This window comes from Pseudomonas benzopyrenica, assembly GCF_036884265.1.
GTDB lineage: Bacteria > Pseudomonadota > Gammaproteobacteria > Pseudomonadales > Pseudomonadaceae > Chryseomonas > Chryseomonas benzopyrenica.
The window spans coordinates 4,631,666-4,689,157 of record NZ_CP145723.1; the positions used below are offsets into that span (position 1 = coordinate 4,631,666).

Here is a 57,492-nt window from a genome sequence, read left to right on the forward strand (position 1 = left end):
GGTGCGGCCCTGCTGCGCGCCCTGCATCCGGCCGATGCGCCGCGGGTGCGCGCCTATGTGAGCGCGGCCATCCAGGGCGGCGGCAATGCCTATGACCTGCGGCTGACCTTTCGCGTCCGCACGTCACGCCAGGGCGAATCCGTGTGGCTGAGCATCCGCGGGCGCGAGCGCCTGGAGCCCGGCGGGCAACGCCGGCTGGTGGGCATCGCCCGCGACATCACCCGTGAACGCCACGACGCCGATCGCATCAGCGAGACCAACCGCCAGTTGCGCCGGCAGATCGAGGAGCGCCGCGCCGCCGAGGCGCGTCAGCACGCCCTCATCGAACTGGGCGACCGCTTGCGTGAAGGGGATCCGGAAAGCACCGGCGTCGCTGCCGCCCTGGAGCTGGTGGGTACGCGACTGGGCCTGCGTCGGGTCGGCTATGCCCGTCTGGACGAGAATCGCGGCACCTTCGTCCCGCAGCAGATGTGGACGCCCAACGGCCATTGCGATCAGGCCCTGGCCTATCCCCTGCTCGCTCCCGACAGCCTGGGCAACCAGGAGGGCGCACCACCCCTGGTCATCGACGATGTCAGCCAGGATCCGCGGGCCCAGGCCAATGCCCAGCCCCTGCTCGAACTGGAGATCGCGGCGCTGGTGGACATCCCGCTCTATGAGGACGGTCGCCTGCGGGCGCTGTTCGTCGCCCATGACCAGCGCGCTCGGTTGTGGACGGAAGGCGAGGTGCAATTCCTGCGCGATGTCACCGACCGCCTCTGGGCGGCCATCTGCCGGCAGCGCTCCCAGGACGCCCAGCGCGAGAGCGAGGGCCGCTTCCGCCTCATGGCCGACAGCGCCCCGGTGTTGATCTGGGCCTGCGATGCCGATGGCCAGTTGCAATTCGTCAACCAGCGCTTCGCTCGCGAATTCGATCTGCACGACGCCGATCTGCATGACCAGGGCTGGAGCGCCCTGCTCCCGGACAGCGAATGCCCGGCCTTCGAGGGCGCCTTCAAGCAGGCCATCGCCACCCACAGCGCCCTGCGCGCCGAGGTGCGGGTACGCAATGCCCAGGGCGAATGGCGCTGGCTACGGCTGGAAGGTACGCCGCGACTGGAGCTCGACGGTGAATTCCATGGCCTGGTGGGCTGTGGCGTGGACGTCACCGAGGCGCGCCAGACCACCGACCAGCTGGAGCAGCGCATCGCCGAGCGCACCCAGGAGCTGGGACGCAGCCATGCGCGGCTGATCGCCGAGATCTACGAACGCGAGCGCACCGAAGAAGCCTTGCGCCAGTCACAGAAGATGGAAGCCATCGGTCAGCTCACCGGCGGTATCGCCCATGACTTCAACAACATGCTCACCGGCATCGTCGGGGCCCTCGACCTGATCCGCCTGCGCATCGCCAACGGGCGCACCCAGGACCTGGATCGCTACATCAACGCCGCGGTCAATTCGGCCGATCGCGCCGCCGCCCTCACCCATCGGCTGCTGGCCTTCGCCCGCCGCCAGACTCTGGATCCGCAGCCGGTGGACGTGCACCAGCTGGTCGGCTCGCTGCAGGACCTGCTGGTGCGTACCGTGGGCGAGAACGTCGCCCTGCGCCTGGATCTGGCGCCGGTCGCCTGGCTCGCCCACAGCGATACCCACCAGCTGGAAAACGCCCTGCTCAACCTGGTCATCAACGGCCGCGACGCCATGCCGGCGGGCGGCGAGCTGTGCATCGCCACCGCCAACCTCAGCCTCGACGCCGAGGCCGCCGCGCGCGAATCCCTGACCCCGGGCGACTACGTGCGCCTGAGCGTGGCCGACACCGGCACCGGCATGCCGCCGGAGGTCAAGGCCAAGGCCTTCGAGCCCTTCTTCACCACCAAGCCGGCCGGCCAGGGCACGGGGCTCGGCCTGTCGATGATCTACGGCTTCGTCAAGCAATCCGGCGGCACCGCGCGCATCGACACCGAGCAGGGTCAGGGCACCACCATCAGCCTCTATCTGCCGCGTCATCCCGAGCTGGCGGCAGCCACCACCGAGCAACCGACGCTCAAGGTCGCGCCCCGTGCCGAGGCCGGCCAGACCGTGCTGGTGGTGGAAGACGAGTACGCGGTACGCATGATCGTGCTGGAGGTGCTCGCCGAACTGGGCTACATCGCGCTGGAGGCGAGCGACGCCGATGGCGCCCTGCCGATCATCGAGAGCGGCCAGCGGCTGGACCTGCTCATCAGCGACGTCGGCCTGCCCGGCATGAACGGCCGCCAACTCGCCGAGATCGCCCGCGGTCGGCGGCCCGAGCTCAAGGTGCTGTTCATCACCGGCTATGCCAAGAACGCCAAGGTGCGTGGCGAATTCCTCGGCGAGAACATGGACATGCTGATCAAGCCCTTCGACATCGATGCCCTGGCGGAACGCATCCACAGCATGATCCAGGGCTAAGCGCGGTCGGAAGGCGCCTGCACAGCCCTCTGGAACTCAAAGGATGTCTGAGCTCTCTATAGGAAACCTCAAGAAGGAGATCTCATCCATGCGCCTGAAGAAGCTTGCTCTGGTTTCCCTGATCGGCCTGCCGCTGTTGGCCGCGACCACCGCCGCCAATGCGGATGCGCGGTTCTGGCGGCATGCCGCGACCCTGGGGGCGACCTCCGGCTCGTTCTATACCACCAGCCGTGACGACCACAAGATCGTCGCCGCTACCCAGGACGACGCCAGCTCCTACCTGGCCAGCAACGGCCAGATCCGTGGCCCCTACCTGGAAGCCGCGTTGCGCGACATGCGCGCCGCCGAGCCGGGCCTCAAGGCCAGCGACAACGATCTCGCCATGCGTATCCTGACCCAATAAGGGCCAGGCAAAAAAGAACCCCGCCGGTCAACGCCGCGCGGGGTTCTTTTTTGCCTGTTGCCTGGGCGTGAGGCTGTCGCCTCAGCTCTCGCTGGCCGCGCGATAGCCGTCGGCGTCGAGCAGCCTGTCCAGCTCGGCCGCGTCCTGCGGCTTGAGCTTGAAGAACCAGGCGCCATAGGGCTCGCCATTGACCTGCTCGGGGGCGTCGGCCAGCGCCTCGTTGACGGCGATCACCTCGCCGCCCACCGGGGCATAGATGTCCGAGGCCGCCTTGACCGACTCCACCACCCCGGCCTGGTCACCGGCCGCGAGGGTCTTGCCGACGTCCGGCAGTTCGATGAAGACCACATCGCCCAGGGCTTCCTGGGCATGGTCGGAAATGCCGACGGTCACGCTACCGTCGGCTTCCAGGCGCGCCCATTCGTGGCTGGCGGCATAACGCAGGTCGGCGGGAATCTGGCTCATGAGGGGTCCTCGGGGCTGGCACGGTTAAAACTCAAGGGTAGCCTGCCGACCCCAGGGACCGCCATCGCTGACCGGGCTTAATTGGGCCCGATGCTGGCGCAGCTGGTGTTGTCGACGTACTTCTTCAGGGTCGCCCACTGGGGACGATCCACGCCGTTGATGGGTTCCACCGCCAGGTTGTAGTTGCCCCAGCCCGGACCGGCAGCCCAATAGCTGGCCGGGATGCAGTGCTGCTTGAGATAGGCCAGCATGTTGTCCATGGCCACCAGCCAGCGCGGATCGTCGTCCGGCACACCGAATTCGCCGATATAGCCCTGCTTGCCGTTCTTTTTCAGCCAGTCGACGAAGGGCTTGACGCGCTTCACCCCGACCTGGGGATCGAAGCCGCTCATGTCCTTGCTGGCGTACTGGCCGCCGCCGTCGTTGTCGAAATAGACGTGGGCGGAAAAGATCAGCTTGTTGGCCGGATCCTTGAGCGCCAGCAGCGGATCGTTCCACTGTGGCCAACGGGCGGCGCTGGACCAGCCGTTGCCCTCGACGATGATCGGATGGACGTTGTCCACGGTACGGATGCCGTTGATGCCATGCTGGGCGGCGGTCGGCCAGAAGGCCACGGCGTCGTGGGGCTCGTTCATGATGTCGTAGCCATAGAGCGCCGGATGCTTGCCGAAGCGGAAGGCCAGGCGATAGGTCACGTCCCAGTAGTTGAAATAGGTGACCTTGCCGGCGCCGATGACCTCGCCGCGATAGCGCGCATAGTTGTGCAGGTCGAGGATCACCTTGACGCCGTACTTCTGGGCGTAGTTCAGCGTCTGGGTGACCAGGGCGCCATAGTCCGGATCCAGCATGGAGTTCAGCTTGGGCTGGATACGCTCCCAGATGATCGGAAAGCGCACCAGCTTGATGCCTTTGGCGCTCCAGTCCTTGAAGTGCTGCTCGCTGGGAAAGATGTAGTTGCGGTTGTTGAGGCCGGGTAAGACATGGCTGGCGAAGCCGGCACCGGAAAAGTTGAGCCCGACCAGCTCGACCGCCTGGGCCGAACCGAAGAGGGCGCTACTCAAGGCCAGGGTACCGGCCAGACGCAGGGAAAACTGGCGCACGCGCCGGGTAAGGGATTGCATGACTGCACCTGTGGAAAAGAAGACTCCCCGCCCCCGCAAGCTAACGGGTTCCGGCGTGGGCGAGCTCAGGCGGCCGCGTCCTGTTGCGGCGCCGCTGGGTGCGACTTCGTCGTCATTGTTGGGGCTGCTATCGGCGTCAAAGCCCCCAGCTTTAGTGAATTTTTTCCTGCAAAAACAGCCAGTTACGCCGTGATTCGCGTCAGATAGCCGCCGTTTTTCCGCAACTGCCAGCGCAGCCGAGCTAACACCTTGAATCGACAAGACTTTCTGTATCCATAAAAGAACGGGTCAGACGCCTTGGCACGCAAAAAGACCAACATTCCCAAAAGAGTCATTTTCAAGACCCACTGGAGTGGACCTGCCGGATGACCCCAGGACCTGGCCCGGAACGTTCGCTGGAACCTGCGCTCTATCCTGCGAAGCCCACCGCGAGAGCCCTGCCATGCCCCTGAGCGCGCCCCTGCCGCTGCGTACCCTGGCCGTGACCCTGGCTACCTTGACCTTGCTCGGCTGTGGCGAGACCGCACGGCTGCAGCGCGAAGCCGGTTACGGCCCGGCACCGACCCTGCCGGAACCCCACAAGACCCTGCTGCCCACCATCAACGTGGCACCGGCGGTCGGCTGGCCCGAGGGCGGCAAGCCCACTGCCGCGCCGGGCACCCAGGTGCAGGCCTTCGCCGACGGCCTGGACCATCCGCGCTGGCTCTATGTATTGCCCAACGGCGATGTGCTGGTGGCGGAAAGCAATGCGCCCAGGCGCGAGGACTTTCCCGGCATCAAGAACTGGATCGCCGGCCTGTTCATGAAGAAGGCCGGCGCCGGGGTGCCCAGCGCCGATCGCATCACCCTGCTGCGCGATGCCGACGGCGACGGCGTCGCCGAGACCCGCCTGGTCTTCGCCGAGCACCTGCATTCGCCTTTCGGCATGGCCCTGGTGGGCGAGGACTTCTATGTCGCCAACGCCGACGCCCTGGTGCGCTTCACCTACCGCCCCGGTGCCACCCGCCTGGAAGGCCAGGGCACCCGGGTCACCGACCTGCCGGCCGGCATCAATCACCACTGGACCAAGAACGTCATCGCCAGTCGCGATGGCCGGAAGCTCTATCTCACCGTGGGCTCCAACAGCAACGTCGGCGAAAACGGCCTGGACATCGAACAGGGTCGCGCCGCCATCTGGGAGCTGGATCGCGCCAGCGGCCAGAAGCGCCTGTTCGCCACCGGCCTGCGCAACCCCAATGGCTTGGACTGGGAGCCCACCACCGGCAGGCTGTGGACGGTGATCAACGAACGCGACGAGATCGGCAGCGACCTGGTCCCGGACTATGCCACCTCGGTACAGGATGGCGGCTTCTATGGCTGGCCCTACAGCTACTGGGGCAAGACCGTGGACAGTCGGGTGCAGCCACCCCGGCCGGATCTGGTGGCCAAGGCGCTGACCCCCGACTATGCCCTGGGCACCCACACCGCCTCCCTGGGCCTGGCCTTCGCGAGCGTCGACACTGGGCTGCCGGCGGCTTTTCACCAGGGAATGTTCGTCGGCCAGCACGGCTCCTGGAATCGCGATCCCAAGAGCGGTTACAAGGTCATCTTCGTGCCCTTCCAGGACGGCAAGCCCAGCGGCCCGCCGCGGGACCTGCTGACCGGTTTCCTCAATGCCAAGGAAGAGGCCCAGGGGCGCCCGGTCGGGGTGGTCAACGATGGTCGCGGCGGCCTGCTGGTGGCCGACGATGTCGGCAATACCATCTGGCGGGTCAGCGCCCAGCGCTGAGACCTTGTTAATCCGGCCTTAAGCGCCCGGGCCTAGGCTGGAAGCTGACCATCCTGGGGGATGGTCACCGCTCTTGCCGAGGCCGGCCCGGAGCGGTACAACCGCTCCACCGCCTGGGAAAAACCGATGAGAATACTGCTGGCCGAAGACGACATGTTGCTGGGCGACGGCATCCGCGCCGGCCTGGCGCTGGAAGGCGATACCGTCGATTGGGTGACCGATGGCCAGGCCGCCCAGGCGGCGCTGGAAACCGATCCCTTCGATCTGGTGGTGCTCGACATCGGCCTGCCCCGCCGCTCGGGACTCGAAGTCCTGGCCGCCCTGCGCAAGCGCGGCGACGCCACCCCGGTGCTGATCCTCACCGCCCGCGACAAGGTCACCGACCGGGTCACCGGGCTGGATACCGGCGCCGACGACTACCTGACCAAGCCCTTCGACCTCGACGAACTGCTGGCCCGGGTGCGTGCCCTCACCCGCCGCAGCGCAGGTCGGGCGCTGCCCCAATTGGAGCACAACGATCTGCGGGTCGATCCGGCCACCCACCGGGTCACCCTGGCCGGTCAGCCGGTCGAACTGGCGCCGCGCGAATACGCCCTGCTGCGCCTGCTGCTGGAAAACATGGGCAAGGTGCTCTCGCGCAATCGCCTGGAGCAGGCCCTCTACGGTTGGGATGGCGACGTCGAGAGCAACGCCATCGAGGTCCATATCCATCACCTCAGACGCAAGCTCGGCAGCAGCCTGATCCGTACCGTGCGCGGCATCGGCTACGGCATCGACCAACCCGAGCGGCCGGCGCCGTGAGCGACGGCCCGGCCATCTCGCTGCGGCGGCGCCTGCTGACGCTGCTGCTGTGCGGGATCTTCGCCTGCTGGCTGATCGCCGCCCTGGTGACCTACCAGCTGGTGCTGCGCCAGGTGAATCGCCTGGCGGACGAGGACATGCTCGACTTCGGTTCCGCGGCGCTGCACCTGGCCACCCTCGGCGCCGGCAACGATCACAGCCTGCCGCCCGCGGCGCGTACTCTGGAGCGCAGCCGCACGGCCATCGCCGACTTGCCGCTGTTCAAGCGGCGCAACGCCCTGGGCTATCTGCTACAGGCCGGTGACCAGCGCCTCGGCACCCCGGCGCCACCCGCCGGCCTGGCCGAGCAGCCGCCCGGTTTCAGCAGTCTGCTGGCCGAAGGGCAGCACTGGCGCGTGCTGCGCCTGAGCAGCGGCGACGGACGCATCTGGATCTACGAAAACCTGGCCGATCGGCGCGGCGCCACCAACCTGCTGCTGCTCGGCTCACTGTTTCCCCTCGCGCTGGCCCTGCCGGTGCTGGCCGCACTCATCTGGTTCGGCGTCACCCGCGGCCTCGAACCGCTGCGCCAGCTGGCCGCGCAGATCAAGCAGCGTTCCGCCCAACGCCTGGAGCCCTTGCCACTGAGCCGGGTGCCCCTGGAAGCCGCGGTGCTGGTCGAAGAGATCAACGCCCTGCTGCAACGCCTGGACGGCGCCCTGGAAGCGGAGCGCCGGTTGACCAGCGACGCCGCCCACGAGATCCGCACGCCCCTTGCCAGTCTGCTGACCCACACCCAGGTCGCCCTGAGATCCAGCGATCCCCAGGCCCACGCCCGGGGCCTGGTGCAGGTGCGCCGCAGCGCCGAACGCATCAGCCAGTTGATGGAGCAGATCCTGCTCCTGGCCCGCCTGGACAGTGGCGCCCTGCAGGAGCAGTTCGTCCCCGTCCACCTCGGTCGCCTGGCGGCGGACACCCTTTCGGAACTCGCGCCGCTGGCCATCGAAAAGCACATCGACCTGGTGCTGGAGGATCAGGAGGTCAAGCTTTCCGGCATTCCCACCTGGTTGGGGGTGCTGCTCACCAACCTGGTGGGCAATGCCATCCGCTACACCCCCAGCGGCGGCCAGGTACTGGTGCGGGTCGTCGAGGACGTACCCGGTCGGGTACGCATCAATGTCTGCGACAGCGGCCCCGGGGTCAGTCCGGAAGAGCGGGCGGCGATCTTTACCCGCTTCTACCGCAGCGAGAGCGCCGGCCAGAACGTCGGCAGCGGCCTGGGCCTGCCCATCGTCAAACGCATCGTCGAAATCCATGGCGGCAGTCTGCACCTGGGCGAAGGCCTGCAAGGACGCGGGCTGGGGGTGTACGTCGAGCTGCCGGGCCTGGCCTGATCCAGCCGCCTACGACCAAGGCGATCTTTTACCCAGGCCGGCCTAGGGCTTACAGTGCAGGGCTTCGCCACCAGCGAAGGCAGTCCTGCCCTCTGGAGAGCCCGGCCCATGTCCATGATCCTGTACCACACTCCCGCCTCGCCCTTCGGTCGTAAAGTCGTGGTGATGCTCCACGAGACGGACCTGATCGAGCAGGTCGAAGTGGAAATCGTCCAGCAGACGCCGCTCAACCCCAATCGCGACGTTCTCGATACCAATCCGGCCGGCAAGATTCCCGCCCTGCGCCTGGCCGATGGCACCTGCCTGCACGACAGTCGCGTCATCCTCGACTATCTGGACACCCTGCACGAGCGCACCCCGCTGATCCCTCGCCAGGGCCCGGAGCGCTGGCGCCGCCTGACCCTGGCCTCGCTGTGCGACGCCATGATGGAAGCCGCGGTGCAGATCCGCTACGAGAGCTTCATGCGCCCGCCGGGCATGCAATGGAAACTCTGGCTGGACAACCAGCAGGAAAAGATCGCCCGGGCGCTGGACTACTTCGAGCGCGAGGCCATCCAGGAACTGGACGGCGAATTCGACGTGGCCAGCCTGGGCATGGCCTGCCTGCTCGGCTATCTGGACTTCCGCATCCCCACCTTTGCCTGGCGCAGCGACTGTCCGCGCATTGCCGCCTGGTATGCCCGCACCGACGAACGCCCGTCGCTGCAGGCGACCCGCCCCTGAGCCAGCGCTAGGCCTGCTGCCAGAGCCGCTGCAGATTGCGAAAGCCCCACTCCTCCGGATCCTCGCGCCGCAGGATGCGTTCGTTGGCGGGGGGCCGGGCGAGATCCAGCAGTCGCTGCGGCAGGGGCGTGCGCGAGCGAGCGGAAAAGAACACCCGCACCCGCGGCGTCAGCAGGCTGTCCGGGTGCTGCTCGACCACCACCGCCAGCTGCTCGTTGCTCAGCCGCACCAGGGAGCCGATCGGATAGATACCCAGCGTCTTGACGAAGGCCTGGAACACCTGGGGATCGAAATGCCCCTGCCATTCCGCCATGCGCCGGATCGCTTCCGCCGGACTCCAGGCGGTCTTGTAGGGACGGGTCGAGGAAATGGCGTCATAGACGTCGCAGACCGCGGCGATGCGCGACAGCAGACTGATCTGCGTCCCGGCCAGGCCACGGGGATAGCCAGTGCCATCGAATTTCTCGTGATGGTGCAGACAGACGTCGATCACCTCCGCAGCCGCGCCCCACTGCTGCAGCAGGGCGACGCCCTCCTCGGGGTGCCGCTGCATCACGGCGAATTCCGCGTCGGTCAGCTTGCCTGGCTTGTTCAGTACCTCCAGAGGGGTACGCATCTTGCCCACGTCGTGCAGCAGGCCAGCCTGGCCGGCGAGCTGCACCTGCTCCGCCGGCAGCTCCATCTGCCGCGCCACCGCCGTCATCAGGGCGCAGACCGACACCGAATGGATGTAGGTATACTCGTCAGCCGTGCGCAGCCGCGTCAGACTGATCAGCGCCGTGGGATGCCGCAGCACCGACGCCGATATCTGCTCGACCACGGTCGCCACCTCGCTCAGCTCGATGGCCTGGCCCAGGCGCACGTCCTGGAACAGTCGCGCCACCTCCTGCTTGGCATGGGCGCTCACGGCTGACGCCTGGGCCATTTCCTGGGGACAACTGATGGCAGTGCCTGGGGCGCTGGTCGCGAAGGTGGTGGGCGTAGGCCGGGCTGGCGCGACGGCGGGTTCAGGAGGCGTGACCGGAGCTACGGGCATCGCGCGCTCGGCCGGGGGCTGGCAATCCCGCCCCTTGGCGATATCGATCCACACGGCGGTCACGGCGCTGTCCTGGATCTTCTGCAGATCGCGCGGCTCCTGGAGCAGGAAGCGCGCCTTCCAGAACGGATGATCGATCCAGCTGCCTTCGAATCTGTGGATGTACATGCCGAGGCAGACCTCGGCACTGGTAACCTTCTTGAGCATGGCGTTCACTTCGCAGCTGATCGGCAGCAGCCATCCAGAAGCAAATGATCGCAAAATGCCAGGCCGCGCTAAAGACTATCGCCCTAAGTTCCAGACGAGAGAATCCATGCACCTCCTGACCGGTATCGCCGTCTCCCTGCTGCTCCTGCTGAACACCCTGGTCATGATCGGTCCGCTGCTGGCATTCGCCTTGATCAAGCTGCTGCCCAGCGTGGCGCTGCGCGATGTCTGCTCCCGGGTAGTCACGGCCATCGCCGAGACCTGGGCCGAGATCAACAAGGTCATCTTCGCCCGGCTCACCCCTACCGTCTGGGACATCCGTGGCACCGAGGTGCTCAGCCGGGACAGCTCCTACCTGGTCATCTGCAACCACCAGTCCTGGGTCGACATCCCCGCCCTGATCGAAACCTTCAACGGCAAGGTGCCCTACTTCAAGTTCTTCCTGAAGAAGGAACTCATCTGGGTGCCCTTCCTGGGTCTGGCCTGGTGGGCGCTGGACTACCCCTTCATGAAGAGATACAGCCGCGCCCAGCTGGCCCGCCGCCCGGAACTCAAGGGCGCGGACCTGGCCATCACCCGCCGCGCCTGCGAGAAATTCCGCCGCCAACCGGTGACCATCGTCAACTACCTGGAAGGCACCCGCTTCACCGCCGCCAAGCATGCCGAGCAGCATTCGCCCTATCGCCACCTGCTCAAACCCAAGGCCGGTGGCATGGCCTTCGTCCTCGCCGCCATGGGCGACCAGCTGGACACCCTGCTGGACGTCACCCTGGTCTATCCGGACGGTCGCGTACCCGGCTTCTGGGACCTGCTCTGCGGGCGGGTCAAACGCGTTATCATCGATATCCGCGCGCGCCCTCTGGATCCGGCGCGCTGGGCGGGCGACTACAGCGAAGACGCGGAATTTCGCGCCGACTTCCAGCAATGGGTCAGCCAGCTCTGGGCAGAAAAGGACCAACGGATCGAGGCGCTACTGGATTCCCGCTCGCATTGAATCAGCGGGGCACCCTGCCGCCTGCCGACAGTCAGAGTGCGGGTAGTCGGCTGTCTCGACAAGGACCCCTCAATGCCCACCCCGACGCTCGATACCACCACGACCCGCTGGCTTCCCTGGCTGATCGCCGTCGCCTTCTTCATGCAGTCGTTGGACGCGACCATCGTCAACACCGCCCTGCCGCGCATGGCCGCCGACCTCGGCGAGAATCCCCTGCGCATGCAGGGGGTGGTGATCGCCTACCTGCTCACCGTCGCGCTGTTGATTCCTGCCTCGGGCTGGATTTCCGATCGTTTCGGCAGTCGCCGCGTCTTCTTTACCGCCATCGCCCTCTTCACCTTTGGCTCGCTGCTCTGCGCGCTGGCGCCCAGCCTCAACCTGCTGATCGCCGCCCGGGTAATCCAGGGCCTCGGCGGTTCGCTGATGCTACCCGTGGGGCGGCTGGTGATCCTGCGTGTCTATCCCCGCAGCGAACTGGTGCGCATCCTCAGCTTCATCACCATTCCCGGCTTGGTCGGCCCCCTGGCGGGCCCGGCGCTGGGTGGCTGGCTGGTGGAGGCCGTGTCCTGGCACTGGATCTTCCTGATCAACCTGCCGGTGGGCATCCTCGGCTGTCTGGCCACCCGCCGCCTGCTGCCGGACCTGCGCAGCCCTCTGCCGCAGCGCTTCGATGGCCTGGGCTTTCTGCTGTTCGGCGCCTCCATGATCCTCATCAGCATCGCCCTGGAAGGCCTCGGCGAACTGCACCTGCCCCATGTGCGCGTGGTATTGCTGCTGATGGGGGGCATGGCCTGCATGGTCGCCTACTGGCTGCGCGCCCTGCATCACGACCAGCCGCTGTTTTCCGCCGAGCTGTTTCGTATCCGCAGCTTCGCCGTGGGCATCTTCGGCAATCTCTTCGCCCGTCTCGGCAGCGGCGCCCTGCCCTTCCTTATCCCGCTGCTGTTCCAGGTCGGCCTCGGCTATTCGCCGACCCAGGCCGGTCTGCTGATGATGCCCCTGGCCTTGTCGGCGATGCTGGCCAAGCCCATCGCCGGTCCGCTGATCGGCCGCCTCGGCTATCGGCGCCTGCTGGTGGGCAATACCCTGCTGCTGGGCTGCCTGATCGCCAGTCTCGCCCTGATCGGCCCTGCCACCCCCTTCGTCTGGCTGCTGATCCACCTGGGCATTCTCGGCGCGGTGAACTCCATGCAGTTCACCGCCATGAACACCATCACCCTCATCGACCTGCACGACCAGCAGGCCGCCAGCGGCAACAGCCTGCTGTCGGTGGTGATGCAACTGGCCATGAGCTTTGGCGTCGCCTGCGCCGCGGCGTTGCTGGGCGGCTTCCAGGACGACTATGGCGACACCGAGGTGCTGTCCGCCTTCCGCGCGACGTTCTTGAGCGTCGGAGCCCTGTCGATGCTGGCGGCGGCGATCTTCCTGCAGGCCTCCCGCGAAACCGGTCGCCGGATCAAGCCCCTGGCCGCCGAGCCGGAAAAGAGCGCGCAGAACGTGGAGTGACGCGGCCGGCCAGGCCGATCGAATCGGCAGAAACGAAAAACCCCGGCCTGGCCGGGGTTTTTCGTGAGCTTCGGGCGACGTCAGGTGTCAGATGACCTGTACGCGCTCAGCCTGCATGCCCTTCTGGCCTTGCACGACTTCGAAGCTGACCTTCTGGCCTTCAGCCAGGGTCTTGAAACCAGTGCCTTCGATGGCGCGGAAGTGCACGAACACGTCCGGACCGCTTTCGGGAGTAATGAAGCCGTAGCCTTTGGTTTCGTTGAACCACTTGACGGTGCCGTTCTGACGATTCGACATGACGGGTGTTGCTCCTTGGAATAACGGGTTTGTTATTGACACGTGCTGGCGCGGCAGTGCGTTGCATAGACCAAACGCCTGGTACTGAGTTGCAAGGAGTAACAAGAATCGAGCAGCAAGGGGTGGACGAAGAGCCTACCGCCTCAGGTCACGATCGACGGCGACCCAAGCAAACACAGTTCTCGAACTCTACGCCATATTTTTCTGGAAAGCGATTACCCTCCGGAGGCCGAATTCGTTTTGGACAAAGCGCGTTTTACGCCCCTTCGAAAGGCACCGACAAGCCTGTTTTCGACCGCCTGGGCAGCACCCCGGAATCACCGCCACGCCTGCCTTTGCGCTTCCCGCCACAGCTGTCGAAAGGCACGAGATCCACTGCCCCGACCGTGAAATCCCCCTGCAAGGAATACCGATGAACCTTACCCCTGTGGAACTGCTGATCAGCGATTGCGATGGCGTACTGGTCGACAGCGAGATCCTCGCCGAACGCGTCGTCCTCGACGGTCTGGCCGCCCACGCACCGCGTGACGAACTCGAAGCCCTGCTGCACGGCACCTTCGGCCTGACCACCCGGGACATCTTCGCCCTGGTCGAACAGCGCTTCGGCATCACCCTGCCGCCCACGCTGTTCAGCGAGCTGCGCGCCCAGGCCGAGACCCTGATCGCCAGCAGCGTCGAACCCATTCCCGGGGTGAAACGTGCCCTGGAAAGCATTGATCTACCGTTGGCGGTGGCCTCCAACAGCCTCAGGCACAGCGTTGAATCCTCGGTGCGCCGGGCGGACCTGGTGGATCGGGTGGCGGGCCATATCTTCAGCGCCGACATGGTGGCCCAGCCCAAGCCGGCACCGGATGTCTACCTGCTCGCGGCCAAGACCCTGGGCGTTGCGCCAGAGCGCTGCCTGGTGATCGAAGATAGCGCCACCGGCGCGCGTGCGGCCCTGGCCGCCGGCATGCGGGTCATCGGCTTCACCGGTGCCAGCCACATTCCGCCGAACCACGGCGACACCCTGAGCGCCCTGGGCGTGACCGCCCTGATCGCCCACATGGATGAACTGCCCGCGACCGTCGCCCGCCTCCGCGCAGCCGCCACCGACGGGCAATGAAAAAGGGGCCCTCAGGGCCCCTTCGCTTTTCGCCGCAGCGGAATCAGGACAGGACCGCCCCGACCGCCTTGGGCAGTGCCATCGGTGCCAGGTCGGCAGCCGCGCTCCAGGCCGGCTCGCTCAACTGGGTTTCCAGCAGCTGGCGATGGATCGCCTCGCGATGCTGTTGCAGAACGATGTCCAGGGCGCGGCTGGGCGCCAGTTCGACGTCGTCGAAGGTGACGATCTGGCCGGGTTCCATGGCGCGCTTGAGCACGCTGTGCTTGAGCAGACCGATCGGCAGGTGATCCGGGCACTCGGCGATCTTCACCGCTTCGCCGCGCACGCTGTAGCCACCGATGCCGCGCTCGATGATGTCGCCAGCTGCCATGGGCTTCTTCATGATGGCGGCCACGCTCAGGGTCGGCGTGGTGGAGTTGTTGAGCAGGATCTTGCCGCCGGCGATCACGCGACGCAGGGTCTTGCCGACTTCCAGGGAGCAGAGGTGGAAGGGGCGTACCAGGACATAGTACGGACCCTTGCCCAGTTTGAAGTATTCGATGGCGCCGGCCTGGTCTTCGTCATGGCGACCGACCACGAAGACGCCACCGGCGGAATAGCCGCTCGGGATCACGTAGTCGACGATGGGCTGACCCAGTTGCTCGGCCATCTGCGCCAGGATGTTCGCGCTGTCCTGCAGATTGGTCGAATTCAGGCCTTCCAGACCCTGGCGGGTGATGGTGGCGCCATAGTTGTTGCCGACCACCACCTGCTCGATCTGCACCTTGGTGCCATCGGTGAAGGAGGTGGTCTGGTCGACGCTGGTGCCCTGGCGCGCGGACCAGTAGGCCATGTCTTCCGGGGTCGGGTTGTGGTTCAGATAGCCCTTCATGTTGCCGTAGACCAGCGGCTTGAAGCCCATCTGCACCGCTTCTTCGTGCAGCGCCGCCAGCGAACCCGGCTGGTCGCCCTCGGCCTCGGTGAGAAAGCCCTTGCCCGCCAGGTAGGAGCCCGTCGTCACCTGCAGCTCGGCATTGATGGTGACCACCTTGATGCCGGCCTCGAAGGCGCGCTCGATGATCTCGGTGCCGTGGTAGGGATCGCCGCTGCACTCCACCAGCAGGTCGCAATGATCGATGAGATCCGCCACCGACTGGGTGAGCGCCTCGGTCAGCGGATAGTCGGTAACCGTGGCGATGGGCCGGCGGGTCAGCACGCGGGTCACGGTCATGTCGTCATAGTGACGACTGATGAGCCGGGCCAGGCAGCGCGAGATCATGCCGGTACCGACGATGCCGATACGGGTGACAGGGGATTGGGAGGACATAGGATCGATTCCTTTCAAAGAGAATGTCGGTAGCGAGCAAAGCCACCATGCGAAGTGCCGATCCCAACGACGTGTCCGATCTCTTGCAAATGGAAAAACCACTTCCATCAGAAATTCTTTGACTGGGATCAATCTTTCCGTGCGACTCGAAGCCAAAGCAAAAATTCATGACTTCGTAACAGATAGCGATCAATGGCTGCAGATCGCCATCTTTTTCCTTGCCGTCCAGTGACGGCCGTTCAACTCGTCGGTTCTGCGCGCTCCGTGCTGGCCTCACCGCGCGCCCAATAGCCGCGGCGGAACAGATCACGTTCGCCCAGGACCAGCAACAGCAGCAGAAGGCCCAGCATCGCCACGCTGATGCTGACGATCAGCTCCAGCAGGCCGACAGGCTTGGGCAACAGCACACTCAGCAGGGCCACGGCGCAGCCGGCGCCCAACCAGCGCAGCAGCAGCGACAGGTGCAGCCCGGCGAGGGAATGACGATAGAGTGCCAGCGCCATGAACACGGCCTGCAGGAAGGCGCCGGTGGTAAAGGAATAGGCCAGCCCCTGGGCGCCGAACGGCTGATAGAGCGCGGCATCCAGGGCCACGGTGATGAAGGAACTGGCCAGGGTGGCATAGAGGAAGGTCTTGGCGCACTGCTGGGACAGCAGGGCCCGGCCCCACAGCAGGGCCAGCCCCATCCAGGGCAGACCCATGGCATAGGCCACTACCAGGGTCGCGGTCGCCGCGCTCTGCTCGGCGCCAAAGGCACCGCGCTCCAGCAGGACCTTGACCACCGGCTCCGAATAGCTGAACAGCACCACGGCGGCCGGCACCAGGAACAGCAGGGTACCGAGCAGCGCCTTGCGCATCAGCGCGGCGTACTTGTCGGCATTGCCCTCGTTCCAGCTGCGGGTCAGCTCGGGAAAGATCATCGCCAGGATGGACAGCGCATAGAGCGTCAGCGGAATGGTCACGATGCGGTAGGAGAAGGACAGCATGGTGATGTTGCCTTCGGCCAGCAGGGAGGCGAAGAAGCGCTCGGCCAGCATGCAGCCCTGCTGGGCCCCGGCGGCGAGCAACACCGGGGCGAAGGTCACGGCGAAGGGACTGCCCGCGGGCTTCTCGAAGGCCACCGAACGCTGGCCGAGATAGCCCAGCCGCCGATGCTGGATGACGATCAGCAATACCTGGGGCAGCAGCATGCCGGTGAACAGCGCGATACCACTCGGCTGCAGGATGACGATGGCCAGGATGGCGCCCAGGTTGAGCATCAGCGTCCGGGTCATCGGCAGGATGAAGATGCGGTCCAGGTTGAGCAGCGCGCCCTGGCAATAGAGGATGGCCTGCACGCAGATCAGCAGGGTACCGACGGCAAAGACCAGCTTGCCGGTCTCGACCTGCTCATCGCTCCAACCCGGGGCCAGGGCATGCATCAGCCAGGGACTGGCGAGGACGCCGATCACCGACAGCAGGAGACCGAACAGGCCGATGCGCCAGTACAGCCAGCGACCGACCTGCTCGTACTGGGTATTGCAGCGGTCACGGATGCGTTGCAGATAGGGAATCATGGCATCGCGCAGGGCGAGGCCGAAGAAGCTTTCGAAGAACACCGGCAGGATGAGGGCGACAAAGATCAGGTCGGCTTCCCAGCTCACGCCGAACTGCCGGGCGATCAGCAGGTCGCGCAGGAATCCCAGCAGGAAGCTGGCGACGGTGATGGCCAGGATGATCAGGGTCGAACTCACGCCCGCACCTCGGTCGGCCCAGGCAGGCCACGTGCGGCAATAAGCGGACGAATAAAGATGGCAGGCATGGGCGGTCTCGTTCCGTGAGCCGGAGGTGATCCGGATAAAGGCGGGCATAGCTGCTCGTTTGGTCCAGACTCAAAGACCAGCTTCCGCGCTTAAGTTTCCCGAGGCAATTCCAGAGACATGCAGAAATGTCGAACGATTGGCAAATTGCCATGACTGGTTGGGCACTGACCGCCGAGCGGTAGCCCTTGCAATCGGGCGGCAAGCCGACTACTGTATATATAACCAGATACAGAATACGAGGTGACGCATGGCCGTCGAAGTGTTGTATCGCAGCAGCCGAGATCCGGAGCGCCTGTTCATGGATAAAGCCGAAGCCGATCGTCACGATAAAATGTTGGAGCTGGCCGAGTCGCTCGCTAGTGTGCTGGACAAGGCCGTCCCCGGTCTTGCCGAAAAGCAGTGCGAAGACCTGGGGCTGTTCATGGCCCGCAATCGCGAAGTCTTTGCCCGGGCGTTTCGCAACCAGCCGGATGCGCTGGGCGAGTTGGACCTGCCCAGCTAGCGAGAGGCGCTGCCCCTCGGGTAGCCTGGGAAGAGATCTGAGCCGGAGAAAGCCTCTTGTCCCTTCCCATCATCTTCGATACCGATCCTGGCGTGGACGACGCCCAGGCCATCGCCCTGCTGTTTGCCGATCCCGCCTTCGAGGTGATCGGCCTGACCACGACCTTCGGCAACGTGCCGGTCAGCACGGCGACCCGTAACGCCCTGCTGCTCACCGAGCTGGCGGGCCGGGACACGCCCGTCGCCGCCGGTGTCGCCGAACCCCTGGTCAAGCCGGCCGGTAACCATGCCCTGCATGTGCATGGCCAGGATGGCCTAGGCAATCAGCAGCTCCCCGCGCCGCGCCAGGTGCCCCACACCCTGGACGCCGCACACTTCATCGTCGAGCAGACCCGCTTGCGACCGGGTGAGATCACCCTGGTGGCGGTCGGGCCGCTGGGTAACCTGGCCCTCGCCCTGGCGCTGGATCCCACGGTCGCCGAGCGCATCCGCGAGGTGGTGGTGATGGGCGGCGCCATCGTCGAGCCGGGCAACGTCACGCCGGTGGCCGAAGCCAACATCTTTTCCGACCCCCATGCCGCGGCGCGGGTCTTTGCTGCTCCCTGGCCGCTGACCCTGGTTGGCCTGGATGCCACCCACCGCGCCGTGCTCGACCCGCCACGCCTGCAGCGCATCGCCGCGCGTCAAGGCGCCCTGGGTGAGGTACTCGCCCGCAGCTATGACTTCTATGCGGACTTCTACCGCAGCGTGAAGGACATCGATGGCTGCCATCCCCATGACAGCTGCGCCCTCGCCTACCTACGGCGCCCCGAACTGTTCCACACCGCGCGCGGCCATCTCAGCGTTGGTACCGAAGGCCTGGCGGAAGGCCAGACCTTCTTCGCGCCCGAGGGTCGCGCCTACCTGGACGGGCGCTGGTCCGGCAATCCGCTGGTAACGGTCTGCCTGGGCATGGACGGCGCCGCCATGGTCGCCTGGATGGAAGAGGTCCTGACCGCAACCGAGCGGTAAGGCGCGGCGCGCCGCCGTTCATGCTCCAAGCGATCGACAGGCATAAAAAAAGGCCCCTTGCGGGGCCTTTTCTACATCCCGGATCAGTTGACCTTGGGATCCAGTTCGCCGCGGGCATAACGCTCGAACATGGCATCCAGGGAGATCGGCTTGATCTTGGAGGCCTGGCCGGCGGTGCCGAAGGCTTCGTAACGGGCGATGCAGACTTCGCGCATGGCGGTCACGGTCTTGGCGAGGTACTTGCGCGGATCGAACTCGCTGCGGTTCTTGGCCATGAACTCGCGGATGGCACCGGTGGAGGCCAGACGCAGGTCGGTGTCGATATTGACCTTGCGGACGCCGTACTTGATGCCTTCGACGATCTCTTCGACCGGCACGCCGTAGGTTTCCTTGATGTCGCCACCGTACTCGTTGATGATCTTCAGCCACTCCTGGGGCACCGAGCTGGAGCCGTGCATGACCAGGTGGGTGTCCGGGATGCGCGCATGGATTTCCTTGATGCGCTGGATCGACAGGGTATCCCCGGTCGGCGGCTTGGTGAATTTGTAGGCGCCGTGGCTGGTGCCGATGGCGATGGCCAGGGCGTCGACCTTGGTGGCCTTGACGAACTGGGCGGCCTCTTCCGGATCGGTCAGCAGCTGGCTGTGATCCAGGGTACCTTCGGCGCCCACGCCGTCTTCTTCACCGGCCATGCCGGTTTCCAGGCTGCCCAGGCAACCCAGCTCGCCTTCCACGGACACGCCGCAGGCATGGGCGAAAGCCACGGTCTGCTGGGTGACGCGCACGTTGTAGTCGTAGTCGGACGGCGTCTTGCCATCGGCCATCAGCGAGCCGTCCATCATCACCGAGGAGAAGCCCAGCTGGATGGAGCGCTGGCAGATGTCGGGGGTGGTGCCGTGGTCCTGGTGCATGACCACCGGGATGTGCGGGAATTCTTCCACCGCGGCCAGGATCAGGTGCCGCAGGAAGGGAGCGCCGGCGTACTTGCGGGCACCGGCGGAGGCCTGGACGATGACCGGCGAATCGGTCTTGTCGGCGGCTTCCATGATGGCGCGCATCTGCTCGAGGTTGTTGACGTTGAAGGCCGGGACGCCATAGCCGAATTCGGCGGCGTGATCCAGCAGCTGACGCATGCTGACGAGTGCCATTGGTGATTATCTCCCTACAAAGGCGGTGGTGGCGCCAGCCTGCATGAGCGGCTGGCAGGGTTCAAGCGGCCGACCCCTGGCCGCTGTGGATTAATCGGTTCAGCTGACATTCGCCGGTTCAAGGCGTCCGGCAGCCGCGGCCGATGAGGTCGTTGTTGGCGATCCAGTAGACGAGCCCCTGGTCGCCACGAATATGGAAAGCCACCAGCCCATCGGTATAGGACTGGCCATCGGTGGCCGGTTCGCGGTTGAGATGACGGATCAGGCCATCGCCTTCCAGCTTGAGGTCGACGATGGACTGGCTGCGATCCACATAGCGCCAGTCGAAGGCCGCCTTGGAATCGCAGACCCAGTGCGTCCAGCCGCCGGTCTGCGGCGCGCTGCGGCCGGCACAGCCGGCCAACAGGGCGAGACCCAGCAGACCGAGGGCGAAGGTACGCCCCTTCACTGGGCGCAGCCGCTGGTGGGGCGACCGGCGTTGGCGTTACCGGTGAGCGTATCGACGCGCTCGCCGTTCTGCGCCGTGGGCGTGGCGGCCGCCGCAGGGGGCGGCGCGAACACCGCGCAGGCTTTGTCGGCATTGCCACCGGCGCAACCGGCCAGCATGAAGACAGCGGAACAGACGAGCAGCGGCGTACGCATGGCGATTACTCCTGGGCGCGTTGCTGGAGGACTTCGACGGCCGGCAGGACCTTGCCTTCGACGAATTCGAGGAAGGCGCCGCCACCGGTGGAGATATAGGAGACCTTCTCACCGATGCCGTACTTGTCGATGGCGGCCAGGGTGTCGCCACCGCCGGCAATGGAGAAGGCGTCGCTGTCGGCGATGGCCTGGGCCAGGGTGCGGGTGCCTTCGCCGAACTGATCGAATTCGAAGACGCCCACCGGACCGTTCCAGAGGATGGTCTTGGCCGATTTCAGCAGGTCGGCGAATTGCTGGGCGCTGACCGGGCCGATGTCGAGGATCATGTCGTCGTCGGCCACATCGTTGATGGACTTGGTGACGGCTTCGGCGGTCTCGGCGAATTCCTTGGCGACCACCACGTCCACCGGCAGCGGCACGCTGACCTTGGCGGCGATGGCCTTGGCGGTATCCACCAGATCGGCTTCGTACAACGATTTGCCGACCTTGTAGCCGGCCGCGGCCAGGAAGGTGTTGGCGATGCCGCCACCGACGATCAGCTGGTCGCAGATCTGCGCCAGGGAATTGAGCACGTCCAGCTTGGTGGAGACCTTGGAGCCGGCGACGATGGCGGCCATCGGGCGGGCGGGATTGCCCAGCGCCTTGCCCAGGGCGTCCAGCTCCCCGGCCAGCAGCGGACCGGCCGCGGCGACCTTGGCGAACTTGGCCACGCCATGGGTCGAGCCCTCGGCGCGGTGGGCGGTGCCGAAGGCATCCATGACGAAGACGTCGCACAGGGCGGCGTATTGCTTCGCCAGCTCATCGGCGTTCTTTTTCTCGCCCTTGTTGAAGCGCACGTTCTCCAGCAGCACCAGCTGACCCGGCTCGACCTGGACGCCGTCCAGGTAGTCCTTCACCAGCGGTACCTCGCGGCCCAGGGCCTTGCTCAGGTAGGCGGCGACCGGCGCCAGACTGTTCTCTTCGCTGAATTCGCCTTCGGTGGGACGGCCCAGGTGCGAGCAGACGATGACGGCGGCACCCTTCTCCAGAGCCAGCTTGAGGGTCGGCAGGGCGGCGACCAGACGGGCATCGCTTTTGATCTGGCCTTCCTTCACCGGGACGTTGAGGTCTTCGCGAATCAGGACGCGCTTACCCTTCAGATCGAGGTCGCTCATTTTCAACACGGACATACAGGCAATCCCTTAGTTGTGCTTGTTTCAGGTGGGCTTGGCGATGCGCAGCCAATGGCCGGCGACGTCGAGCATGCGGTTGGCGAAGCCCCATTCGTTATCGAACCAGACCAGCAGATTGACCAGCCGCGGGCCGGAGACGCGGGTCTGGCTGCCATCGACGATGGCGGAATGGGGATCGTGGTTGAAATCGCAGGAGGCGTGGGGCAACTCGGTGTAGTCGATCAGCCCGGCCAGGGGGCCGCTCTGGGCGGCGTCACGCAGCAGGGTGTTGAGCGCCGGCGCGGTGGTGTCCTGGCGGACGATGCAGGTGATGTCCAGGCAGGAGACGTTGACCGTGGGCACACGCACGGCGCGGGCCTGGATGCGCCCGCCGAGCTCCGGCAGCAGGCGTTCGATGCCCCGCGCCAGGCCGGTCGCCACCGGGATGATCGACTGGAACGCCGAACGCGTCCGCCGCAGATCTTCGGCATGGTAGGCGTCGATCACGGGCTGGTCGTTCATGGCCGAGTGGATCGTGGTGATGGAGACGTACTCCAGACCCAGGGTCTCGTGCAAAAGTTTCAGCACCGGGACACTGCAGTTGGTAGTGCAGGAGGCATTCGAGACCAGCGTCTCGTCGCCGCGCAGGCTCAGCTGGTTGACGCCGTAGACCACGGTGGCGTCCACGTCGGTCTCGCTGACCATGGGCTGGGAGAACAGCACCCGCGGCGCGCCAGCGGCCAGAAAGCGCCCGGCCTCGGCGCGAGTGCTGAAAGCACCGGAGCATTCCAGCACCAGATCGACGCCCAGCGCCGCCCAGTCGACCCGCTCGGGTTCGGCCTCGCGACGGATCTCCAGGGCCTGGTCGCCGATGCGTAGTCGCTCGCCGTCCAGCGCCACTCGGCCGGGAAAGCGGCCATGGGTGGAATCGAAGCGGGTGAGGTATTCCAGGCTGGGCCGGTCGGCCAGGTCATTGAGGGCGACGATGGCGAGCTCGGTGGCCGCGCCGCGCTCGTGCAGCGCACGCAACACGCAACGACCGATGCGACCGTAGCCGTTGAGAGCGAGGCGATAGCGAGCGGAACTCATGCGTGAACGGACTCGGGCGCAAGCGAAAGGCCGATTATGCGGCGGTTCGACGACGAATGGGAGTCGCCAGGGTAGCCCACCGGCCTTTCTCACTACAAAAAAGCGCCCTCCTTGGCAGACGCAGAAAAATTCCACCGTCTGGCTTGGGCGTCCTGCGGTATCCGGGTCGGAGCGTTGTCTGCCGTGAACAGATAGAGGTAGCTCCCAGGGAAGCAGGACTACCGGCCGGCCTGCGATGCCCTAGCAGAAACGGTCATCGAAAGCTGATAGAGCAGAGCCATGACCTGGATCAAAAACCCTACTTGTTGTGCTGTAGAAATTGCAAAACACCATATGTAGTATCTGGACCGAACTTGAGACCCAAGACGAGCTCCAACGAGAAGACCCGTACCGCCACGGCAAACGCCGGCTGGCGTCAGGCTTTTTCCCTTGAGTTCGCCCCCACTGAGGACAGGAGTCAGCCATGACCATCACCATCTACAGCAAGCCTGCCTGCGTGCAATGCAACGCCACCTATCGCGCCCTGGACCGTCAGGGGATCACCTATGAGGTGGTGGATATCGAGCAGGATGCCCAGGCGCGCCAGACCGTGGAGTCCCTGGGCTATCGCCAGGTGCCGGTGGTGGTGGCCGGTAATGACCACTGGGCCGGTTTCCGCCCGGACAAGCTCGGTCAGCTGGTGGCCTGAGGCCAGGGCCATGGATGAGCTGCTGTATTTCTCCAGCACCTCGGAGAACACCCACAGATTCGTCGAGAAACTCGGTCTGCCGGCGCGGCGCATTCCCCAGGATCCCGCCGCCGAACCGCTCAAGGCCCGCGAGCCCTACATCCTGGTCTTGCCGACCTATGGCGGCGGCGGCAGCAAGGGCGCGGTGCCCAAGCCGGTGATCCACTTTCTCAACGATCCGCACAACCGGGCCCTGATCCGCGGCGTCATCGCCGCCGGCAACACCAACTTCGGCGAGGGCTACTGCCTGGGTGGACGCATCGTCGCCCAGAAATGCGCGGTGCCCCTGCTCTACCAATTCGAATTGCTCGGCACGACGGAAGACGTCGACCGAGTGCGCACGGGAGTGAACGACTTTTGGCAACGTCTGGCCTGACCCCGACCGGCAGCGACGCGGACTATCACGCACTCAACGCCATGCTCAATCTCTATGGTCCCAATGGCGAGCTGCAGCTCGACAAGGACCGCCAGGCGGCGCGGCAATACTTCCTCCAGCACGTCAACCAGAACACGGTGTTCTTCCATAACCTGGACGAGAAACTCGGCTATCTGGTGGACAAGGGCTACTACGAGGCCGCGGTGCTGGAGCAATACGCGCCGGCCTTCGTCAAGGCGCTGTTCGAGCGCGCCTATGCCTACAAATTCCGCTTCCAGAGCTTTCTCGGCGCCTTCAAGTACTACACCAGCTACACCCTCAAGACCTTCGACGGCCAGCGCTACCTGGAACGCTACGAAGACCGGGTGTGCATGGTCGCCCTGAGTCTGGCGCGCGGTGACGAACGCCTGGCCGAGTCCCTGGTGGACGAGATGATCAGCGGGCGCTTCCAGCCGGCCACCCCGACCTTCCTCAACGCCGGCAAGCGCCAGCGTGGCGAGCTGGTGTCCTGCTTCCTGCTGCGTATCGAAGACAACATGGAGTCCATCGGTCGCGCGGTGAATTCAGCGCTGCAGCTGTCCAAGCGCGGCGGCGGCGTGGCCTTCCTGCTGAGCAACGTGCGCGAGGTCGGGGCACCGATCAAGCGCATCGAGAACCAGTCCTCCGGCATCATCCCGATCATGAAGCTCCTGGAAGACGCCTTCTCCTACGCCAACCAGCTGGGGTCGCGCCAGGGCGCCGGGGCGGTCTATCTCAACGCCCACCACCCGGACATTCTCAGATTCCTCGACACCAAGCGCGAGAATGCCGACGAGAAGATCCGCATCAAGACCCTGTCCCTCGGCGTGGTCATCCCGGACATCACCTTCGAGCTGGCCAAGCGCAATGCCGACATGTACCTGTTCTCGCCCTATGACGTGGAGCGGGTCTATGGCGTGCCCTTCGCCGACATCAGCGTGAGTGACAAGTACGCCGAGATGGTGGCCGATGCGCGCATCCGCAAGCGCAAGATCAACGCCCGGGAATTCTTCCAGACCCTGGCAGAGATCCAGTTCGAATCCGGCTACCCGTACCTGATGTTCGAAGACACGGTGAATCGCGCCAATCCCATCGCCGGGCGCATCAACATGAGCAACCTCTGCTCGGAGATCCTGCAGGTCAACACCCCCAGCCGCTTCGACGAAGACCTGGGCTACGAGCATGTCGGCCAGGACATCTCCTGCAACCTGGGCTCGCTGAACATCGCCCGCAGCATGGATTCGCCGGACCTGGGCCACACCGTGGAAACCGCCATCCGCGGCCTAACCGCAGTCTCGGAAATGAGCGACATTCGCTGCGTGCCCTCGGTGGCCGCCGGCAACGCCGCCTCCCACGCCATCGGCCTGGGGCAGATGAACCTCCACGGTTACCTGGCCCGCGAGCACATCCACTACGGCTCGCCCGAAGGCCTGGATTTCACCAACCTGTACTTCTACACCGTCACCTACCACGCGGTGCGCGCCTCCAATCGGCTGGCCATCGAACGTGGCCAGAGCTTCCAGGGCTTCGCCGATTCCAAGTACGCCAGCGGTGCCTATTTCGACCAGTACACCGAGGGCGACTTCACCCCGCGTACCCCGCGGGTGGCCGAGCTGTTCGAAGTGGCCGGCATCCACCTGCCGACCCGCGCCGACTGGCAGGAACTCAAGGCCTCGGTGATGCAGCACGGGCTGTTCAACCGCAACCTCCAGGCCATCCCACCCACCGGCTCGATCTCCTACATCAACCACTCCACCTCGAGCATTCACCCCATCGTCGCCAAGGTGGAGATCCGCAAGGAAGGCAAGCTGGGCCGCGTCTACTACCCGGCGCCCTACCTGGCCGACGACAACCAGGAGTATTACCAGGACGCCTACGAGATCGGCCCGGAAAAGATCATCGACACCTATGCCGAGGCCACCCGCCATGTCGACCAGGGGCTGTCGCTGACGCTGTTCTTCCGCGACACCGCCACCACCCGCGACATCAACCGGGCGCAGATATACGCCTGGAAGAAAGGCATCAAGACGCTCTATTACATACGCCTGCGCCAGGCCGCCCTGGAAGGCACCGAGGTGCAGGGCTGCGTGTCCTGCAGCCTGTGAGGAAATCGCCATGAACGCACCCGTCAACGCGCCGCGCCTGAATCGCATCAACGCCATCAACTGGAACCGCATCCAGGACGACAAGGACCTGGAAGTGTGGAACCGCCTGACCGGCAATTTCTGGCTGCCGGAAAAGATCCCGCTGTCCAACGACATCCCCTCCTGGGCGACCCTGACGCCCAAGGAGCAGCAGCTGACCATCCGCGTCTTCACCGGCCTGACCCTGCTGGACACCATCCAGAACGCCGTGGGCGCGCCAACCCTGCTGGCCGATGCCGTCACCCCCCACGAGGAAGCGGTGATCGCCAACATCGGCTTCATGGAGGCGGTGCATGCGCGCTCCTACAGCTCGATCTTCTCCACCCTCTGCTCGACGCCGGACGTGGACGAGGCCTATCGCTGGAGCGAGGAGAATCCCTATCTGCAGACCAAGGCCGATCTGATCCTCGCGCGCTACCACGCCGAGGACCCGCTGCTGCGCAAGGTGGCCAGCGTCTTCCTGGAGTCCTTCCTCTTCTATTCGGGCTTCTATCTGCCGATGTACTGGTCCAGCCGCGCCAAGCTGACCAACACCGCCGACCTGATCCGCCTGATCATTCGCGACGAGGCGGTGCACGGTTACTACATCGGCTACAAATTCCAGCAGGCCCTGGCCAAGGAAACGCCGGAGCGCCGCCAGCAGGTCAAGGACTTCGCCTACGAGCTGCTGCAGGACCTCTACGACAACGAGGTGGCCTACACCGAGGACCTCTACGACAGCGTCGGCTGGAGCGAGGACGTGAAGAAATTCCTCCACTACAACGCCAACAAGGCGCTGATGAACCTGGGCTTCGAGGCGCTGTTCCCCAGCAGCATGACCGACGTCAGCCCGGCGATCCTCGCCGCCCTGTCGCCCAGCGCCGACGAGAACCACGACTTCTTTTCCGGCTCGGGCTCGTCCTATGTCATTGGCAAGGCGGTGAGTACCGAAGACGAGGATTGGAATTTCTGACCTTAAATCGCGGCCATGGGCGGCTCCTACAGAAGCATCGAACGCCTGTAGGAGCGGCCCATGGCCGCGATAGGCATTTACTCGAAAATCAAAGCGGCCGCATCGGCGAACCGCCATGGCCGCGATAGCTCTCTACCTCAGCGGTCCTGTCCGAAAACGGCCAGTCACCCCTACCTGGCGGTGCTAACCTGCCGCCATGAACGCCTTCCCCGATATTCCCGCCTTCGAACGTGCCCGCCTGGCGCGGGACCCGCGTTTCGACGGTCTGTTCTATACCGCGGTGCTCACCACCGGCATCTATTGCCGACCGGTGTGCCCGGCGCAACCGCCACGCCCGGAAAACGTCAGCTACTACCCCAGCGCCGCAGCCGCCGAGGCCGCCGGCTATCGCCCCTGCCTGAGGTGCCGGCCGGAGCTCTCCCCCGCCGGCGGCCACTGGCAACGCGGCGACGCCACCCTGGCCCGCGCCCTGCGACTGATGGACGAAGGCCTGGACGACGGCGGTCTGCCCGCCCTCGCCGCTCGCCTCGACCTCAGCGAACGCCAGTTGCGCCGGCTGTTCGTCGAGCGCCTGGGCGCCGCGCCCCTGGCGGTGCTCACCACCCGCCGGCTGCTGTTCGCCAAGCAATTGCTCAGCGAGACCCGACTGCCCATCACCGAGGTGGCCCTGGCCGCCGGCTTCGGCAGTCTCAGGCGCTTCAACACTGCCTTTCGCGATGCCTACGGCCTGGCCCCCAGTCAGGTGCGCAAGGGTCAGGCCGCCGCCTCGCCAGTGCTGGTCCTGCGCCTGGCCTATCGTCCGCCCTACGACTTCGTCGCCCAGCTGGATTTTCTCCGCGGCCACGCCCTGCCCGGTGTCGAGGTGCTGGACGACACCAGCTACGCCCGGGTGATCGGCACCCCCGAGCAACCGGGCTGGCTGCGCGTCTCGGCCTGGGATGCCGACACGCCGGCGCTGCGCCTGGAATTGCACGGCGCCGCGCCCGGCGAGCTGCAGGCGGCCGTGGCACGCATCCGCCGCATGTTCGATCTGGACGCCGATCCCGAGGCCATCGCCCAGGGCCTTTCCGTCGATCCGACCCTGGCCGAACTGGTGGCGCGCCGGCCGGGCCTGCGCCTGCCCAGTGGCTGGGACGGCTTCGAGATCGCCGTACGCGCCGTCATCGGCCAGCAGGTCAGCGTGGTGGCGGCCACCACCATGACCGCCCGGGTGGTGCAGCGCTTCGGCCGCCCCTGGGGCGAGCCCGGCCACGAGGCCAGTCGCCCGCCGGCGGGCCTGCACCACTTCTTTCCCACGGTGGAAGCCCTGGCCGAGGCCGCCCTGGAAGACCTCACCGGCCTCGGCCTGATCCGCGCCCGCGCCGGCACCCTGGGCACCGTGGCCCGGGCCTTGCGCGCCGGCGAGGTGGACTTCGACAGCGGACGCACCCTGGACGACTTCACCCAACGCTGGATCGCCCTCAAGGGTATCGGCCCCTGGACCGCCCAGTACATCGCCCTGCGCGCCCTGGCCCACCCCGATGCCTGTCCGGTGGAAGACCTGGTGCTGCAGAAACGCCTGGCGCCACCCGGCGAGCGCCTCACTGCCAAGGCGCTGTATGCCCGCGCCGAAGCCTGGCGGCCGTGGCGCGCCTACGGGGTGATGCAGGTCTGGCGCGAAGCCACCTGGAAGGCACCCGCCGACGCCCCCGCCGAACCCGTCCCCACTCACCTTGCCCAGGAGTCACCCAGATGATCGCCTACTGCCTGCTGGACAGCCCCATCGGCCCTCTCACCCTGGCCGCCGACGACAGCGGCCTGCGCGTGGTGGAATTTCCCGAGAATCGCTACCTGGCCAAGCGCGACAGCAGCTGGGTCGCCGCCGACCATCCGATCCTCGCCCTGTCCTGCACGCAGCTTGGCGAGTATTTCGCCGGCCAGCGTCAGCGCTTCGAGCTGCCCCTGGCGCCGCGCGGCACCCCCTTCCAGCTGGAGGTCTGGCAGGCCCTGGCGGAGATTCCTCACGGCCAGACCTGGAGCTACGGTCAACTGGCCGGCCACCTCGGGCGGCCCCAGGCGATGCGGGCAGTGGGCGCCGCCAACGGGCGCAATCCGTTGCCTATAGTGCTGCCCTGCCACCGGGTGATAGGGGCCTCCGGCGCCCTGACCGGTTTTGGCGGCGGCCTGCCGACCAAGCAATTCCTGCTGGAGCTGGAAGGGGCCTTGCCACGACAGCAGGATTTCCTCGCCCTGGGCTAGACCGCTACTGCGCCAGAATTCGCCTGTGAAATCGCTCTAGAATGCACCTCTTGCAGCTTGAAATCGTGCAGTCTGGCTGATCACATGGGCGTTTTCGATTCGCAAGGATGCGATCCGATGTTCACCCCAGCCGATACCCCTCAGTTCATCCTGACGCTGGACGGCGTCGCCCATGATTTCCAGGTGTTCGCCTTCGACGGTCGCGAGGCCATCGGCCAGCCCTACCGCTTCCAGCTCGAACTGGTCAGCGAGCGCCCGGACTGGCCGCTGGAGTCGCTGCTGCACCGTCGAGCCTTTCTCGCCCTCGGTCCGGCTGACCTGGGCGTCCACGGTCAGATCGCCGCCGTCGCCCAGGGGAATGCCGGCCGCCGCCTGACCCGTTATCGCATCGAACTGGTGCCGCGCCTGGCCTACCTCGCCCACCGGACCAATTCCCGCATCTTCCAGGGGCTCAGCGTCCCCGAGATCCTCGCTCAGTTGCTCCAGGAGCACGGCATCCTCGACGGCGACTATCGCTTCGCCCTGGGCCCGACCCGCTATCCACCGCGCGCCTACTGCGTGCAATACGGCGAAAGTGATCTGGCCTTTCTCACCCGCCTCTGCGAGGAAGAGGGCCTGCACTTCCACCACCAGCATCGGCGCGACGGCCATGTACTGGTCTTTGGCGATGACGCCACCGCCTTTCCGCGGTTGGGCGCCACCCGCTATCGGCCCGGCAGCGGTCTGGTGGCCGACGAGCCCGTCATCAGCCGCCTGGCGGTCGGCCTGCGGATCCGCAGCAGCGCCAGCCTCCTGCGCGATCACGATCCGCTGCACCCACGGCTGTGCCTGCAGAGCAGCACGGGAGCTGCGGCCCAGCCCAGGCTGGAAGACTATGGCTTTCCCGGCCACTTCACCGATCGCGCAGTCGGCCAGCGCCTCAACACTCGCCGGCTGGAGCGGCTGCGAGGCGACGTCCACCAGGCTCAGGGCGCGAGCGATCAGCCCAGCCTGGCGAGCGGGCATTTCCTGCCCTTGGAGCAGCATCCACGCGCCGACTGGAATCAGCTCTGGCTGCTGACCGACGTCCGCCATCAGGGGCGTCAGCCCCAGGTGCTGGAAGAAAGCCTGCCCCAGGCCTCCGCTGAGGACTTCTACCAGGGCTATCGCAATACCTTCGTCGCCCGGCCCTGGACGCTGCCCTTCCGCCTGCCCTTGCGTCATCCCAGGCCCAGGCTGCTGGGTGCCCAGACCGCCGTGGTCACCGGACCGTCCGGCGAAGAGATCCACTGCGACGCCCTCGGCCGGGTCAAGGTGCAATTCCACTGGGATCGCCAGGGCCAGGCGGATGAGCGCACCAGCTGCTGGCTGCGCGTCGCCAGCGGCTGGGCCGGGGCGGGCTACGGCGCCCTGAGCGTGCCGCGGATCGGCATGGAGGTGCTGGTGGGCTTTCTCGAAGGGGATCCCGACCAGCCGCTGGTGATCGGCTGCCTGCATCACGCCGAACACCGTCCACCGCTCGATCTGCCCCGGGACAGGACCCGCAGCACCTTCAAGAGCCTGAGCAGCCCGGGCGGCAACGGTTACAACGAACTGCGCCTGGAGGATCGCCAGGGCCAGGAGGAAATCCACCTCCATGCCCAGCGCGACTGGAACGAACGCATCGGCCATGACCACCGCAGCGAGATCGGCCACGAGCGCCATCAGCGCATCCGGGGCAACAGCTACAGCACCTTCCACGCTGAATACCACCGCATCACCCATGGCGAACGCCGCACCGAGGTGCGCGCGGACGACCATCTGGACGTCAGCGAGAGTCAGCACCTGCGCCTGGATGGCGGCCTGTTCGTCGAAGCCGGCAGCGCAATCCGCCTGCAAAGCGGCCATAAGATCGTCCTGGAAGCCGGCGCCCGCCTGACCCTCAAGGCTGGCGGCAGCTTCGTCCAGCTGGATGCCGGGGGCGTCACCCTGGTGGGGCCGAGCATTCGGGTGAATCCCTGAGCGCCTGCTGAATGTCAGGCATGAAAAAGCCCCGCCTAGGCGGGGCTTTTCGTATTACCGCGGCACACTCAGTCTTCCAGCAACTCGCCGGCGACAGCCAGGACGTTGTCCAGGGTGAAGCCGAAGTGCTCGAAGAGCGCCGCCGCCGGAGCAGATTCGCCGTAGGTGTGCATGCCGATGATACGACCGTCGAGACCGACGTACTTGTACCAGAAGTCGGCGATGCCGGCCTCGATGGCGATGCGCGCGCCGACTTCCACCGGCAGGACCTGCTGGCGGTACTCGGGGCTCTGGCGGTCGAAGACGCTGGTGCTGGGCATGGAGACCACGCGCACCTGGCGCCCTTCGGCGGTCAGGCGATCATGGGCCTGCACCGCCAGCCCCACTTCGGAACCGGTGGCGATGAGGATCAGCTCGGGTTCGCCCACGCAGTCCTTGAGCACGTAGCCGCCGCGAGCGGCGTTGCCCAGGGTGGCTTCGTCGCGCACGCTGTGGACTAGGTTCTGGCGGGAGAAGATCAGCGCGCTGGGGCCGTCGCGACGTTCCAGGGCCGAGGTCCAGGCGATGGCGGATTCCACCGCGTCGGCCGGACGCCAGGTATCCAGGTTGGGGGTGTAGCGCAGCGAGGCCAGCTGCTCCACCGGCTGGTGGGTGGGGCCGTCTTCGCCGAGACCGATGGAGTCGTGGGTGAAGACATAGAGCACCCGCTGCTTCATCAACGCCGACATGCGCACCGCGTTGCGGGCGTATTCCATGAACATCAGGAAGGTGGCGCCGTAGGGCACCAGGCCGCCGTGCAGGGCGACGCCGTTCATGATGGCGCTCATACCGAATTCACGCACGCCGTAGTGGACATAGTTGCCGCTGGCGTCTTCGGCGGTGACGCCCTTGGCGCCCTTCCACAGGGTCAGGTTGGAGCCGGCCAGGTCGGCGGAACCGCCGAGCAGTTCGGGCAGCAGCGGACCAAAGAACTGCAGGGCGTTCTGGCTGGCCTTGCGGCTGGCGATGGTCTCGCCCTTGCTGGCGACGTCCTGGATGAAGGCGGCGGCGCGCTCAGCGAAATCGGCGGGCAGGTCACCGGCCATGCGGCGCTTGAACTCGGCGGCCAATTGCGGATGGGCCTGGGCGTAGGCGGCGAATCGCTCGTTCCACTCGGCCTCGGCGGCGGCGCCGCGTTCCCGGGCGCTCCACTCGGCATAGATGTCGGCGGGAATCTCGAAGGGCGCATGGGACCAGCCGAGCAGTTCGCGGGCGGCCTGGATCTCGTCGTTGCCCAGGGGCGCGCCGTGGCACTCTTCCTTGCCCTGCTTGTGCGGCGCGCCGTAGCCGATCACGGTCTTGCAGCAGATCAGGGTGGGCTTGTCGCTCTTGCGCGCGGTGTCCAGGGCGGTCTGGATCTCGTCAGCGTCATGGCCGTCGACGTTGCGGATCACCTGCCAGCCGTAGCTCTCGAAGCGCTTGGGGGTGTCATCGGTGAACCAGCCTTCGACCTCGCCATCGATGGAGATGCCGTTGTCGTCGTAGAAGGCGATCAGCTTGGACAGGCCCAGGGTGCCGGCCAGAGAGCAGGCCTCGTGGGAGACGCCTTCCATCATGCAGCCATCGCCGAGGAAGGCGTAGGTATGGTGGTCGACGATCTGGTGGCCATCACGGTTGAACTGGGCGGCCATGACCTTTTCCGCCAGGGCGAAGCCCACGGCGTTGGCGATGCCCTGGCCCAGCGGACCGGTGGTGGTCTCGATGCCCGGGGCGTAGCCGTACTCGGGGTGGCCCGGGGTCTTGCTGTGCAGTTGACGGAAATTCTTCAGGTCGTCGATGGACAGGTCGTAGCCGGACAGGTGCAGCAGCGAATAGATGAGCATGGAGCCGTGGCCGTTGGACAGCACGAAGCGGTCACGGTCGGCCCACTGGGGATTGCCAGGGTTGTGCTTGAGCTGATCGTGCCAAAGCACTTCGGCGATGTCGGCCATACCCATGGGGGCGCCGGGGTGGCCACTGTTGGCCTTTTGCACGGCATCCATGCTGAGGGCACGGATGGCGTTGGCTCGATCACGACGGCTGGGCATTGCGGTGTCTCCTGGCAGAGGCAGAGCGAAAGGGCGGCCATTTTCGCTCAGCCAGGGCACTTCCAGCAATCGGCGCGGTCGCCTCAGCCTGCCGGGCAGATCGTATCGCCGTCGGCCACGAAGGCACGCGCCACCGGCTCGATGCGCTTGGCCAGGACGCTCAGCGCCTGGCGATGCGCCGCGACGACCTCGGCATAGGAGCCGCCAGCGGGCTGGCTGATCCGGCTGCCACAGGTGAGCACCCGCTCGCCCCCGGGCTCGGCCAGGCGCAGGGTCCAGAGCGCGTCCTGCTGGACGCCACGCCCGGGCTGCGAATCGAAGCGCTGCAGGTCCACCTTGATGCGCAGCACCGGTGCGCCGCTGCCACGGGGGGCATCGCCCAGGTCCAGGGTGCCCAGGTCCTGGGACAGGTCGGCGGACAGCGCACTGCGGACCTCGTCGGCCAGGGGGGCGATCCAGCGTTCGTTTTCCAGCAGGGCGATGCCCTCGCCCTGGCGGATCACCAGCTGCGGCTGATCCACCTGCGGCGGCACCGAGACGCCCTGCAGGGCGAAGCGAAAGCTGGCCGCGCGACCACTGGCCGCGGGCTCCGCGGCACTGGTCAGGGTGTGGTAGTTGAGCGGCGCCTTGGACGAACAGGCGGCCAGCAGCAGGGGCAGAGCCAGGCAGGTCAGGCGCTTCATTGCAATTTTCCTTTGGCGGGATCACGGGAGCCCGGTTCGAACTTGGGCGGCGGATCGGTCACCAGACCGCGGATCAGGGATTCCGGATGGCGGCCGAGGTAGTCGCCGAACACGCGCAGGGAGCGCGCCATGCGCTGCATCTCTTCGAGCGTCTGGGTCAGGTTCTGCTGCACCGGCGAGTCGGCACCCAGACTCTGGCTGGCGCTGCCGGTGAGCTGCTGCACGCCCATCAGGGTGGTGGTCAGCTGCGGCAGGACGCCCGCGTTGAGCTGCTTGAGGGTGCCGCTGAGCTGCGCCAGGCTGGTGTCGAGATTCTTGCCGATGGAATCGAAGGGGATCTTGTCGATCTTGTTGACGATGCCGGCCATCTGCTCCTGCAGGCGATCGAAGCTGCCGGTGACGGTGGGGATCGACAACGGCTTGGCCTGGGGATCGAAAGCCACCTTGGGCGCGTTGGGCACGAAGTCGACGGAAATGTAGAGCTGTCCGGTCAAGAGGTTGCCGGTACGGGCCTGGGCGCGCAGGCCACGGGCCACCCAGCCAGCGAACAGCCTGCCGTCGCGATCCTTGGTCTCGATGCGTTTGCCGACATCACCCAGCCGCTGGGGATAGATGACCGCGCCAACGATCAGCGAGAAGCGATCCTGGGCATCTTCGTAGTCGGGGGTCAGGGAAACTACCCGGCCAACGTTCATGCCGAGGAATTCCACCGGCGCGCCGGTGGCGAGGCCACGCAACGACTGCTGGAATCTCATCCGCACATAGATGGGTTCGCCATCCGGCGGGGCCAGGGCGCTGGTCTGGTCGTCGAACAGGGTGAAACTCTGGTCTTCCTGGGCCGCCTCGGGATCCCTGGGCCATTCCGGGGTGACGAAGGCGATGCCGCCCGCCACCACCGTGGCCAGCGATTGGGTATTGAGCTTGAGTCCGGAGGCGCTGAGGGAAACATCGACGCCGCTGGCGTTCCAGAAGCGGCTGTTGGCGGTGACGAAGCGGTCGTAGGGCGAATCGACGAAGATCTGGGCGCTGACGCCCTTGCCATCTTGGTTGAGGTGGAAGGACACCACCCGGCCGACCTGGATGCGCCGGTAGTAGACCGGTGAACCCACGTCCAGGGAACCGATGTCGTCGGCGGTGACGATGAATCTCTTGCCCGAGGCGCCGTGGATCAGCGCCGGCGGCTGTTCCAGGCCGCGGAAGTCGCGGTGGGACTCGGTGGAATCGCCGATGTCGGCGCCGATGAAGGCGCCCGACACCAGGGTGTCGACCCCGGAGACGCCGTTGACGCCGAAGCGCGGCCGCACCACCCAGAAGCGCGCGTCCTTGGTGGCGAAGCCCTCGGCGGACTTTTCCAGTTCGATGGTGGTGATCACCCGATTGCGATCCGGCGCCAGCTGGATGTCGCTGACGGTGCCGATCACCACGTTCTTGTACTTGACCTGGGTCTTGCCGGCTTCCAGGCCTTCGGCGGTGAGAAAGGTCACCGTGATGGTCGGTCCGCGCGACGCCCAGCTGTGGATCACCATGGACAGCCCGATCAGGGCCGCCACGATGGGCACCAGCCAGATCAGCGATACGCTCCAGCGACTGCGGCGTACCTCGGGGGTAGGCGCCAGGGCGTCGGGTTCATGCCTGTCCGTCATCGTTCACCTCTGCATCCCAGATCAAGCGGGGATCGAAACTCATCGCGGCGAGCATCGTCAGCACCACCACGAAACCAAAGAACACGATACCCAGGCGCGGCGCCGCCGAACTCAGGGCACCGAAGTGCACCAGCGCCGAGACCAGGGCCACCACGATCACGTCGAGCATCGACCAGTAGCCGATCAGCTCGACGAAGCGATAGAGCCGGGCGCGCTGAGCCATCGCCCAGTCGCTGTGTCTCTGGCAACTCACCAGCAGGGTGCCGAGCACCAGAAACTTGATGGAGGGCACCGCCACGCTGGCGATGAAGATCACCAGGGCGACGCCCCAGGAGCCGCCTTCCCAGAATTCGATCACCCCTTCGAGAATGGTGCTCTCCACGCCGCGCCCCAGGGTACCGGTGAACATCACCGGCAGGGTATTGGCCGGGATATAGAGAATCAGCGCGGCGATCAGGTAGGCCCAGGTCTTGGCATAGACATTGGGCTTGCGGCGGTGCAGCGCCGAGCCGCAGCGCGGGCAGCCGGCCTTGTGGTGGCGCGGCGCGGTGCAGACCTTGCCGCAGACGTGGCACAGGCAGAGGCCGAGTTCGTCGGCGCGGGGTGGCAGCTGGGGCGCGGTCACGGCTCGCGCTCCCCGACGGCGTCCCACAGCGGATGCAGGTCGCGCTTGGCGATGATCAGCAGCACCACCATCAGCCCGACCATGCCGAACAGGCCCAGGCCCACCACCACGTGCAGCAAGCCGGCCAGCTTGATCACCGCCACCAGGGCGCCGAGCACGAAGACCTCGATCATGCTCCAGGGCCGCAGGTAGTGCAGGGTGACCATGGCCGTGGCGAAACCGGGGGCCCGGCGACCGGCCTGGGCGAAGCCGAGCACCCAGAGCAGCAGCGCGATCTGCAGCAGCGGCACCACGAACAGGGTCATGGCCACCACCAGCGCCATGGGTCCGGCGAAGCCGCGACTCATGGCGATCACCGACTCCAGCAGGGTCGCCTCGCTGTGCAGGCCGCGAAAGCTGAGCTGCAGGATGGGCCCGACATTGGCGATCACGAACAGCACCGCCGCAGCGATCGCCAGGGCCAGCAGGCCCTGGATGTCCAGGCGGCTGGCGCGATAGAGCAAGGCGCCACAGCGCAGGCAATGCGCCCGCTCGCCCGCCGCGAGGGATTCGAGACGATGCACCGAATCGCAGTGCTCGCAGATCACCAGGCGCGTGCCGGTGGCGGGCGCGGAAGGGGGCGGTGGCTGGACGGACATGGGGCTACCCGGTAACGCTCCTGGAAGGGGGCTGCAGGTTGGACGCGCGAGTTTCGCGGTCGTTACCGCAAGGCCGCGACGACTGCCGGCCAAACGGCTCCGGCATCTTACCTACCTCGACGAAGGTATGCGCGGCCAGCCGCCCCTGGAAAAGCATCAAAACTTTTTGATGCTTTTCTTGCGAGGTCTGGGACGGGTCTCTAGACTAGCGCCCCATGACCCCGCTACGCGTGCCGGCGCTCGGCCAAGAACCAGGAGATACCCTCGCCGCCCTGTGCAAGGCCGGCGGCGATCCCCTGCGCCTGAACGTCCTGCGCGCCCTGCACAGCGCCTCCTTCGGCGTGCTGGAGCTGGCGCAGATCTTCGCCACCGGCCAGTCCGGCATCAGCCACCACCTCAAGGTGCTGGCCCAGGCGCAGCTGGTAGCCACGCGCCGCGAGGGCAACGCCATCTTCTATCGCCGCGCCCTGCCCCGCCCGGGCAGCCTGGGTGGCGCCCTGCACGCCGCCCTGCTCGAAGAGGTGGACGCCTTGGCCCTGCCCAGCGCGGTGCAGACGCGGATCGGCGAGGTGCATGCCCAGCGCGCCGCGGTGAGTCGCGACTTCTTCGCCCGGGTGGCGGAAAAATTCCAGGCTCAGCAGGATCTCATCGCCGGTCTGCCGCAGTATCGCGACGGCCTGCTCAGCCTGCTGGACGCCCTGGCCCTGGATCCGCGCGGTTGCGCCCTGGAAGTGGGCCCCGGCGACGGCGCCTTCCTGCCGGATCTGGCGCGCCGCTTCGCCCGCGTGGTGGCGGTGGACAACAGCCCGGCCATGCTCGAACTGGCGCGCCAGCGCTGCCAGCGCGACGGCCTCGCCCAGGTCGAACTGCAGCTGGCCGACGCCCTCGCCGAGCCGCTGCTAGCGGCCGACTGCGTGATCCTCAACATGGTCCTGCATCATCTGGCCGCACCGGCGGAGGCCCTGCAGCAGCTGGCCCGCCGCGTGGCGCCGGGTGGCAGCCTGGTGATCACCGACCTCTGCCCCCACGACCAGACCTGGGCGCGCGCCGCCTGTGGCGATCTCTGGCTCGGCTTCGACCAGGACGAACTGGCCCGCTGGGCCCAGGCGGCCGGCCTGCAGGCGGGCGAAAGCCTCTACCTCGGCCTGCGCAACGGCTTTCAGATCCAGGTGCGCCAGTTCGCGCGCCCGGATCAGGGAAACACCCCGTCATGAGGCCACCTGGCCAGTGGCGGGCGGACCCGACGCTCAAGGGCGTCATGTCCAGCAAGGAAACTGCTGTCTCGACCGGCCTGCGGGCCCCTACCCCTTGGTAATTTAGGAACCATTCGATGAGCGAATATTCCCTGTTCACCTCCGAGTCCGTGTCCGAAGGCCATCCGGACAAGATCGCCGACCAGATCTCCGATGCCGTGCTCGACGCCATCATCACCCAGGACAAGCACGCCCGCGTGGCCTGCGAGACCCTGGTCAAGACCGGTGTGGCCATCGTCGCCGGTGAGGTCACCACCTCCGCCTGGGTCGACCTGGAGCAACTGGTGCGCGACGTCATCGTCGACATCGGCTACGACAGCTCGGACGTGGGCTTCGACGGCGCCACCTGCGGCATCGTCAACATCATCGGCAAGCAGTCGGTGGACATCGCCCAGGGCGTCGATCGCAGCAAGCCGGAAGACCAGGGCGCCGGCGACCAGGGCCTGATGTTCGGCTATGCCTGCAACGAGACCGATGTGCTGATGCCCGCGCCCATCACCTTCTCCCACCGCCTGGTGGAACGTCAGGCCGAGGCACGCAAGTCGGGCCTGCTGCCCTGGCTGCGTCCGGACGCCAAGTCCCAGGTGACCTGCCGCTACGAAGGCGGCAAGGTGGTCGGCATCGACGCCATCGTGCTGTCCACCCAGCACAATCCCGAGGTCAAGTACGCCGACCTGCGCGAAGCCGTGATGGAGCTGATCGTCAAGCACGTCATCCCCGCCGAGCTGCTGCACAAGGACACCCAGTTCCACATCAACCCGACCGGCCAGTTCATCATTGGCGGCCCGGTGGGTGACTGCGGCCTGACCGGCCGCAAGATCATCGTCGACAGCTACGGCGGCATGGCCCGTCACGGCGGTGGCGCCTTCTCCGGCAAGGACCCGTCCAAGGTCGACCGCAGCGCCGCCTATGCCGGTCGCTACGTGGCCAAGAACATCGTCGCCGCCGGCCTGGCCGAGCGTTGCGAGATCCAGGTGTCCTACGCCATCGGCGTGGCCCAGCCCACCTCCATCTCGATCAACACCTTCGGCACCGCCAAGATCAGCGACGAGCGGATCGTGCAGCTGGTGCGCGAGCATTTCGACCTGCGCCCCTACGCCATCACCACCATGCTCGACCTGCTCCATCCGATGTACCGCGCCACCGCGGCCTACGGTCACTTCGGTCGCCATCCCCAGGAAATCACCGTGGGCGATGACACCTTCACCACCTTCACCTGGGAACGTACCGATCGCGCCGCCGCCCTGCGCGCCGCTGCCGGTCTGTAAGACGCCTCCCGTCAAAGAGCCCCGCCACCGCCGGTGCCGGGGCTTTTTTCTGGGTCTGCAACCGGGATCCCAGCGCTTTCTTGCGCCAGTCCACAGGCTGGCACGCGCGATGCAACCTCTGGGCGTCCGGTGGTCAGAATGCCTCGTCTTCTCCAGGAGTCTGCTTATCCATGTGGCTGTTCATCACCAACTTCGGCGATTCCTCGGTGATGCTTCCCTGCGCCGTGCTGATCGCGCTCTGGCTGCTGGCCGGCCTGTCCGCGCGGGCGGCGCTGCTCTGGTTGCTGCTGTTTGGTGCTGCCAGCCTCAGCGTTGCCCTGTCCAAGATCGCCTTCTTCGGCTGGGGCCTGGGCATTCCGCGTCTGGATTTCACCGGATTCAGCGGCCACTCCATGCTGGTGGGCAGCGTGCTGCCAGTGCTGGGCTGGCTGCTGGCCAGTCGGGCGCGACCGTCGCTACGGCTGACCGCAGCCGCCCTGGGCGCACTGTGCGCCCTGCTCATCGCCGTCTCGCGGGTGGTGCTGGGCTATCACTCGATCTCGGAAGTGGTGACCGGCCTGCCCATCGGCTATGCCGCCAGCGGCACTCTACTCTGGCTGCTGCGTGGCCAGGAGGTCAACCTGAGGCCACGCCAGGCCGCCCTGGGCGCCAGCCTGCTGCTGTTGCCTCTGCTGTTGCTGCATGGCACCAACGCGCCGACGCAACGGGTGCTGGAACGGCTGGCGGTGAAGTTCGCCGACGAGCAGAAGCCCTGGACGCGCGCCCATCAGCGCGCCGGGGTGGCGCCCTTGCAGAACTGAGGAACATCGCCAAGCGCATGCAATAGACGACGCCGCGACTGGCGAATACAGGCAAGCCTCCTAGACTGGCAGAAGCCCTGAATTTCCTGGGGTGAACGTGCGGGCTCTTCGGCCCCTCCTATAGAAGTCAGCCCTTGCCGCCGAGTCGTCCGCATGCGCTACTGCCTTTTCCTCTGCAGCCTGGTGCTTACCGGTCTGCCCGCGTCACCCGTAGCGGCTGCCGAGCCCTTGCGGCTCTATACCTGGGAAGGCTATTTCAGCGACACCCTGCTGCAGCGCTGGGCTAAGGCCCATCCCCCCGTGCAGGAAATCCACTTCGACAGCAGCGACGTGCGCGACGCCACCCTGGCGCGCGGCGATGCCGATCTCGACCTGGTGGTGATCAACGAGGTCAGCGCCACGCGTCTCGGCCAGGACGGCCTGCTGACGCGCATCGATCCCCGGCGCCTGCCCCATCTGAACGAACTCGATCCGCGCTGGCGCCACAGTTGTGGCGACTACGCGGTGCCCTATGTCTGGGGCACCCTGGGTCTGCTCTATCGCAGCGACCGCCTGGCCCAGGCGCCCACGTCCTGGCTGCCGCTGCTGCAGCCGGCGCCGGCGCTGCACGGCCGCATCGCCATGCTCGAAGACCATGACGACCTGCTGGTCGCGCCGCTGATCATCCTGGGTGCCGCCATCAACAGCGACGATCCCGAGTTGCTCAGACGCAGCTTCGCCCTGCTCAAAGCCCAGGCACCGGCGGTGCTGACCTATCAGTACGTGGTCAGCGCCCTGCGCAATCCGGCCTACAGCGACCGCATCGATCTGGCCCTGGGCTACAGCGGCGACCAGCACCTGCTCAATGCCGCGACGCCCGGGCAGCCCTGGCATTTCACCACGCCCCGCGAAGGCAGCCTGCTGTGGATGGACTGCGTGGCGGTGCTCAGCAGCTCCCCGCACCAGGCCGCCGCCTGGCGCTTCATCGATTTTCTCAACGAGCCGCGCAATGCCGTGCTGGCCACCGAGGAGCTGCACCTGGCGACCCCCAATGCCGGTGCCGTGCGCCTGCTGCCGGCCGACCTGCGCGAGGATCCCAGCCTGTTCCCCCCCGACGACGTCATCGCCCGCAGCCAGGTCTTCCGTGAAGGTCCGCCCGACGCCTTCCAGACCCGGCAGCGCATCGGCAGCGCTTTGGTAGATCACCATGAATCTCAATAGGCGCGCCCTGCTGCTGATCCTGCCGGTCGCCCTGCTCTGCAGCCTGACCCTGGTCGGACTGGGCTACACGGTGCAGCGCGAGGCGGTGATCGGCCTCGAACGCTCGCGGGTCAACCACGACCTGGCGGCGCTGGAGACCACCTATCGCGAGTACGATCACTTCAGCCGCAATCTGCTCTATGCCCTGTCCAACAGCGCGGCCCTGGGCAACTTCCTGCGGCAGACCGAGGTGCCCTATCGCAACGAGGCCCTGGGCACCCAGTTGCAACTGGCGGTGCGCCAGCTGGCCGGCGACGACGCTCCCACGCGCATCTCCCTGGCCATCGCCCGGCCCGATCTCAGCCTGGCCTACTACTACGAACGCAGTGGCGATCCCTTCGCCCAGCTGAGCAGCGTCCAGCGCCAGCTACTCGAGCGCCTGGCGCGGGAAGCGAACGGGCCGCTGGAGCGGCGCGATTATCTGCTAGACGAACAGGGCCACTCGCTGCTGGTGGCGACCACCTCGCTGCTTCCGAGCACGGCCGGACCGCCCCTGCCAGGTCAGCGCGGCCTGGCGATGACGCTGCAGCTGGCGGTCAGTCCGGACCGAATGGAGGCCAAGCGCCGTACCCTGGAACAGAGCTATGGCGCGCCCCTGGAATTCAGCCGGACACTGCCCGTACGCACCAGCGATTTCACCGCTGTCGTGCGCCTGTCACCCGATCTCTATGTGCGCCTGACCCCGAACCCGGAGCATCTGCATGGGGAACTGCGCCGTCTGGCGATCGCCTATTTCAGTGGTGGCCTGCTGGTGACCCTGGCCTGCATCCTGGTGTTGATCGTGCTGATCCGGCGCTACATCACCCGGCCCATCGCCCGCCTGGACAGCCAGCTCACCGAGGTGCTGGAGGGTCAGCGCCAGGCCCTCGAAACCGGCGACGAGCCCGGCGAGATCGGTCATCTGGGCGCCAACATGAAGCGCCTGCACGACAACAACCTGGCCATTCTGGCGCAACTGCGCACGGCCCTGCGCACCGACGTCCTCACCCAGATCGGCAACCGCCGCTACTTCCAGCTCATGGGCGAATCCTGGCTGGCGGGCAAGCCGGATGGCCGCCGCATCGCCCTGCTCTATTTCGGCCTCGACCATTTCAAGTCGGTCAACGACCGCTTCGGCCACGAGGTGGGCGATGAACTGCTGCAGGCCGTGGCGCGCCAGACCCAGCAGCTGCTGGAGGCCTATCAAGCAGGCAACGAACTGGTGTTCACGCGCCTGGCGGGCGATGAATTCGCCGTCCTGCTGCGCGGTCCGGCAGCAGCGACCGAGGCCCTCGCCCTAGGCCAGCGACTGCAGCAGAACTACGCCAACGGCACCCTGGTCGGCGAACGCCGCTATGCCGTGACCCTGAGCATCGGCCTGGCGACCCCCGAGGCGCCGCTGGACCTGGCCGACCTGCTGGCCCAGGCCGATCTGGCCATGGAACGAGCCAAGAACGAAGGCGGCAATCACCTGGTGCACTTCACCCCGGAACTGGCTGCGCGCCAGCGCCGCCAGGATCTCCTGGACGAGCACCTGCGGCGAATGAATCCGGACGAGGAATTCCACCTCGTCTACATGCCGGCGGTCGACAGCAGCGGCCAGGTACGCTCCGCCGAAACCCTGCTGCGCTGGAATTCACCGCGCCTGGGTTCGGTATCGCCGGCGGAATTCATCCCCATCGCCGAACGCCAGGGGCATTTCCGCTGGATCGATCGCTGGGTCGTGGACCAGGCCTGCCGCGAGTACCCGGCGCTGCAGGAGGTACTGGGCAGCGACCTGGTGCTGTCCGTCAACCTGTCATCCGCGCAGCTGGATCAGGCCGACATCGTGCCCTATCTGCGCGAGCGGGTGCGCCACCACGGCGTCGATCCGGGCCATCTGGAACTGGAATTCACCGAGACCTTCGCCGCCGAGCTGAACGAGCGCACCCTGGGGCTGCTGCACGAATTGCGCGCCGAGGGCTTTCGCGTGGCCATCGACGACTTCGGCGTCGGCTACACCTCCATCCAGCAGGTCACCGACTATCCCGCCGACACCATCAAGTTCGACCGGCTCATCGTTGAGCGCCTCAGCCAGCCCGGTAACCAGGCCAGCCTGGATGCGCTCATCGCCTTCTGCCATGCCCGCGACGCCCAGGTCATCGCCGAGGGCGTGGATACCGAGCTCAAGCAGCTGTGCCTGCAGCAGGCCGGTTGCGATCTGCTGCAGGGCTTTCTGGTCTGCCCGCCGCGGCGTCTGGACGAGTTGCGCGACTGGCAGCGCCAACGGCTGGGTGATCCCAGCCGGGTCTAGGGATAACAGGCGCTGACAAGGTCAGCGCCTGTTATCCAAGTCGAGCGACGCTTAGAAATCCAGCGACAGGCCCAGCCCCACGCCCTGCTGCTGGGTATCGCCCGCGCCGGCATAGCTGTAGCCGCCGCGCAGGGTCAGCTCCGGGGTAAGCCGCTGGACCACGCCCAGACTCAGGCGGGTGCGGTCGCTGTCGGGCTGGTAGCCGTCCAGGGTGTAGTCCAGACCCGGCACGCTGTTCAGGCGCATGGTCACATCGCGGGTACCGTCGGCGAATTCCCGCTCGCGACCCAGGTCGGCGAACAGCGCCGTAGCCGGTGCCAGTTGCCAGCGGCCCTGCAGGCCCAGCCCCAGCCGTCGCGAGGTGCTCGACTGGTCGTCGAACTCCAGCGCCGTGGCGTCGTTGCCGCGCTCCCGATAACCGTCCACCTGGACGCGGGCATAGTCGGCGCTGAGATAGGGACTCAGGTGCCAGGGGCTGCCAGCCGCCGCCAGGTCATAGCCCAGGCGCGCCGAGAGGGCACGCAGATCACCATCGGTATCGCCCTGCTCGCTGCGCGTGGTCGGGCCGAGGGCGAAGCGCCGGCTCAGATCGTCATAGTCCAGGCGGCCACCGGTGGCGGTGAGATCGCCCCAGAGGCGCTCGCCCTGGTACTGGGCGAAGGCGCTGAGCAGATAGCTGTTGAGGCGATAGCTGGAATCGGCCGCACCGGGTTCCAGGTGTTGCCGCGCGACCCCGGCGGCGACGCCGAAGCGCCATTCCTCGCTGAGCCGATAGCTGCCGCCTAGGTCCAGGCTGTAGCCGTTGCCATCGCCGCCGGCGGTGCTGCGCTGGTCGTCGACGTCCAGGCGTCGCGCGCTGGTATCCACATAGCCCTGCCAGCGCCCCACCGGCTGCCAGGCATGCCAGTCGCCCAGCCAGCGCTGGTGCAGGCCATCCTGATGGGCTCTGAGGGTGGACTGGGCCATCTCCGGCAGCAGGGTGACCTCCCAGGGCGCCGCCAGCAGCGAATAGGCGTAGTCGGCGATCAGTCGTTGACCAGTGATGGTCGGGTGGACGCGATCATTGAACAGCAACTGGCTGGGATCGGCCGCCGCCGCGCCCAGGCCGTAGGTAGCGTTGCGGGTGCAGTTGTCGCCACTGAAGCAGGTGCCGGTGAGATTCTGCCCGCTGGCCAGGCCATAGCGGCCCGGCTCGGCCACCACCTCGGCGAGCAGCTGGGGCACGTTGAGGCCGATGATCTCGGCGTCGATGCCGGCCAGGCGCGCCACCAGGGCCTGGTTGTAGACCCGACTCAGGGCCGAGCTGGCCGCCTGTTGCGGCGAACCGGCCAGGGCCGGGGTCTGGCCGATGTCCGGCAGCAGCCAGACCACCATATAGCGCGCGCCGGCCTGCTGCAGGGCAGCGACGCCGTCGCCCAGGCGATTGGCCGCGGCTGCCGCGGTGGCCGGCGAGGTGACCAGTCCTTGGAGGAAGTCGTTACCCCCGCCGCTGATGTAGAACAGGGTATTGGGATCCAGACTCAGGCCCTGGCTGGCAAGTCCCGGCAGGTAGCCGTCGCGGCTGCGCAGGGTCAGCCCACCTACCGCCACCACCGAGCCATTGCGGGCGGTGATGGAGTCGCGGATCTGCGCCGTGGTGTAGCCGCCCGTGGCCCAGTTGTCGCCATCGCTCAGGCCGATCCGCTGATTGATCAGCGAGGTCGAGGCGTCCAGGGTCCGGACGTCGAAGCCCAGTTGCTGGCCGAGCAGGATCGAGGACACCGGGCCGGTCACCGCGCCGCTCGCCGGGCTGTAGCCGGGGCCGACACGATTGGTGAATCTGAGGTTGGCGCCGTTGATCCCGGTGTCGGGAAATTGCCCGGCATCGAGCAGGCTGTCGCCGAACACAGTGAAGCCGCTGTAGGGATTGGGAGCCGCCTGGGCGGTTGCCGCGAGCGCCGTGGCCAGGGCGATGGCCAGCGGCAGGCGTTGCCTGAGGAAAGATGTCATGCCTGCATCCTTGATTGTTGTTATCGGAGCACGCGTCAGGGCGTGTCGCCTCACGCTAGACGGTTTTTGTGTCCTTGTATCCGGATGTGAACAAAAAAGTACGACACGTTCGTTGCAGTGCTGAAAGGCAGGGGCCAGAGCGGTCGCTCAGGTGATGGGCAGCGGGAGGCTGATGCGGTTGCGCTCGCACCTCAAGCCCTGCCTAGGGCCGCAACACCTTTGGATGATAGGGGTGTTGGGCTTCGCTGCGCTCAGCCCAACCTACGCGGGGCCGCTTTCCCCCTCTCCCTCCGGCAGAGGGTTGGGGAGAGGGAACCGCCGGATTCCGCTCCTGCGGCTCACCTCACTGCCCCAGCTTGCCCGCCTCACAGCCGGTACTGGCGCACTCGCGCAGGCGCTCCTTGAGGGTCTCCAGGCGGCTTTCGGTCAGGCTGACGGCGCAGTCCAGATTGACGAAGTAGCCATCGGCTTCCTCGCGGGCGCACTGGCTGTCACGCTGCTTGATCCAGGCCAGCTGGCGCTGCTTGAGCACGGCCTGCTGATCGGCCGGCAGCTGCTTGCGCAGTTCGCCATAGGTCTGGTTCAGCGACTTGTCGCTCTGGGCGAACAGGTTGCTGGCGCAGTAGACGGTATCGAAGGCGTTGCGTGGCGTGCCGCAACCGGCGGCCTGGGCTGTGGCGAGACCGAAGAGACCGGTCAGGGTCAAGGCGGCGGCAAGGGTGTTCTTGAGCATGGCAGCATCCTGCAGAAAGGGCCGTTCCGGGTGGCGCGACCGTGAGACAAACGCTAGCAGAGCCGCCAGTCCCGCGCGCGGCACCTGCTGAAAAACAGCCAACAAAAAAGCGCCCGAAGGCGCTTTCCTGTACTACCCGGGCGGGATCAGACCTTGGAACGCTCGAAGCGCTTGCGGTCGTTCTCGTTCAGGTACTTCTTGCGCAGACGGATGGACTTGGGCGTCACTTCCACCAGCTCATCGTCGGCGATGAATTCCAGCGCCTGCTCGAGGGTGAACTTGATCGGCGGCACCAGGGCGATGACTTCGTCCTTGCCCGAGGCGCGCATGTTGTCCAGCTTCTTGCCCTTGGTGGGGTTGAGCACCAGGTCGTTGTCACGGCTGTTGATGCCGCACAGCTGGCCTTCGTAGATCTCGTCGCCCGGGGCCAGGAACAGCTTGCCGCGGCTCTGCAGGGTTTCCAGCGAGTAGGTCAGCGCAGTACCGGTGGCCATGGAGACCAGCACGCCGTTCTGACGGTTGCTCACTTCGCCGGCCTTGATCGGGCCGTAGTGGCTGAAGGTCGAGGTCAGGATACCGCTGCCCGAGGTCAGGGTCAGGAAGTTGTTACGGAAGCCGATCAGGCCACGCGCCGGGATGGTGTATTCCAGGCGGATACGGCCCTTGCCGTCGGGGATCATGTTGGTCAGATCGCCCTTGCGCAGACCCATCTGCTCCATCACCGAGCCCTGGTGCTGCTCTTCGATGTCGATGGTGACGTTCTCGTAGGGCTCCTGCTTCTCGCCATCCTTCTCGATGATCACCACTTCCGGACGGCCCACGGCCATCTCGAAGCCTTCGCGGCGCATGTTCTCGATCAGTACCGACAGGTGCAGCTCGCCACGCCCGGAAACCTTGAACTTCTCGGCGGACTCGCCCGGCTCGACGCGCAGGGCCACGTTGTGCAGCAGTTCCTTCTCCAGACGGTCCTTGATGTTGCGGCTGGTGACGAACTTGCCTTCACGACCGGCGAACGGCGAGTCGTTGACCTGGAAGGTCATGCTCACGGTGGGCTGGTCGACGGTCAGCGGCGGGCGCGCTTCGACGTTCTGCGGATCGCACAGGGTGTCGGAGATGAACAGCTCGTCCATGCCCGAGACGCAGACGATGTCGCCGGCTTCGGCTTCGGCCACTTCCACGCGCTGCAGGCCGGAGTGGCCCATGATCTTGAGGATACGACCGTTGCGCTTGCTGCCGTCGTCGCTGATGGCAACGACCGGAGTGTTGGCCTTGATGCGGCCACGGGCGATGCGGCCGATGCCGATCACGCCGAGGAAGCTGTTGTAGTCCAGCTGGGAGATCTGCATCTGGAAGGGGCCGTCCAGATCGACCTGGGGAGCCGGGACGTGGTCGACGATGGCCTGGAACAGAGCATCCATGTTGTCGTCCATCTTCTCGTGGTCCAGACCGGCGATGCCGTTCAGGGCGCTGGCGTAGACGATGGGGAAGTCCAGCTGCTCATCGGTGGCGCCGAGGTTGTCGAACAGGTCGAAGATCTGGTCGATGACCCAGTCCGGACGCGCGCCGGGACGGTCGATCTTGTTGACCACCACGATCGGACGCAGACCGGCCTTGAAGGCCTTCTGGGTAACGAAGCGGGTCTGCGGCATGGGGCCGTCCTGGGCGTCGACCACCAGCAGCACGGAGTCGACCATGGACATCACGCGCTCCACCTCGCCACCGAAGTCGGCGTGGCCGGGGGTGTCGACGATGTTGATGTTGTAGTCGCCCCACTTCAGCGCGGTGTTCTTGGCCAGGATGGTGATGCCACGTTCCTTTTCCTGGTCGTTGCTGTCCATCACCCGCTCGTTTTCCGCTTCTTTGCGGTCCAGGGTGCCGGACAGGCGCAGCAGCTTGTCGACGAGGGTGGTCTTGCCATGGTCGACGTGCGCGATGATGGCGATGTTGCGTAGATTCTCGATCACAGTGGTGTTCTCGGTATAGAAATGAAGGAGCTTCAGCCAGCAGGCTGACAGCCGGAGATTGCAAAGGCGCGAAACGCGGCCGACCGGTATGTGGCCGGCAGGCTAGAAGAGGTCGGGAGGGCGGTGGCGGATACTGCCACCCAGCAGGCCCGGCTGCTTAGGCCGGACGATAAACGCGCACATTGGCGTGCCCTTCGGTGAGCAGGTGATGGGCGTGCAGCCGGCTCATCACCCCGCGGTCGCAATAGAGAAGGTACTGGCGATTCTCGTCCAGTTCCTTGAAACGGCTGTTCAGCGCGAAGAACGGCATGGTCTGCACCTCGATGCCTGGCAGCTCCAGCGGCAGGTCTTCCTGGGCGTCGGGATGGCGAATGTCCACCACGATCTGCCCGGGCAGCGGCTGGTCCACCTCTTCCACCTGCACGTCCTTGCCCAGCTCCTCGATCACCTTGTCGACGGTGATGAAGCGTGCGCGTTCCAGAGCGGCGTCGAGCACCGCCATGTCGAACTTGCCTTCCTCGTGCTCCACCCGCAGGGCCTTGGCCTTGGTGGTGGGATTCACCGAGATGATGCCGCAGTACTCGGGCATGTGCTTGGCGAAGTCGGCGGTGCCGATGCGCTGGGCGGTGTCGATGATGTCCTGCTTGTGGCTGGCCAGCAGCGGCCGCAGCACCAGGGTATCGGTGGCCTTGTCGATCACCGCCAGGTTGGTCAGGGTCTGGCTGGAAACCTGGGAGACGGCTTCGCCGGTCACCAGCGCCTCGATCTGCAGCTGCTCGGCGATGCGGCTGGCCGCACGCAGCATCATGCGCTTGAGGATCACGCCCATGTGGCTGTCGTCGCACTGGGTGAGGATCTGCCCCACCACTTCCTCGAAGGGCACGCTGATGAACAGCACGCGCTGGGAGCGCCCGTACTTCTCCCAGAGATAGTGGGCCACTTCCATCACGCCCAGTTCGTGGGCCCGCCCGCCGAGATTGAAGAAGCAGAAATGGCTGACCATCCCGCGTCTCATCATCTGGTAGGCGGCCACGGTGGAGTCGAAGCCACCGGACATCAGCACCAGCACCTGCTCCAGGGCGCCCAGCGGATAACCGCCCAGCCCTTCGTGGTGCTCGTCGATGATGAACAGCTGCTGGTCACGGATCTCCAGGCGGACGTTCACCTCGGGATTCTTCAGGGCGATGCCGGCGCCGCCGCAGCGTTCGCGCAGGCCACCACCGACATGGCGCTCCACGTCCATCGAGGAGAAGTCATGACGGCCGGCGCGCTTGCAGCGCACCGAAAACACCTTGCCGCGCACCCGCTCGCCGAAGTGGCGTACGCAGAGTTCCAGGATGGTCTCGAAGTCACCCAGCGGATACTCGTGCACCTCGAGGAACTGGCCGATGCCCGGGGTGCAGGCCAGGCGCTGCTTCATGTCCACCAGCAACCGCGGCTCGCTTAGCGCGGTCTCCAGGGTGATGTTGTCCCAGACCCCTTCCACGCGGACATCCGGATCCAGATCGCGCAGCACGACACGAATGTTCTTCACCAGCTGGCGAATGAAATTCTTGCGCACCGGGCGACTCTTGATGGTGATTTCCGGAAAGACCTTGATGATGAGCTTCATGAGCGGGAAACGGGGGGCGGGTAACGCGAAAGAAAAGGGCCAATATCATACCTGAAAACCATCACGCACTCGAATCCAGCCGACAAAATCACTTGAGGCGCCATTTAGGTGCAGCGATGAATTACAAAGCACCAAATTGGTGCGCTGATGCGCCGCTGATTGGCCTGAAAACGGCACGACAGGCGTCAGGAAGGGCCTCCAGCCCATTTGAGGGCACTGGCATACAACTTGCTCTCTTGTGAGGCAGCCGCCCCTGGGCCAGCATAGGGCGCTTTTCGTGGAACGCCGGTCGTGGACTAGGCAGTACGGAAGCGCCCCTCAAGGGCACAGCTGATACCGGGAGTACCGCCAACCGCTCCCGGCCGAAATTCCTCTGGAGGAAACCATGTCGAAGGCTGTTCAACTGATCAAAGAAAACGACGTGAAGTGGGTAGACCTGCGCTTCACCGACACCAAAGGCAAGCAGCAACACGTCACCATGCCGGCGCGTGACGCGCTGGACGAAGACTTCTTCGCCCACGGCAAGATGTTCGACGGCTCCTCCATCGCCGGCTGGAAAGGCATCGAAGCCTCCGACATGATCCTGCTGCCCGACGACAGCACCGCCGTTCTGGATCCCTTCACCGAAGAGCCGACCCTGATCCTGGTCTGCGACATCATCGAACCCTCCACCATGCAGCCCTACGAGCGCGACCCCCGCGGTATCGCCCGTGCTGCCGAGGAGTACCTGAAGTCCACCGGTATCGGCGACACCGTGTTCGTCGGCCCGGAGCCCGAGTTCTTCATCTTCGACGAAGTGAAGTTCAAGTCGGACATCTCCGGCTCCATGTTCAAAATCTTCTCCGAGCAGGCCTCCTGGAACACCGATGCCGACTTCGAGTCCGGCAACAAGGGCCACCGTCCGGGCGTCAAGGGCGGCTACTTCCCGGTACCGCCGGTCGATCACGACCACGAAATCCGTACCGCCATGTGCAACGCCCTGGAAGAGATGGGCCTGGTCGTGGAAGTCCACCACCACGAAGTGGCGACCGCTGGCCAGAACGAGATCGGTGTGCAGTTCAACACCCTGGTCAAGAAGGCTGACGAAACCCAGACCCTGAAGTACGTCGTGCACAACGTGGCCGATGCCTACGGCAAGACCGCCACCTTCATGCCCAAGCCCCTGTACGGCGACAACGGCTCCGGCATGCACGTGCACATGTCCATCTCCAAGGATGGCAAGAACACCTTCGCTGGCGAAGGCTATGCCGGCCTGTCCGATACCGCCCTGTACTTCATCGGCGGCATCATCAAGCACGGCAAGGCACTGAACGGCTTCACCAACCCGTCCACCAACAGCTACAAGCGTCTGGTGCCCGGCTTCGAAGCCCCGGTCATGCTGGCCTACTCGGCCCGTAACCGCTCCGCCTCCATCCGTATCCCCTATGTGTCGAGCCCGAAAGCCCGCCGCATCGAAGCCCGCTTCCCGGATCCGGCTGCCAACCCCTACCTGTGCTTCGCCGCCCTGCTGATGGCCGGCCTGGACGGTATCCAGAACAAGATCCACCCCGGCGATGCCGCCGACAAGAACCTGTACGATCTGCCGCCGGAAGAAGGCAAGAAGATCCCGCAGGTCTGCGGCAGCCTGAAGGAAGCCCTGGAAGCCCTGGACGCCGGTCGCGCGTTCCTGACCAAGGGCGGCGTCTTCACCGACGAGTTCATCGATGCCTACATCGAGCTGAAGTCCGAGGAAGAGATCAAGGTGCGTACCTTCGTGCACCCGCTGGAATACGATCTGTACTACAGCGTCTGATCCCGCTGCAGTAACTGAAAGAGGCCTCCTTCGGGAGGCCTTTTCTTTGCGCGGGTTTTCTTTGCGTAGGAATAGCAGCCGCGACCGGCGCCAGCGCGGAGCGGCCGAGCTGCCTACCTGACCACACGACGCGCCTGCTACCCTTGATCTCCATCGCCCGGCCGAGATTCCGCCATGCCTCGCCTGCTTGCCTGCTGTCTGCTCTGCCTCGCCTGCTCCGCCCAGGCCGCGATCTACAAGTCGGTGGATGCCGAAGGCAACACGGTATTCAGCGATCAGCCCTCGGCCAATGCCAAGCCGGTGCAGGTGGCGCCCACCAACACCGTGGACAATCCACGACCGGCGCCGCCCATCCCCAGTGCGGCTGCGGCGGCGACCCCTGCCGGCCCGGCCTTCAGCCGTCTGGAAGTCAATGTGCCCGACGACGAGGCCATCCGCGCCAACAACGGCACCTTCTCGGTGGGGGTAGCCGTGGAGCCGGCCCTGGGCCCTGGGCAGTCCCTGCAACTGCTGGTGGATGGCGCGCCCTATGGCAGCCCAGGTCAGAGCACCCGTTTCGGCGTGGCCAACCTGGAGCGCGGCGAGCACCGCTTCGCCGCCCAGGTGCTGTCCGGCACCGGCGAGGTGATCCAGACCAGTGCCGAGAAGACCGTTACCGTGCAGCGCATCAGCGTCAACAGCCCGGCTCGCTGATGCGCGCGCTCCTGGCACTGGTTCTGCTCTGCCTGCTGCTGCCCGCCCAAGCGGCGGTCTACAGCTATGTCGACAAGGACGGCAATCGGGTCTACACCGACCAGCCACCCAAGGGCGTCAAGGCGACCCAGGTGCCGATCACGGTGCCTAACAACCTTAATCAGCAGGGCCAGCCGACCCGCAAGCTGAGTCCGACACCGGCCGCGCCGGTGGCCAGGACGCCCAAGACCGCGCCCTTCCGCTACCAGATGCTGCGCATCCTGGTACCCGAGCCCGATGCTACGGTGATCGATCAGCAAGGGCAGCTCATCGTCAGCCTGGTCAGCGAACCGGAGCTGCAGCCGGGTCACAGCTACCGGCTGCTGCTGGATGACAAGGAAGCCGGCGCCGGTCGCAGTCCAGTGTTTCCCCTGGACAACCTGGATCGTGGCACCCATAGCCTGGTGGCGGAGATCCTCGCCGCCGACGGCAATGTGCTGGAGCGGACACCGGCCCAGCCCTTCCATCTGCGCCGCCCCTCGCTGGAGCAGAAGCGCCGTGCCCATCCCTGCAGTGACAAGGACTGGGGCAAGCGGCCGGAATGCCCATTGGACATGAAACCGCCCGAACCCAGGAAATCCTGGCTACCCTTCCTCTAGCGCACCTATTTGGTGCGCTTTTTCATTGTGCACCATCTTGATACAAATCCAGTTTCTTTCCGCCCGTCGCGCGGCGGCTGTTAGTGCACGTTTCAGCCATCTGCCCTAACTCGGGGCGTCTTGGTTTGCTTCTTGCATTTTCCTATCGTCCCTATAGCGCTGTGGCCTCTCATGCCTACCGACGTCATTCACCGACTCCTGCTCGACAACCTCACCACCGCAGTCATTCTGCTCGATGCGGAGTTGCGCCTGGAGTACATGAACCCGGCGGCCGAGATGCTCCTGGCCATCAGTGGCCAGCGCAGCCATGGCCAGTTCATCAGCGAGCTGTTCACCGAATCGCCCGAGGCCCTGCAGGCGCTGCGCCAGGCGGTGGACCACGCCCATCCCTTCACCAAGCGCGAGGCGCTGCTGATCTCCACCTCTGGCAACAGCCTCACGGTGGACTATGCGGTGACCCCGATCCTGGATCGCCACAACACCCTGCTGCTGCTGGAAGTCCATCCCCGCGACCGGCTGCTGCGCATCACCAAGGAAGAGGCCCAGCTCTCCAAGCAGGAGACCACCAAGCTGCTGGTGCGGGGCCTGGCCCACGAGATCAAGAATCCTCTCGGCGGCATTCGCGGCGCGGCCCAGCTGCTGGCCCGCGAGCTGCCGGAAGAGGCGCTCAAGGACTACACCAACGTCATCATCGAGGAAGCGGATCGGCTGCGAAATCTGGTCGACCGCATGCTCGGCTCCAACAAGCTGCCCAAGCTGGCCGTCACCAACGTGCACGAGGTGCTCGAACGGGTCTGCAGCCTGGTGGAAGCGGAAAGCCAGGGACTGATCAACCTGGTGCGCGACTACGATCCGAGCATTCCCGATCTGATGATCGACCGCGAGCAGATGATCCAGGCGGTGCTCAACATCGTGCGCAACGCCATGCAGGCCATCTCCCAGCAGAACGAATTGCGCCTGGGCCGGGTGACCCTGAGAACCCGCACCCTGCGCCAGTTCACCATCGCCCACCACCGCCATCGCCTGGTGTGCAAGGTGGAGATCACCGACAACGGCCCGGGCATCCCCCAGGACCTGCAGGAAACCATCTTCTATCCCATGGTCAGCGGTCGCCCCGACGGCACCGGCCTCGGGCTCGCCATCACCCAGAACATCATCACCCAGCACCAGGGGCTGATCGAGTGTGAAAGCCATCCTGGCCACACCGCCTTCAGCATCTTCCTGCCGCTGGAATAACGAGGAGTACGCATGAGCCGTCAGGAGACCGTCTGGATCGTCGACGACGACCGTTCCATCCGCTGGGTCCTGGAAAAAGCCCTGCAACAGGAAGGCATGACCACCGTCGCCTTCGACAGCGCCGATAGCGTCATGACCCGCCTCGGTCGCCAGCAACCGGACGTGGTGATCTCGGACATCCGCATGCCCGGGACCAGTGGCCTGGACCTGCTGTCGCGCATTCGCGAGATGCACCCGCGCCTGCCGGTCATCATCATGACCGCCCACTCCGACCTGGACAGCGCCGTGGCCTCCTACCAGGGCGGCGCCTTCGAGTACCTGCCCAAGCCCTTCGACGTCGACGAGGCCGTGGCCCTGGTCAAGCGCGCCGGGCAGCATGCCCAGGAGCAGCAGGGTTTCGCCGAACCGGCGCACCTGACCCGCACCCCCGAGATCATCGGCGAGGCGCCGGCGATGCAGGAGGTGTTCCGCGCCATCGGCCGCCTCTCGCACTCCAACATCACGGTGCTGATCAACGGCGAATCCGGCACCGGCAAGGAGCTGGTCGCCCACGCCCTGCACCGCCACAGCCCGCGCGCCGCCGCGCCCTTCATCGCCCTGAACATGGCCGCCATCCCCAAGGACCTGATGGAGTCCGAGCTGTTTGGCCACGAGAAAGGCGCCTTCACCGGCGCCGCCGCCCAGCGCCGCGGCCGCTTCGAGCAGGCCGATGGCGGCACCCTGTTCCTCGACGAGATCGGAGACATGCCGGCCGACACCCAGACCCGCCTGCTGCGCGTGCTGGCCGATGGCGAGTTCTATCGCGTCGGTGGCCATACCCCGGTCAAGGTGGACGTGCGTATCATCGCCGCCACCCACCAGAATCTCGAAGGTCTGGTGCGCGAGGGCAAGTTCCGCGAAGACCTCTTCCACCGCCTCAATGTCATCCGCATCCACATTCCGCGCCTGGCCGACCGCCGCGAGGACATCCCCGCCCTCGCCCGCCACTTCCTCGCCCGCGCCGCCCAGGAGCTGGCCGTGGAACCCAAGACCCTGCGCAGCGAGACCGAGGAGTACATGAAAGGCCTGCCCTGGCAGGGCAACGTGCGCCAGCTGGAGAACACCTGCCGCTGGATCACGGTAATGGCCTCCAGCCGCGAGGTGCTGATCGACGACCTGCCGCCGGAGCTGCTCAACCAGCCCCAGGACGCCGCCCCCGCCGCCAACTGGGAACAGGCGCTGCGCCAATGGGCCGACCAGGCCCTCACCCGCGGCCAGTCCAGCCTGCTGGACAACGCCGTGCCGGCCTTCGAGCGCATCATGATCGAGACCGCCCTCAAGCACACCGCCGGCCGCCGCCGCGACGCCGCCGTCCTGCTCGGCTGGGGTCGCAACACCCTGACCCGCAAGATCAAGGAACTGGGCATGAAGGTGGATGGGCCGGATGAAGAGGGGGAGGACTGAGGGTTCTCTACGGTGCTGTAGGTTGGGCTGAGGCGGCTCCATCGCCGAAGCCCAACAATGCGAAAGCCCCTGCTAGGTGCGAAGTTTTATTGGTGCCTTGGCTGTTTTCTCGAGTTTTGTGAGTACCTTTTGTCTCGCCCACCCGGGCGAGTCACTTTTGCCAGTCGCGGCAAAAGTAACCAAAAACGCTTGCCCCACCATCCGGCCCTACGCTGCGCTCCGGGTTCGCTCACGCCAGCGCCGTTCCAGGGTCGGCCTACACGGGCCGTCCATGGCCCGTTAGGCCTCTCGCCGCATCCCTGCGGCTCGACCCACTCCACGACACTGACGTTCGCCCTCCTGAACGGGGCGATTCGCCAGCCTGGAAGTATTGGTTGAAGAAGCAAGAAGAGCCCGTAATCCGTAGCGTGGACAACGGCGAAGCCTTGTCCACTGTTCAAGACCAAGCTCACGCCGCCACGACCTGACACCGCCGGAATCGCGGCTATGGGCCGCTCCTACGGGGTATCCGGCTTCTGTAGGAGCGGTCGCTACGGCGCACCGGCATGGCCGCGATAAAGACAGAGCTCCAAGGGCACTGGGCTGTGGAAAACGCTGCGCTGTTTTCCATGCTACAGATTCTGTGAACACCCAAGCATCAGGCTTGCGCCCCGCCCCGTCAGTGAGGCCGAGTGCAGGTGTCGTGGAGGGGGATGTGAGGCAGGACGCCGAGCAAGGCGCGAGGGGCAGGAAGCCCCTTCGTGCCGTGCCCCTGGAGCGGCGCCGGAGCGAGGGGACCCGGAGCGCAGCGAAGGGCCGAAGCGTGGGGTGTGCTTTCTTTTGCTTACTTTTCTTTGCACAGGCAAAGAAAAGTAAGTCGCCGGCTAGGCGAAACCAGAGCCCTCCGCAACCGCGATAAGCAGCAAGGGCAACAAGGGCAACAAGGGCAGCTAGGGCAGCTAGGGCAGCTAGGGCAGCTAGGGCAGCTAGGGCAGCTAGGGCAGCAATAAGACTAGGCACCGCTAATAACGTTGGGCTTCGCTAGCGCTCAACCCAACCTACGACGCTCCCAAAAACCACCCAACTCAAAACTTGGCACACCTTCTGCAATAACCTAGGTAACTACCCTTTTGGGGACCTCGGTACAGGCAGGCTGGGGAATCCCCTCTTTTCTTCTCGAGGCCATCACTCACTGTGATGGCCTCTTTTTTCGTCCGTGAAAAGTCGCAAACCCCAAGCTAGAGCGCTTTTCACCCCACGGCCAAGCCCATGGGATTGGCAATGGCAGCCGAAGCACCAAGGCAACCCGGCACCCCACCCCGTTCCGCTCTGGTGCAAACAGCCAGCGTCTTGCCTGATAACGGGGCATTTCAGGGTGTCAGCGGGACCTCGATGTGCAGCACCCAGTCCTCGCCTTCCTCGACGATACGATCGCTGGCCTGCAGGGCGCCGCCGACGCCTACCAGCAAAATCTTCAGGTCCTGTCCGTCCTGGCGTACCGCCCAGGAAAAGCTGCTGCCTGGTCGTACCACTCGTCCCTGGCGTTCGCCACCGTCCCAGCGGGCCCGGGGCAGACGCAGGCTGAGGGCGCCTTCGGGGCGATAGCGTTCGTAGAACAGCGAGCGGTCGG

49 protein-coding genes (2 of these 49 only partly in view) are annotated in these 57,492 nt (G+C 65.9%); 28 read left to right on the forward strand and 21 right to left on the reverse strand.

Annotated elements, in window-relative coordinates:
• A protein-coding gene (locus V6W80_RS21945) for a PAS domain S-box protein (RefSeq protein WP_338545370.1) crosses the window boundary here: on the forward strand, positions 1-2,412 show its 3' portion. 1,935 nt of this gene lie to the left of the window's left edge; 2,412 of the gene's 4,347 nt are visible here — the last part of the coding sequence; its start codon lies beyond the left edge, outside the window; the stop codon is at positions 2,410-2,412.
• 88 nt (positions 2,413-2,500) lie between these two features.
• Complete coding sequence (locus tag V6W80_RS21950) at positions 2,501-2,815, forward strand: DUF2388 domain-containing protein (protein ID WP_064308157.1); 315 nt, start codon at positions 2,501-2,503, stop codon at positions 2,813-2,815.
• 81 nt (positions 2,816-2,896) lie between these two features.
• Here the strand turns inward: V6W80_RS21950 and gcvH are convergent, their stop codons facing one another.
• Both gcvH and V6W80_RS21960 read right to left on the reverse strand, forming a co-directional pair.
• Positions 2,897-3,280, reverse strand: coding sequence for a glycine cleavage system protein GcvH (gcvH, locus tag V6W80_RS21955; RefSeq protein WP_064308158.1), 384 nt, complete (start codon positions 3,278-3,280; stop codon positions 2,897-2,899).
• A 77-nt stretch (positions 3,281-3,357) separates the two neighbouring features.
• Positions 3,358-4,401 carry a glycoside hydrolase family 5 protein gene (locus V6W80_RS21960; protein ID WP_064308159.1) on the reverse strand — a complete coding sequence of 348 codons (1,044 nt, stop codon included), beginning with the start codon at positions 4,399-4,401 and terminating at the stop codon, positions 3,358-3,360.
• A 442-nt stretch (positions 4,402-4,843) separates the two neighbouring features.
• Here V6W80_RS21960 and V6W80_RS21965 point away from each other — a divergent pair, with 442 nt between their 5' ends.
• From V6W80_RS21965 to V6W80_RS21980, 4 genes are all read left to right on the forward strand, one after another.
• Positions 4,844-6,169: a PQQ-dependent sugar dehydrogenase gene (locus V6W80_RS21965; RefSeq protein WP_338545371.1), complete on the forward strand. Its 1,326-nt coding sequence runs from the start codon at positions 4,844-4,846 to the stop codon at positions 6,167-6,169.
• Between the two features lie 126 nt (positions 6,170-6,295).
• Positions 6,296-6,970, forward strand: a complete 675-nt coding sequence (locus tag V6W80_RS21970; protein WP_064308173.1) for a response regulator — start codon at positions 6,296-6,298, stop codon at positions 6,968-6,970.
• On the forward strand, positions 6,967-8,343 hold the full coding sequence (locus tag V6W80_RS21975) for a sensor histidine kinase (RefSeq protein ID WP_338545372.1): 1,377 nt from the start codon (positions 6,967-6,969) through the stop codon (positions 8,341-8,343). The genes V6W80_RS21970 and V6W80_RS21975 overlap by 4 nt, the downstream gene beginning before the upstream one ends.
• 108 nt (positions 8,344-8,451) lie before the next feature.
• A complete protein-coding gene (locus tag V6W80_RS21980) occupies positions 8,452-9,066 on the forward strand; it encodes a glutathione S-transferase family protein (RefSeq protein WP_017639484.1) in 615 nt (204 codons plus the stop codon).
• Positions 9,067-9,073: 7 nt separating this feature from the next.
• Here the strand turns inward: V6W80_RS21980 and V6W80_RS21985 are convergent, their stop codons facing one another.
• A complete protein-coding gene (locus V6W80_RS21985; protein ID WP_257705070.1) occupies positions 9,074-10,309 on the reverse strand; it encodes an HD-GYP domain-containing protein in 1,236 nt (411 codons plus the stop codon).
• A 106-nt stretch (positions 10,310-10,415) separates the two neighbouring features.
• Here V6W80_RS21985 and V6W80_RS21990 point away from each other — a divergent pair, with 106 nt between their 5' ends.
• Both V6W80_RS21990 and mdtD read left to right on the forward strand, forming a co-directional pair.
• A complete protein-coding gene (locus tag V6W80_RS21990; protein WP_338545373.1) occupies positions 10,416-11,303 on the forward strand; it encodes an acyltransferase in 888 nt (295 codons plus the stop codon).
• Positions 11,304-11,375: 72 nt separating this feature from the next.
• Positions 11,376-12,809, forward strand: a complete 1,434-nt coding sequence (mdtD, locus tag V6W80_RS21995) for a multidrug transporter subunit MdtD (protein WP_338545374.1) — start codon at positions 11,376-11,378, stop codon at positions 12,807-12,809.
• Positions 12,810-12,896: 87 nt separating this feature from the next.
• Here mdtD and V6W80_RS22000 read toward each other — a convergent pair whose 3' ends face one another.
• Positions 12,897-13,106 carry a cold-shock protein gene (locus tag V6W80_RS22000; protein WP_017639480.1) on the reverse strand — a complete coding sequence of 70 codons (210 nt, stop codon included), beginning with the start codon at positions 13,104-13,106 and terminating at the stop codon, positions 12,897-12,899.
• A gap of 412 nt (positions 13,107-13,518) precedes the next feature.
• Between V6W80_RS22000 and V6W80_RS22005 the strand changes: the two genes are divergently transcribed.
• Positions 13,519-14,211: an HAD-IA family hydrolase gene (locus V6W80_RS22005; protein WP_338545375.1), complete on the forward strand. Its 693-nt coding sequence runs from the start codon at positions 13,519-13,521 to the stop codon at positions 14,209-14,211.
• Between the two features lie 43 nt (positions 14,212-14,254).
• Here the strand turns inward: V6W80_RS22005 and V6W80_RS22010 are convergent, their stop codons facing one another.
• Entirely contained in the window at positions 14,255-15,469 is a 1,215-nt protein-coding gene (locus tag V6W80_RS22010) for an NAD(P)-dependent oxidoreductase (RefSeq protein ID WP_338547494.1), read from the reverse strand.
• Positions 15,470-15,756: 287 nt separating this feature from the next.
• Positions 15,757-17,250, reverse strand: coding sequence for a lipid II flippase MurJ (locus tag V6W80_RS22015; RefSeq protein WP_338545376.1), 1,494 nt, complete (start codon positions 17,248-17,250; stop codon positions 15,757-15,759).
• A 316-nt stretch (positions 17,251-17,566) separates the two neighbouring features.
• On the opposite strand from V6W80_RS22015, the gene V6W80_RS22020 reads away from it, so the two are divergent.
• Together V6W80_RS22020 and V6W80_RS22025 are read left to right on the forward strand one after the other, a co-directional pair.
• Positions 17,567-17,821, forward strand: a complete 255-nt coding sequence (locus V6W80_RS22020) for a YebG family protein (protein ID WP_007161283.1) — start codon at positions 17,567-17,569, stop codon at positions 17,819-17,821.
• A gap of 56 nt (positions 17,822-17,877) precedes the next feature.
• The gene (locus tag V6W80_RS22025; protein WP_338545377.1) at positions 17,878-18,831 is read left to right on the forward strand and encodes a nucleoside hydrolase; all 954 of its coding nucleotides are present in this window, start codon (positions 17,878-17,880) and stop codon (positions 18,829-18,831) included.
• An 83-nt stretch (positions 18,832-18,914) separates the two neighbouring features.
• Here V6W80_RS22025 and fba read toward each other — a convergent pair whose 3' ends face one another.
• From fba to epd, 5 genes are all read right to left on the reverse strand, one after another.
• Positions 18,915-19,979 (reverse strand): class II fructose-bisphosphate aldolase, encoded by a 1,065-nt coding sequence (gene fba, locus V6W80_RS22030; RefSeq protein ID WP_059316498.1) that lies wholly within the window; start codon positions 19,977-19,979, stop codon positions 18,915-18,917.
• 118 nt (positions 19,980-20,097) lie between these two features.
• A complete protein-coding gene (locus V6W80_RS22035) occupies positions 20,098-20,427 on the reverse strand; it encodes an MliC family protein (RefSeq protein ID WP_064308164.1) in 330 nt (109 codons plus the stop codon).
• Entirely contained in the window at positions 20,424-20,621 is a 198-nt protein-coding gene (locus V6W80_RS22040) for a hypothetical protein (RefSeq protein ID WP_064308165.1), read from the reverse strand. The genes V6W80_RS22035 and V6W80_RS22040 overlap by 4 nt, the downstream gene beginning before the upstream one ends.
• A 5-nt stretch (positions 20,622-20,626) precedes the next feature.
• Positions 20,627-21,790, reverse strand: a complete 1,164-nt coding sequence (locus V6W80_RS22045; RefSeq protein WP_017639472.1) for a phosphoglycerate kinase — start codon at positions 21,788-21,790, stop codon at positions 20,627-20,629.
• A gap of 27 nt (positions 21,791-21,817) precedes the next feature.
• Positions 21,818-22,861, reverse strand: a complete 1,044-nt coding sequence (gene epd / locus V6W80_RS22050; RefSeq protein WP_338545378.1) for an erythrose-4-phosphate dehydrogenase — start codon at positions 22,859-22,861, stop codon at positions 21,818-21,820.
• Between the two features lie 463 nt (positions 22,862-23,324).
• Between epd and nrdH the strand changes: the two genes are divergently transcribed.
• The 7 genes from nrdH (at position 23,325) to tssI (ending at position 31,296) form a co-directional block, all read left to right on the forward strand.
• Positions 23,325-23,549 carry a glutaredoxin-like protein NrdH gene (gene nrdH / locus V6W80_RS22055; protein ID WP_338545379.1) on the forward strand — a complete coding sequence of 75 codons (225 nt, stop codon included), beginning with the start codon at positions 23,325-23,327 and terminating at the stop codon, positions 23,547-23,549.
• 10 nt (positions 23,550-23,559) lie between these two features.
• On the forward strand, positions 23,560-23,964 hold the full coding sequence (gene nrdI / locus V6W80_RS22060) for a class Ib ribonucleoside-diphosphate reductase assembly flavoprotein NrdI (protein ID WP_338545380.1): 405 nt from the start codon (positions 23,560-23,562) through the stop codon (positions 23,962-23,964).
• On the forward strand, positions 23,946-26,087 hold the full coding sequence (gene nrdE / locus V6W80_RS22065) for a class 1b ribonucleoside-diphosphate reductase subunit alpha (protein ID WP_338545381.1): 2,142 nt from the start codon (positions 23,946-23,948) through the stop codon (positions 26,085-26,087). Before nrdI ends, nrdE begins: the two co-directional genes overlap by 19 nt.
• Positions 26,088-26,097: 10 nt before the next feature.
• Positions 26,098-27,078: a class 1b ribonucleoside-diphosphate reductase subunit beta gene (gene nrdF / locus V6W80_RS22070; protein ID WP_257705063.1), complete on the forward strand. Its 981-nt coding sequence runs from the start codon at positions 26,098-26,100 to the stop codon at positions 27,076-27,078.
• A gap of 196 nt (positions 27,079-27,274) precedes the next feature.
• Positions 27,275-28,813, forward strand: a complete 1,539-nt coding sequence (locus V6W80_RS22075) for an AlkA N-terminal domain-containing protein (protein WP_338545382.1) — start codon at positions 27,275-27,277, stop codon at positions 28,811-28,813.
• Positions 28,810-29,316: a methylated-DNA--[protein]-cysteine S-methyltransferase gene (locus V6W80_RS22080; protein ID WP_338545383.1), complete on the forward strand. Its 507-nt coding sequence runs from the start codon at positions 28,810-28,812 to the stop codon at positions 29,314-29,316. Before V6W80_RS22075 ends, V6W80_RS22080 begins: the two co-directional genes overlap by 4 nt.
• Before the next feature lie 117 nt (positions 29,317-29,433).
• On the forward strand, positions 29,434-31,296 hold the full coding sequence (gene tssI, locus V6W80_RS22085) for a type VI secretion system tip protein TssI/VgrG (protein ID WP_338545384.1): 1,863 nt from the start codon (positions 29,434-29,436) through the stop codon (positions 31,294-31,296).
• 68 nt (positions 31,297-31,364) lie between these two features.
• Here the strand turns inward: tssI and tkt are convergent, their stop codons facing one another.
• The 5 genes from tkt to V6W80_RS22110 all read right to left on the reverse strand — a co-directional run bounded on the left by tkt (position 31,365) and on the right by V6W80_RS22110 (position 36,951).
• Complete coding sequence (tkt, locus tag V6W80_RS22090; protein WP_184289857.1) at positions 31,365-33,362, reverse strand: transketolase; 1,998 nt, start codon at positions 33,360-33,362, stop codon at positions 31,365-31,367.
• A gap of 83 nt (positions 33,363-33,445) precedes the next feature.
• Positions 33,446-34,045, reverse strand: a complete 600-nt coding sequence (locus tag V6W80_RS22095) for a PqiC family protein (protein WP_338545385.1) — start codon at positions 34,043-34,045, stop codon at positions 33,446-33,448.
• Complete coding sequence (locus V6W80_RS22100) at positions 34,042-35,688, reverse strand: intermembrane transport protein PqiB (protein WP_338545386.1); 1,647 nt, start codon at positions 35,686-35,688, stop codon at positions 34,042-34,044. The genes V6W80_RS22095 and V6W80_RS22100 overlap by 4 nt, the downstream gene beginning before the upstream one ends.
• Positions 35,672-36,313, reverse strand: a complete 642-nt coding sequence (locus tag V6W80_RS22105; protein ID WP_017639460.1) for a paraquat-inducible protein A — start codon at positions 36,311-36,313, stop codon at positions 35,672-35,674. Before V6W80_RS22105 ends, V6W80_RS22100 begins: the two co-directional genes overlap by 17 nt.
• A complete protein-coding gene (locus V6W80_RS22110) occupies positions 36,310-36,951 on the reverse strand; it encodes a paraquat-inducible protein A (RefSeq protein WP_338545387.1) in 642 nt (213 codons plus the stop codon). Before V6W80_RS22110 ends, V6W80_RS22105 begins: the two co-directional genes overlap by 4 nt.
• A 215-nt stretch (positions 36,952-37,166) precedes the next feature.
• Between V6W80_RS22110 and V6W80_RS22115 the strand changes: the two genes are divergently transcribed.
• The 5 genes from V6W80_RS22115 (at position 37,167) to V6W80_RS22135 (ending at position 43,783) form a co-directional block, all read left to right on the forward strand.
• A complete protein-coding gene (locus tag V6W80_RS22115; protein ID WP_338545388.1) occupies positions 37,167-38,165 on the forward strand; it encodes an ArsR/SmtB family transcription factor in 999 nt (332 codons plus the stop codon).
• Between the two features lie 116 nt (positions 38,166-38,281).
• A complete protein-coding gene (gene metK, locus V6W80_RS22120; RefSeq protein WP_068384733.1) occupies positions 38,282-39,472 on the forward strand; it encodes a methionine adenosyltransferase in 1,191 nt (396 codons plus the stop codon).
• Between the two features lie 170 nt (positions 39,473-39,642).
• Entirely contained in the window at positions 39,643-40,272 is a 630-nt protein-coding gene (locus V6W80_RS22125; protein ID WP_017639456.1) for a phosphatase PAP2 family protein, read from the forward strand.
• A 153-nt stretch (positions 40,273-40,425) separates the two neighbouring features.
• Complete coding sequence (locus V6W80_RS22130) at positions 40,426-41,472, forward strand: polyamine ABC transporter substrate-binding protein (RefSeq protein WP_338545389.1); 1,047 nt, start codon at positions 40,426-40,428, stop codon at positions 41,470-41,472.
• Positions 41,459-43,783 (forward strand): putative bifunctional diguanylate cyclase/phosphodiesterase, encoded by a 2,325-nt coding sequence (locus V6W80_RS22135; RefSeq protein ID WP_338545390.1) that lies wholly within the window; start codon positions 41,459-41,461, stop codon positions 43,781-43,783. The genes V6W80_RS22130 and V6W80_RS22135 overlap by 14 nt, the downstream gene beginning before the upstream one ends.
• A gap of 51 nt (positions 43,784-43,834) precedes the next feature.
• Here V6W80_RS22135 and V6W80_RS22140 read toward each other — a convergent pair whose 3' ends face one another.
• From V6W80_RS22140 to thiI, 4 genes are all read right to left on the reverse strand, one after another.
• Positions 43,835-45,772, reverse strand: a complete 1,938-nt coding sequence (locus V6W80_RS22140) for an autotransporter domain-containing protein (RefSeq protein WP_338545391.1) — start codon at positions 45,770-45,772, stop codon at positions 43,835-43,837.
• A 343-nt stretch (positions 45,773-46,115) separates the two neighbouring features.
• Entirely contained in the window at positions 46,116-46,505 is a 390-nt protein-coding gene (locus V6W80_RS22145; RefSeq protein WP_064307816.1) for a lysozyme inhibitor LprI family protein, read from the reverse strand.
• A 146-nt stretch (positions 46,506-46,651) separates the two neighbouring features.
• Positions 46,652-48,469 (reverse strand): translational GTPase TypA, encoded by a 1,818-nt coding sequence (gene typA / locus V6W80_RS22150; protein ID WP_017639451.1) that lies wholly within the window; start codon positions 48,467-48,469, stop codon positions 46,652-46,654.
• A gap of 157 nt (positions 48,470-48,626) precedes the next feature.
• Positions 48,627-50,081, reverse strand: coding sequence for a tRNA uracil 4-sulfurtransferase ThiI (gene thiI / locus V6W80_RS22155; RefSeq protein WP_160922015.1), 1,455 nt, complete (start codon positions 50,079-50,081; stop codon positions 48,627-48,629).
• Positions 50,082-50,466: 385 nt separating this feature from the next.
• Here thiI and glnA point away from each other — a divergent pair, with 385 nt between their 5' ends.
• From glnA to ntrC, 5 genes are all read left to right on the forward strand, one after another.
• Positions 50,467-51,873: a glutamate--ammonia ligase gene (glnA, locus tag V6W80_RS22160; RefSeq protein WP_017639449.1), complete on the forward strand. Its 1,407-nt coding sequence runs from the start codon at positions 50,467-50,469 to the stop codon at positions 51,871-51,873.
• A gap of 174 nt (positions 51,874-52,047) precedes the next feature.
• Entirely contained in the window at positions 52,048-52,566 is a 519-nt protein-coding gene (locus tag V6W80_RS22165) for a DUF4124 domain-containing protein (protein ID WP_338545392.1), read from the forward strand.
• On the forward strand, positions 52,566-53,204 hold the full coding sequence (locus V6W80_RS22170) for a DUF4124 domain-containing protein (protein WP_257705053.1): 639 nt from the start codon (positions 52,566-52,568) through the stop codon (positions 53,202-53,204). The genes V6W80_RS22165 and V6W80_RS22170 overlap by 1 nt, the downstream gene beginning before the upstream one ends.
• 171 nt (positions 53,205-53,375) lie before the next feature.
• Positions 53,376-54,440, forward strand: a complete 1,065-nt coding sequence (gene glnL / locus V6W80_RS22175; protein ID WP_064307812.1) for a nitrogen regulation protein NR(II) — start codon at positions 53,376-53,378, stop codon at positions 54,438-54,440.
• A 12-nt stretch (positions 54,441-54,452) separates the two neighbouring features.
• Positions 54,453-55,883: a nitrogen regulation protein NR(I) gene (gene ntrC, locus V6W80_RS22180; protein WP_017639445.1), complete on the forward strand. Its 1,431-nt coding sequence runs from the start codon at positions 54,453-54,455 to the stop codon at positions 55,881-55,883.
• Between the two features lie 1,349 nt (positions 55,884-57,232).
• Here ntrC and V6W80_RS22185 read toward each other — a convergent pair.
• A protein-coding gene (locus tag V6W80_RS22185; RefSeq protein ID WP_338545393.1) for a hypothetical protein crosses the window boundary here: on the reverse strand, positions 57,233-57,492 show its 3' end. It continues 298 nt past the right edge of the window; the window shows 260 of its 558 coding nt (coding positions 299-558); the start codon falls outside the window, past its right edge; its stop codon occupies positions 57,233-57,235.

What these genes read in the sequence shown, in the direction of transcription:
- V6W80_RS22040 (WP_064308165.1), bottom strand. Translation starts at nt 20,621, where the DNA reads ATGCGTACGCCGCTGCTCGTCTGTTCCGCTGTCTTCATGCTGGCCGGT.
- mdtD (WP_338545374.1), top strand. Translation starts at nt 11,376, where the DNA reads ATGCCCACCCCGACGCTCGATACCACCACGACCCGCTGGCTTCCCTGG.
- V6W80_RS21990 (WP_338545373.1), top strand. Translation starts at nt 10,416, where the DNA reads ATGCACCTCCTGACCGGTATCGCCGTCTCCCTGCTGCTCCTGCTGAAC.
- nrdF (WP_257705063.1), top strand. Translation starts at nt 26,098, where the DNA reads ATGAACGCACCCGTCAACGCGCCGCGCCTGAATCGCATCAACGCCATC.
- V6W80_RS22095 (WP_338545385.1), bottom strand. Translation starts at nt 34,045, where the DNA reads ATGAAGCGCCTGACCTGCCTGGCTCTGCCCCTGCTGCTGGCCGCCTGT.
- V6W80_RS22100 (WP_338545386.1), bottom strand. Translation starts at nt 35,688, where the DNA reads ATGACGGACAGGCATGAACCCGACGCCCTGGCGCCTACCCCCGAGGTA.
- glnL (WP_064307812.1), top strand. Translation starts at nt 53,376, where the DNA reads ATGCCTACCGACGTCATTCACCGACTCCTGCTCGACAACCTCACCACC.
- V6W80_RS22005 (WP_338545375.1), top strand. Translation starts at nt 13,519, where the DNA reads ATGAACCTTACCCCTGTGGAACTGCTGATCAGCGATTGCGATGGCGTA.
- V6W80_RS22110 (WP_338545387.1), bottom strand. Translation starts at nt 36,951, where the DNA reads ATGTCCGTCCAGCCACCGCCCCCTTCCGCGCCCGCCACCGGCACGCGC.
- tkt (WP_184289857.1), bottom strand. Translation starts at nt 33,362, where the DNA reads ATGCCCAGCCGTCGTGATCGAGCCAACGCCATCCGTGCCCTCAGCATG.
- ntrC (WP_017639445.1), top strand. Translation starts at nt 54,453, where the DNA reads ATGAGCCGTCAGGAGACCGTCTGGATCGTCGACGACGACCGTTCCATC.
- V6W80_RS22145 (WP_064307816.1), bottom strand. Translation starts at nt 46,505, where the DNA reads ATGCTCAAGAACACCCTTGCCGCCGCCTTGACCCTGACCGGTCTCTTC.
- V6W80_RS22135 (WP_338545390.1), top strand. Translation starts at nt 41,459, where the DNA reads ATGAATCTCAATAGGCGCGCCCTGCTGCTGATCCTGCCGGTCGCCCTG.
- V6W80_RS22125 (WP_017639456.1), top strand. Translation starts at nt 39,643, where the DNA reads ATGTGGCTGTTCATCACCAACTTCGGCGATTCCTCGGTGATGCTTCCC.
- V6W80_RS22010 (WP_338547494.1), bottom strand. Translation starts at nt 15,469, where the DNA reads ATGATCTCGCGCTGCCTGGCCCGGCTCATCAGTCGTCACTATGACGAC.
- V6W80_RS22140 (WP_338545391.1), bottom strand. Translation starts at nt 45,772, where the DNA reads ATGACATCTTTCCTCAGGCAACGCCTGCCGCTGGCCATCGCCCTGGCC.
- V6W80_RS22020 (WP_007161283.1), top strand. Translation starts at nt 17,567, where the DNA reads ATGGCCGTCGAAGTGTTGTATCGCAGCAGCCGAGATCCGGAGCGCCTG.
- V6W80_RS22115 (WP_338545388.1), top strand. Translation starts at nt 37,167, where the DNA reads ATGACCCCGCTACGCGTGCCGGCGCTCGGCCAAGAACCAGGAGATACC.
- V6W80_RS21970 (WP_064308173.1), top strand. Translation starts at nt 6,296, where the DNA reads ATGAGAATACTGCTGGCCGAAGACGACATGTTGCTGGGCGACGGCATC.
- thiI (WP_160922015.1), bottom strand. Translation starts at nt 50,081, where the DNA reads ATGAAGCTCATCATCAAGGTCTTTCCGGAAATCACCATCAAGAGTCGC.
- V6W80_RS22075 (WP_338545382.1), top strand. Translation starts at nt 27,275, where the DNA reads ATGAACGCCTTCCCCGATATTCCCGCCTTCGAACGTGCCCGCCTGGCG.
- nrdH (WP_338545379.1), top strand. Translation starts at nt 23,325, where the DNA reads ATGACCATCACCATCTACAGCAAGCCTGCCTGCGTGCAATGCAACGCC.
- metK (WP_068384733.1), top strand. Translation starts at nt 38,282, where the DNA reads ATGAGCGAATATTCCCTGTTCACCTCCGAGTCCGTGTCCGAAGGCCAT.
- V6W80_RS21965 (WP_338545371.1), top strand. Translation starts at nt 4,844, where the DNA reads ATGCCCCTGAGCGCGCCCCTGCCGCTGCGTACCCTGGCCGTGACCCTG.
- V6W80_RS22165 (WP_338545392.1), top strand. Translation starts at nt 52,048, where the DNA reads ATGCCTCGCCTGCTTGCCTGCTGTCTGCTCTGCCTCGCCTGCTCCGCC.
- V6W80_RS22170 (WP_257705053.1), top strand. Translation starts at nt 52,566, where the DNA reads ATGCGCGCGCTCCTGGCACTGGTTCTGCTCTGCCTGCTGCTGCCCGCC.
- V6W80_RS22080 (WP_338545383.1), top strand. Translation starts at nt 28,810, where the DNA reads ATGATCGCCTACTGCCTGCTGGACAGCCCCATCGGCCCTCTCACCCTG.
- gcvH (WP_064308158.1), bottom strand. Translation starts at nt 3,280, where the DNA reads ATGAGCCAGATTCCCGCCGACCTGCGTTATGCCGCCAGCCACGAATGG.
- tssI (WP_338545384.1), top strand. Translation starts at nt 29,434, where the DNA reads ATGTTCACCCCAGCCGATACCCCTCAGTTCATCCTGACGCTGGACGGC.
- V6W80_RS21960 (WP_064308159.1), bottom strand. Translation starts at nt 4,401, where the DNA reads ATGCAATCCCTTACCCGGCGCGTGCGCCAGTTTTCCCTGCGTCTGGCC.
- V6W80_RS22130 (WP_338545389.1), top strand. Translation starts at nt 40,426, where the DNA reads ATGCGCTACTGCCTTTTCCTCTGCAGCCTGGTGCTTACCGGTCTGCCC.
- glnA (WP_017639449.1), top strand. Translation starts at nt 50,467, where the DNA reads ATGTCGAAGGCTGTTCAACTGATCAAAGAAAACGACGTGAAGTGGGTA.
- V6W80_RS21950 (WP_064308157.1), top strand. Translation starts at nt 2,501, where the DNA reads ATGCGCCTGAAGAAGCTTGCTCTGGTTTCCCTGATCGGCCTGCCGCTG.
- fba (WP_059316498.1), bottom strand. Translation starts at nt 19,979, where the DNA reads ATGGCACTCGTCAGCATGCGTCAGCTGCTGGATCACGCCGCCGAATTC.
- V6W80_RS21985 (WP_257705070.1), bottom strand. Translation starts at nt 10,309, where the DNA reads ATGCTCAAGAAGGTTACCAGTGCCGAGGTCTGCCTCGGCATGTACATC.
- V6W80_RS22000 (WP_017639480.1), bottom strand. Translation starts at nt 13,106, where the DNA reads ATGTCGAATCGTCAGAACGGCACCGTCAAGTGGTTCAACGAAACCAAA.
- V6W80_RS21980 (WP_017639484.1), top strand. Translation starts at nt 8,452, where the DNA reads ATGTCCATGATCCTGTACCACACTCCCGCCTCGCCCTTCGGTCGTAAA.
- nrdI (WP_338545380.1), top strand. Translation starts at nt 23,560, where the DNA reads ATGGATGAGCTGCTGTATTTCTCCAGCACCTCGGAGAACACCCACAGA.
- epd (WP_338545378.1), bottom strand. Translation starts at nt 22,861, where the DNA reads ATGAGTTCCGCTCGCTATCGCCTCGCTCTCAACGGCTACGGTCGCATC.
- V6W80_RS22045 (WP_017639472.1), bottom strand. Translation starts at nt 21,790, where the DNA reads ATGTCCGTGTTGAAAATGAGCGACCTCGATCTGAAGGGTAAGCGCGTC.